Consider the following 57,671-nt stretch of genomic DNA (forward strand, 5'->3'; position numbering starts at 1 on the left):
CGGCGAACAGCGGGCTGGGGCGGACCGAGGTGAACGCGGGAATGAACGCGTTCCAGTCCATGTCGGCCACGGCAACGAACTTCTCGTTGCCCTGGACCGCCTGCACCATCGCGGTCACCGCCAGCTGCGGGCCCATGGGAAGGACACCGCGGCGGCGCAGTTGCGCCAGGGCGGCCTCGTCCATGCCCACGCCGATCTGGTCGAGGGCTCCCCAGGCGATCGACGTCGCCCGCAGTCCGCGGGCGCGGCGCCACTCGATCAGGGCGTCGAGGACGGCGTTCGCCGCTCCGGACGGGCCCTGGCCGCCGCCGCCCCACACACCCGCGATCGAGGAGAACACGACGAACGCGTCGAGCGGCGTGCTCTCGAACAGCTCGTCCAGCCATACGGCGGTGTCCACCTTGGCCGCGAACACCTCGGTGAGGTCGTCCGTGCCGGTGTCGTCGATGGAGCTGGTCTGCTGGACGTCGGCGGCGTGGACCACGGCCGTGAGCGGCTGCTCGGCGGCCGTCGCGGCGACCAGCCCCGCGAGCGCCTCCCGGTCGCTGTCCGCGCAGGACTCCACCGTGGTGGCGAGGTCCAGCCCGGCCAGTTCGGCCCGCAGGTCCGACACGCTGCCCTCTGGTGCGTGCGCGGTGGTCGTGATGACGAGGCGGTCGACGCCGGCCTGGGCGAGCCAGACCGAAACGTGCTTGCCGAGTCCTTCGGCGCCGCCGGTCACCAAGGCCGTGCCCCGGGGCTGCCAGCCGCCGTCTCCGGTGGATTCCGGTACGGGCTTGCGCACCAGCCGTCGGGTGTAGACGCCCGAGCGCCGGACCGCGAGCTGGTCCTCACCGGCGGCGGAGTTCAGCACTCCGAGCAGGTACTGGGCCGTGCGCGGGTCGGTCACGACGGGCAGGTCGACCAGACCGCCCCAGCGGTCGAGGCGTTCCAGCGCGGCTGCGCGGCCGAGGCCCCACAGCGATGCCTGCGCCGGCGAGGTGAGGGTGTCGTGGATGCCGATGTTCACGGCGCCCCTGGTCAGGCACCACAGCGGCTGCGCGGCGTTGTTGTCTCCCAGGGCCTGGATCAGCGCGAGCGTCGATGCGGTGGCCGCGGTCGGGTCCTTGGGTGCGCTTCCCGTCTGCTGGTCCATGGCGAGCAGGGACAGCACGCCGGTCAGGTCGTGTGCGGCCAGGACGCCGGCGAGCCGCTCGGCGAGCTGCTTGCGCGTGCGGTCGCTCTCGCCGACCTCCAGCAGGACGGTGCCGAGTCCCAGACCCGTCAGCTCCTGCAGGAGGGCGTCGGTCGCGCTGCCGTCGGGGCGTTCGGACGGGACGACGACCAGCCAGCGGCCGCTCGGTACGCCGGCCGCTTCGCGGTCGAGCGGCTGCCAGGTGACGTGGTAGCGCAGCTTCTCGGCCGTGGACCTCTCGCGGCGCTTCCCCCGCCATTGCGCCAGCACGGGCACGAGGGTGCCGAGTGCGGTGCGCTCGTCGGTCGACGCCGTCTCCAGCAGCGCGCCGAGGAAGTCCAGGTCTGCCTGTTCGACCGCGGCCCAGAAGTCGGAGTCCGCGCCTTCGGCCGCGTCGGCCGCTCCGGTGGCCGCTTCGGCCTCCTGGAGCCAGTAGCGCTGGCGGTCGAAGGCGTAGGTCGGCAGGTCCACGGGGTGGGACGGTGCCGTCTGCGGCAGGATGCCGTTCCAGTCCAGGGCCACACCACGGACGTACAGCTCGGCCATCGAGGCGAGCAGGCGGCGCAGGCCGCCGTCCTCGCGGCGCAGCGAGCCGGTCACCACGGCGTCCGTCTCGGTGTCGTCGGCGGTCTCGGTGATGGGCTGGACCAGCACCGGGTGGGCGCTGACCTCCACGAACACTCCGTGGCCCTGACCCATCAACTCGGCGACGGCCGGGCCGAAGCCCACCTGGCCGCGCAGGTTGCGGTACCAGTACTCACCGTCCAGGACGCCGGCGTCGGCCACCCAACCGCCGGTCGCGGTCGAGTAGAAGGGCAGCCTCGGCGCCTGCGCGTCGATCCCGGCCAGTGCCTCGGCCAGCGCGTCGCGCACGTCCTCGACGTGCCGGGTGTGCGAGGCGTAGTCCACCGCGACGCGGCGCACGCGGACGCCTCCGCCGGACAGGGCCTCGAGCACCTCGTCCAGCGCCTCGGCGTCACCGGCGACGACCACCGACGAGGGGCCGTTGACCGCGGCCACCTCGACCCGGTCCGCCCACGGCTCGAGCCGCGCGACCGCCTCGTCCGCGCTGAGCGCGACCGAGGCCATGCCGCCACGGCCGGCCAGGTCCTCGGCGATGACCTGGCTGCGCAGTGCCACCACGCGCGCCGCGTCGTCCAGGGACAGCGCCCCCGCGACACAGGCCGCGGCGATCTCACCCTGGGAGTGGCCGAGCACCGCGCCCGGCTCGAGGCCCACGGACTGCCACACCGCCGCCAGGCCCACCATCACGGCGAAGCTCGCCGGCTGAAGGACGTCGACCCGCTCCAGGAACTCGGGGTCGGTCTCACCGCGCAGGACGTCGATCAGCGACCAGTCGACGAACGGCTCCAGAGCAGCCGCACACTCCGCGATCCGCTCCGCGAACACCGGCGAGGAGTCCAGCAGTTCACGGCCCATGCCCGCCCACTGCGAACCCTGGCCGGGGAACACCCACACGACCTTGCCCGGCTTGCCCGAAGCGGCACTTCCGGACACCACGGCCGGTGCGCTCTCGCCCCGGGCCAGCGCCTGCAGTCCTGCCAGCGCCTCCTCGTCCGAGCCGGCCACCACGACCGCACGCTCACCCAGGACCGCGCGGCTCGCCACCAGTGCTCCGGCCACGTCCGCCAGCGACACCCCGTCGGAGTGCTCGACGAACGCCGCGAGCCGCCCGGCCTGACCGGCCAGGGAGGCGGCGCTGCGCGCCGACACCACCAGCGGCACCACACCCGCGGGTCCTGCCGCGTCCGGGACGCGCTCCGCCTCCTCGGCGGGCGCTTCCTCCAGGATCACGTGCGCGTTCGTCCCGCTGGCCCCGAAGGAGGAGACCGCGGCGCGGCGCGGGTGGCCGGTGCGCGGCCAGTCCCGGGCCTCGGTCAGCAGCTCCACCGCACCGGCGGACCAGTCCACCTGGCTGGTGGGCTCGTCCACATGAAGCGTGGCGGGCATGACGCCGTGCTGCATGGCCATGACCATCTTGATGACGCCGGCCACGCCGGCCGCCGCCTGCGTGTGGCCGATGTTCGACTTCAGGGAGCCCAGCCACAGCGGCTGCTCCGGGTCCCGGTCCCGCCCGTAGGTGGCGAGCAGGGCCTGGGCCTCGATCGGGTCGCCCAGGGCCGTACCGGTGCCGTGGGCCTCCACGACGTCGACGTCCGCCGGGGTGAGCCCCGCGGTGTCCAGCGCCCGGCGGATCACCCGCTGCTGCGAGGGGCCGTTGGGCGCGGTCAGGCCGTTGGAGGCGCCGTCCTGGTTGATCGCGCTGCCGCGCAGGACCGCCAGCACCCGGTGGCCGCGCTCGCGCGCCACCGACAGCCGCTCCAGCACCACCACGCCGACGCCTTCGGCCCAGCCGGTGCCGTCGGCAGCCGAGGAGAACGCCTTGCAGCGACCGTCGGCGGACAGGCCCCGCTGCCGCGAGAACTCCATGAAGGCGTCCGGACTGGCCATGACGGTCGCGCCGCCGGCGAGCGCCATCGAGCACTCGCCCTGCCGCAGCGCCTGCGCGGCCAGGTGCATCGCCACCAGCGACGAGGAGCACGCGGTGTCCACGGTGACCGCCGGGCCCTCGAAGCCGAACACGTACGACACGCGGCCCGAGGCCACGCTCGCCGCCGTACCGGTCATGAGGTAGCCCTGGACGTCCTCGGGAACCTGGTGGAGCCGGGTGACGTAGTCGTGGTGGACGATGCCGGTGAAGACGCCGATGTCACGGCCCCGGACGGACAGCGGGTCGATGCCCGCCCGCTCCAGCGCCTCCCAGGAGGTCTCCAGCAGCAGTCGCTGCTGCGGGTCCATCGCCAGCGCCTCACGCGGGGAGATCCCGAACAGCCCGGCGTCGAACTGGGCGGCCTCGTGGAGGAACCCGCCCGAGCGGGTGTAGCTGGTACCCGGGTGGGCCGGGTCCGGGTGGTAGAGACCCTCGAGGTCCCAGTCGCGGTCGACCGGGAAGCCGGACACCGCGTCCCGCTGCTCCACCACGAGCTTCCACAGTTCCTCGGGGCTGTCCGCTCCGCCCGGCAGGCGCGTGCTCATCGCGACGATCGCGATGGGCTCGTCGGAGACCGGCCCCGCCGCGGCCGCCGGGGCGGGCACCGTGACGCCCTCGCCCAGCAGTTCGGCCCGCAGGTAGTCCGCGAGAACGGTCGGCGTCGGATAGTCGAAGACCAGCGTGCTGGGGAGGTTCACCCCGGTGAGGTCGCGCAGGCGGTTGCAGAACTTGACCGCGCTGAGGGAGTCGAATCCCAGGCTCTTGAAGGACTGTTCGGTGTCGAATCCGTCGGTGTCGCGGTGGCCGAGTACGACCGCCGTGCTCTCCCGAACCATGTCCAGGAGCGCCCGGTGCTGCTCCGCGGCCGGCATCCCGGCCAGCCGGCCGGCCATCGCCTCGCCGGCCCCTTCGCCGCGCTCCACCACGCGCCGGGTGAGGGCGCCGGACGGCGTCCGCGCACCGGCGGCGGGGGTGACGGCCTCGGCGGGGGTGACGGGCTCGGCGGGTGCGCCGGCGGTCTGCGCCGCGCCGTTCCCGGGCGCGGCGGCCAGGGTCAACGGACCGATTTCCGCGACGGGTTCGCCGGTGGCGTCCGCGAGCTCGAGCAGATGCCCGCCGTCCTCGGCCGGTGTGATCCGCAGCCGCAGCGAGGCGGCGCCTTCCGCGTACACGGCCAGGCCGGTGCAGGCGGACAGGTCACGGACCCCTGCGCGGTCCTCGGCCGTCGGCAGGTCCGCGGCGGTACGGGAGTCCAGTACGCGCAGGGCGGTGTCGACGAGGGCCGGGTGGAGGGTGAACTCGGCGGCCTCGTCGGCCAGTTCCTCCGGAAGTGCGATCTCCGCGAAGATCTGCCCGTCCTGCTGCCAGGCGCGGTGCACCCCCGGGAGGAGCGTCTCGTCGCCGGCGGACGGCGACCAGGTCCTCAGGTCGAAGGCCGGCTGCGGCAGTCCGGGCACCAGCACGGCCCGGGCGTGGCAGGTCCAAGGTCCCTGCTCGGGGTCGAGGGGCCGCGCGTGGACGGCGGCCCGGCGGCGCCCGTCGGGACCGGGGCCGTCGACCGACACCCGCACCTGGACGTTGCCGTCCTCCGGGAGCGTCAAAGGCGCCTCGACGGCGATCTGTTCGAAGCTTCCGCAGTTCACCTCGTCGGCGGCCCTGACGATCATCTCCAGGAGCGCGGCGGCCGGGATCGCGGCCGTGCCGTCGGCGGCCGTTCGGCCGGGGAACCGGGCGCGGCTGCGCGCCGACAGCCGGCCGGTGAGCACGACGCCGTTGTCGCCGTCGTCGCCCGGCATCTCGATGACGGTGCCGAGCAGCGGGTGGCGGGCGCTGGTGGCTCCGAGCGCTTCCGCGCCGCCCGCCGGGGTCTCGTCGGACTCGACCCAGTAGCGCTGGTGCTGGAAGGCGTAGGTGGGCAGGTCGGTGCCGGCCGCGGTGGCCGGTCGGCCGAGAACGGCCGACCAGTCCAGGGCCACACCGCGCACGTGCAGTTCCGCGAGCGCGGTCACGACGTCGGTGGCCTCCGCGCTGTTCCTGCGCAGGGTGGCGATGCAGCTGCGCTCCGGTGCGCCGAGCGTGCCGAGCGCCATCGCGGCGAGCGCTCCGCCCGGTCCGACCTCGAGGAACGTCGTTGCCCCCTGGCCGCTCAGCGAGGTGACGGCGTCACTGAACCGCACCGCGTTGCGGACCTGGTCGACCCAGTACTCGGGGCTGCTCAGCTGCCCGTCGCGAACGGGTTCGCCCGTCAGGGTCGAGACGACCGGAAGGGCGCCGGTCCGGTACGAGATGCTCTGCGCGACCGTGCGGAACTCGTCGAGCATGGGCTCCATGAGCGCGGAGTGGAAGGCGTGGCTGACCTGCAGCCTGCGCGTCTTGCGGCCCTGGCCCGCCAGTTCCGCGGCGAGGGCGAGCACGGCGTCCTCGACGCCGGAGAGCACCAGCGCGTCGGGGCCGTTCACCGCGGCGACGCACACCGCGCCGCGCGCACCGGCCAGCAGGGGCGCGACCTCGTCCTCGGTCGCCTGTACGGCGACCATCGCGCCGCCTTCGGGCAGTGCCTGCATCAGGCGGCCGCGCGCGGCGACCAGCTTGCCCGCCTCGGCCAGTCCCAGCACGCCGGAGACGTGCGCGGCAGTGATCTCTCCGATCGAGTGTCCGGCGAGGAGGTCCGGCCGGACCCCCCAGGACTCGAGGAGCCGGAACAGCGCCGTCTCCAGGGCGAACAGGGCGCCCTGCGTGAACATGGTCCGGTCGAGCAGTTCGCTGTCGGGGGACCCGGGCGCGGCGAACACCACCTCGCGCAGCGGGCGCTGCGCGTGGTCGCCCAGGTGCGCTTCCACGGCGGCGCACGCGGCGGTGAAGGCGTCGCGGAAGACCGGGAAGGTCTCGGCGAGTTCGCGGCCCATGCCGGCCCACTGGCTGCCCTGTCCGGTGAAGAGGACGGCCAGCTTGCCCGGGGCCGGGGTGCCGGAGACGACCGCGGGGGCCGCCTCGCCGCGCCCGAAGGCGCTCAGGTCCGCGCCGAGCTGCTCCCGGTCGGACGCGAGGACGACGGCACGGTGGTCGAGCTGGGCCCGCGTGGTGGCGAGGGCGTGGGCGGCATCGGTCAGGGCCAGGTCGGAGCGGTCCGCGAGGAACCGGGCGAGCCGCTCGGCCTGGCCGCGCAGTCCGGCCGGGGTCCGCGCCGAGACGGGGACGGGTACGGGGACCGATGCGGGGACGGCCGTGGGCTCCGGCGCGGGCTGCGGCCCGCGCTCCTGCCCGGAAGCAGCCGGCTGCTCGGGGGCCTCTTCGAGGACGACGTGCGCGTTGGTGCCGCCGATGCCGAAGGAGGACACTCCGGCCCGGCGGGGCCGGCCGGTCCGCGGCCAGTCGCGGGCCTCGGTGAGCAGTTCCACGGCGCCCGCGGACCAGTCGACGTGGGTCGAGGGACGGTCCACGTGCAGCGTCTTGGGCAGGACGTCGTGCTGCATGGCCATGACCATCTTGATCACGCCTGCGACACCCGCCGCGCCCTGGGTGTGCCCGATGTTCGACTTCACGGAGCCGAGCCACAGCGGGTCGTCGCCCTGCCGTTCCTGGCCGTAGGTCGCCAGGAGCGCCTCCGCCTCGATCGGGTCGCCGAGCGTCGTACCCGTGCCGTGCGCCTCCACCACGTCCACGTCGGAGGGGGAGAGACCGGCACCGGCCAGCGCCTTGCGGATCACCCGCTGCTGCGCGGGACCGTTCGGGGCGGTCAGACCGTTCGACGCGCCGTCCTGGTTCACCGCGGAGCCGCGGACCACGGCCAGCACCTGGTGGCCCCGGCGACGGGCGTCCGACAGCCGCTCCACCAGGAGCAGTCCGGCCCCCTCGGACCAGCCGGTGCCGTCCGCGCCGTCGGCGAACGCCTTGCAGCGGCCGTCGGGCGCCAGCCCGCGCTGCCGGGAGAACTCGACGAACGTCTCCACGGTGCCCATCACCATGACACCGCCGGCCAGCGCCATGGAGCACTCGCCCCGGTTCAGCGCCTGCGCCGCGAGGTGCAGCGCCACCAGCGAGGAGGAGCAGGCCGTGTCGACCGTGAGGGCGGGACCCTCGAAGCCGAGGTGGTAGGCGATCCGGCCGGAGGTGACGCTGCCCGAACCGCCGGTCAGCCGGAAGCCCTCGACGCCGGACGCCTGGTGCATCCGCATGCTGTAGTCGTGGCTGTTGACGCCGACGAAGACGCCGACGTCCTCTCCCGCCAGCGTGGTCGGGTCGATCGCGGCCCGTTCGAAGGCCTCCCAGGACGTCTCCAGCAGCAGTCGCTGCTGCGGGTCCATCGCCAGCGCCTCGTTCGGCGAGATGCCGAAGAAGGCGGCGTCGAATCCGGCGGCGTCGTCGAGGAAGGCGCCGTGGCGGACGTACGTGGTGCCGGCGTGGTCGGGATCCTCGTTGAAGAGGCGGTCGATGTCCCAGCCGCGGTCGTCGGGGAACTCCGTGACCGCGTCGATCCCGTCGGCCACGACGCGCCACAGGTCCTCGGGGCTGTTCACGCCCGCGGGGAAGCGGCACGCCATCGCCACGATCGCGATCGGCTCGTCGGTCGTCCCGGTCGGGGCGGCCGGCTCGGACGGCGCCTCCGACGTGCCGCCGAAGAGCTTGGTGTGCAGGTGCTCGGCGAGCGTCGTCGGCTTCGGATAGTCGAAGATCATCACCGGGGAGAGGGTGAGCCCGGTCGCGGCGGCGAGCCGGTTGCGCAGTTCCACCGCCATCAGCGAGTCGAATCCGGCCTCCTTGAAGGTCCTGTCGGCGTGGACGGCGTCGGCGGTGGCGTGTCCGAGCACCTCGGCGGCGTTCCGCCGCACCAGCTCGACCAGGGCCTCGGTCCGCTCGGCGTCGCCGAGACCCGCGAGGCGGTCCCGCAGGGACGCGGGCCCGGAAGGAGCCGCCGTCCGGGCCGCCGGCCGCGGTGACGGGGCAAGGCCCCGCAGCAGCGGCGGCACCGGGGCGTCGGCCGCCGCGGCGCGCAGGGCGGACACGTCGAACTTCGCGGCCACCAGAGCACCGGCCGTGTTCTGGGCGGCGCCGCCCAGGGCGGCGTCCAGGAGTGCCATTCCCTCGGTGGCGGAGAGGCCGCTCATGCCGATGCGCTTGTTGCGTCGCAGGTCAGCGGCGCTCAGGTGCTCGGTCATGGAGCTGACCGTGGCCCAGTAGCCCCAGGCGAGGGAGACGGCCGGCAGACCGAGGCCGTGCCGTCGGCGGGCCAGCGCGTCCAGCCAGGCGTTGCCCGCGGCGTAGTTGGCCTGACCGGGGTTGCCCAGCACGCCCGCCGCCGAGGAGTACAGCACGAACGCGGCGAGGTTCAGGTCCCGGGTGAGCTCGTGCAGGTGCAGGGCCGCGTCCACCTTCGGGCGCAGCACGGTGTCGACGCGGTCCGGGGTCAGCTCGGTGACCACGCCGTCGTCCAGGACGCCGGCGGAGTGCACCACGGCGGTGAGCGGGTGCTCGGCCGGTATCTCCCGCAGCAGCGCCTCGAGTTGGGCCCGGTCCGCCGTGTCGCAGGCGGCGATGGTGACGGAAGCCCCCAGCGCGGTCAGCTCCTCGTGGAGCTCCGGGGCGTGGCCGCGGCGGCCGGCCAGGACCAGGTGCCTGATGCCGTACTCGGTCACCAGGTGCCGCGCCGTCATCGCACCCAGCGTTCCGGTGCCGCCGGTGATCAGTACGGTGCCTTCGGTGTCGAGCGGACGCGGGCGCCGACCGGAGTCGACGCCGGCATCGGGGAGCGCTGCGTCCGGCGAGACGGGCACGCGGACCAGCCGCGGTACCGAAGCCACACCGTCGCGCACCTTCATCTGCGGCTCGCCCGACAGCACGACGGCCGGCAGGGCGGACCGGGAGGCGTCGTCGAGGTCGGCCAGTACGATCCGGTCCGGGTGCTCCGACTGCGCCGAGCGCACGAGGCCCCACACGGCGGCCGCGTCGAGTTCGGCGTCGCAGTCCCCGGTGACCACGGCCAGCCGGGTTTCCGCCAGCGCGGGTTCCGCCAGCCAGGCCTGGAGCACGGCCAGTGCCGCGGTGACCGAGGCGCGGGGGTCCGCGTCGGCCGGGGCGCCGATGGCCTTGGCCTCGTACAGGAGGAGGCCGGGGGCGGAGCCGTCCGCCCGGGCCTCGGCGGCGGCTTCGGCCACCTCCGCGGCGGTCGCGACGGTCACGAGGTCGAGAGGGCGCTCCACGGCGGGCAGCGCGCAGTGCTCCCACTCGACCCGGAAGAGGGCGTCGTGCGGCAGCGCGCCGGTGATCCCCGCCTGTTCGGGGGAGAACGGGGTTCCGAGAACCGCCTCGACGGTCATGACGGGCTGCCCCGTGGGGTCGGTCAGCTGCAGAGCGGTGCCCTCGGCCGACGTTCCGCCCGCTCGCACGTGCAGTGCGGCGGCGCCGGATGCGAGCAGGGAGACCCCGCTCCACACGGAGGGGAGCATGCCGTCGGAGATGACCGTACGGACGGCGGCGTCCAGCAGGGCCGGGTGCACGCCGTAGCGGCCGGCGTCACGGAGGGCGGCGCCGTCCAGGGCCACTTCGGTGGCGGGACCGGCGGCCGTCGGCGCTGTCGCCCCGGGGGTGGCGGGGGCCAGCGTGCCGTGCGCGTGGCGCGTCCACGGCGCGTCCAGGGGGGCGTCCGCGGCACGGGAGTAGACCTCCACCGACCGGCGTCGCGTCTCGCCGGGCTCGCCGACGATCACCTGGATGCTGCGGCTGCCGCGGTGCGGTACGACCACGGGCGCCTCGACGGTCAGTTCGTCGAGTACGGGGGTGGCGGCCAGGTCACCGAGGCGGATGGACAGCTCGACCAGAGCCGCGTTCGGCACCACGACGGCATCGGACACCTGGTGGTCGGCGAGCCAGGGCTGCGACCGGAGCGACCAGCTGGAGGTGGCCATGAGGCCGGACGAGTTCGGCATGCCGACGACCGCGCCCAGCAGCGGGTGACCGGCCGCGGCCAGTCCCAGCGAGGCGGCGTCGGTGGCCGCGTCGGCCGCCTCGAGCCAGTAGTGCTGGTGGTCGAAGGCGTAGGTCGGCAGGTCCACGTGCGCGGACAGGGCCCCGGCGGGCAGGACGCCGCTCCAGTCGAGCGCGATCCCGCGGACGAACAGTTCCGCCATCGAGGCGAGGAGCCGGCGCAGGCCGCCGTCCTCGCGGCGCAGTGAACCGGTCACCACGACGTCGGCGTCGGTGTCGTCGGCGGTCTCGGTGATCGGCTGGACCAGCACCGGGTGGGCACTGACCTCCACGAACACCCCGTGACCCGCAGCCATCAGCTCGGCGACGGCCGGGCCGAAGCCCACCTGACCACGCAGGTTGCGGTACCAGTACCCGCCGTCCAGGACGTCTGCGCCCTCGACCCACGTGCCGGTGACCGTCGAGTAGAAGGGCAGCTTCGGCGCAAGAGCGGTCACCCCGGCCAGGGCCTCGGCGAGCGTCTCGCGGATCGCCTCGACATGCCGGGTGTGCGAGGCGTAATCCACCGCGACCCGACGCACCCGGACACCCTCGCCCGCCAGCGTCTCCAGAGCCTCGTCCAGGGCCTGCGCGTCACCGGCGATCACGACCGAGGTCGGACCATTGACCGCGGCGACCTCCACCCGGTCCGCCCACGGCTGGATACGGACGACCGCCTCCGCCTCGCTCAGCGCGACCGACGCCATACCGCCACGCCCGGCCAGGTCCTTGGCGATCGCCTGGCTCCGCAACGCCACCACACGCGCCGCGTCCTCCAAGGACAGGGCGCCCGCCACACACGCAGCGGCGATCTCACCCTGCGAATGACCCAGCACCGCATCCGGCTTGAGGCCCACGGACTGCCACACCGCCGCCAGACCCACCATCACGGCAAAGCTCGCCGGCTGAAGGACCTCGACCCGCTCCATCAGCTCCGGCTCGGTCTCACCGCGCAGGACGTCGATCAGCGACCAGTCGACGAACGGCTCCAGAGCAGCCGCACACTCCGCGATCCGCTCCGCGAACACCGGCGAGGAGTCCAGCAGTTCACGGCCCATGCCCGCCCACTGCGAACCCTGCCCCGGGAACACCCACACGACCTTGCCCTGCGCACCCGAGCCGGCGCTGCCGGACACGAGACCAGGCGCGCTCTCACCCTGGGCCAGTGCCCCGAGCCGCGTCAGCGCTTCCTCGGCCGAATCGGCCACGACCACCGCGCGCTCATCGAAGACCGCCCGGCCCGACACCAGCGCCCCGGCCACCGAGGCCAGCGGCGCCGCGTCGGCAGCGGACTCCATGTACGACGCCAGTCGGCCGGCCTGGCCGGCCAGGGAAGAGGCGGTCCTGGCCGACACGACCAGCGGCACCACGCCTGCGGACGTCGCCCGCTGCTGCGCCTCATGAGCGGGTGCCTCTTCGGCGGGTGCCTCTTCAGCAGGCGCCTCTTCCAGGATCAGGTGCGCGTTCGTCCCGCTCACGCCGAACGAGGACACACCGGCCCGGCGCGGACGGTCTTCGACACGCGGCCACTCCCGCGCCTCTGTGAGCAGCTCGACGGCACCCGCCGACCAGTCCACCTGGCTCGTGGGCGCATCCACGTGCAGCGTGCGGGGCAGCACCCCGTGCCGCAGCGCCTGCACCATCTTGATCACACCGGCCACGCCCGCAGCGGCCTGCGTGTGACCGATGTTCGACTTCAGGGAGCCCAGCCACAGCGGCTGCTCCGCGTCCCGGTCCTGCCCGTAGGTGTCCAGGATCGCCTGCGCCTCGATCGGGTCACCCAGGGACGTGCCGGTGCCGTGGGCCTCGACCACGTCCACATCGGCCGACCCCAGACCGGCACTGGCCAGCGCCCGGCGGATCACCCGCTGCTGCGACAGCCCGTTCGGAGCAGTGAGGCCGTTCGAGGCGCCGTCCTGGTTGACCGCGCTGCCGCGCAGCACCGCGAGCACCCGGTGCCCGCGCTCGCGCGCGACCGCCAGCCGCTCCAGCACGACCACGCCCACGCCCTCGGCCCACCCGGTGCCGTCGGCGCCGTCGGCGAAGGCCTTGCAGCGCCCGTCGGCGGCCAGGGCCCGCTGCCGGGAGAACTCCACGAAGTGGCCCGGGGTCGCCATGACCGACACGCCGCCGGCGAGGGCCATCGAGCACTCGCCCTGCCGCAGCGCCTGCGCGGCCAGGTGCATCGCCACCAGCGAGGACGAGCAGGCCGTGTCCACCGACACCGCAGGGCCCTCGAGGCCGAGGACGTACGACACGCGGCCGGACGCCACGCTCGGCGCCAGCCCCGTGGTCGTGAAGCCTTCCAGCTCCGGTGCGGCCGCGGCCGCGCCGGTCCCGTAGCCCTGGCCGAACAGCCCCGAGAACACGCCGACGTCGGCACCCTTCAGCGCGGTCGGGTCGATCCCGGCCCGTTCCAGGGCTTCCCAGGAGGTCTCCAGCAGCAGCCGCTGCTGCGGGTCCATCGCCAGCGCCTCACGCGGCGAGATACCGAAGAACCCGGCGTCGAAGAGACCCGCCTCGTGGAGGAAGCCGCCCTGGTCGGTGTAGGAGGTGCCGACCCGCTCCGGATCGGGGTCGAACAGGCCCTCCAGGTCCCAGCCGCGGTCCTCGGGGAAGGACGACAGGGCGTCCCGGCCCTCCGAGACCAGCCGCCACAGGTCCTCCGGCCCGGCCACGCCGCCCGGCAGCCGGCAGGCCATGCCGACGATCGCGAGGGGTTCATCGGGGTCCGCCGCCATGACCGGCTCCGATACGGCGCGGGTGAGGCCGAGGACCTCGGCCCGCAGGCGGGCGGCCAGCGCCACCGGAGTGGGGTGGTCGAAGACGGCGGTGGTGGCGAGCCGCAGCCCGGTGTGTGCCGACAGCCGGTTGCGCAACCGGACGATCGCCATCGAGGTGAAGCCCATGTCGCGGAAGGCACGGTCGGAGGGGACCGTTTCGGGGCCCTGCCGCTGCAGTACGGCGGCGGCCTGCGTACGGACCAGGTCTTCCAGCAGCGCCAGCTGCGCAGGCTCGTCCAGACCGGACAGCCGTTCGCGCAGGGCGGCCGTGACGGCCGTGTCGGGCAGGCCCTGCTCCGAGGTGTCCTCGGCCAAGGCGGCCAGGATCGCGGGGATTTCAGCGGCGTCGGCGGTCGGCGCCGCCACCTTCAGGGCGAGCAGCGACGGGCGGTTCGTCGTCGTGAGGACGTCGAAGCAGGTGAGGAGCAGGTGATGCAGCCGGCCGGTCTCGCCGTCGGCCGCGTCGCGGTCGCCGGGCCATGCGCCCCAGGCGAGGAAGGAGCCGGGCAGGTTCCGCAGCCGGCGGTTGCGTACGGCCGCCTCGGAGAGGATCGCGTCGACGGCCTCGCCGGTGGCGTCGCGGGAGCCCAGCAGTCCGTCGGCGCCGCAGACCACGACGAAGCCGGCGAGCTCCTCGTCGGCGGTCATGCCGTCGAGCTCCATGGCGAGTTCGGCGTCGTCGGACGCGTGGACCACTGCGGTCACCGGACGCGGCAGGCCGGCCAGCGCGGCACGCAGCGGCTCGGGGTCCGCTCCGTCGGCGGTCACCCGGACGACGTCCGTCTCGGGGAGGCCCAGATCGGCGCCGGACGGGACCGTGCCGGCGCCACCGGGGGAGGCGACGAGCAGCAGGCGCTGCGCCCCGTGGACCGTGACCAGCCGGTGGGCGAGGGCCGCGCCGTGCTCGGTGTCGGCCCCGGTGAGCACCACGGTGCCCGCGGCGCCCGGCCACGATCCCGACCCGGGCGCGTCGGTGACGGGCAGGCGGTGCAGGCGGGGAACGAGCAGGGCGCCCGAGCGCACCGCGATCTGCGGCTCGCCGGACGCGACCGCGGCCGACAGGAGGTCCGCGCCCGGGTCACCGTCGGCGGCGTCGAGGTCGAGGTCGAGGAGGGTCAGCGTGGCCGGACGGGCCTGCTGGAAGGACCGGACGACGGCCCAGACCGGAGCGTCGGCCGGATTCTGCGCAGGGTCCTGCGCGGTGGCCGCGACGGCGCCGCGCGTGAGGACCACCAGGCGGGAGTGCACCGACTGCGGGCCCGCGGACCAGGCCTTCAGCTGCTCGGCCAGGAGCCGGGCGGCCGCGCGTCCGGCGGCGATCGGATCCTGGGCGTCCGCGGGGCCCGACGGCTGGACGAGGACGGTCACCTCGGGGGCAGCCTCGCCGCCGGCCACCGCGGCGCCTACCGCCGCGAGGTCCGGGTACTCCCGCACCTCGACGCCGGCCGCGTTCAGGACCGGGACGAGGCCCGCCGCCGGGGCACCCGCCACTGCCCACGTCCGGGGCCGGGAGACGGGCTGCGCCGGTGCCGCCGCCGGGATCCAGTCGAGGCTCATCAGCCCGTCGTGGTGTCCGGTCGCCGCGTACCGCAGCCGGCTCGGCTGCTCGGCCAGGAGGCGCCGCTGGATCTTGCCCGAGGCGGTCCGGGGAATCGCGGTGACCTCGCGGACCTCCTCCGGCACCTTGTAGGCGGAGAGCTGCTCGCGGCACCGGTCGATCAGGGTCGCGGTGTCGAAGCCGGAGGGGCCGGGAATCACGTACGCGACGGGCACTTCGCCGAGGGTGTCGTGCGGCGCGCCGGCGACCGCCGCATCGGCGACGCCCTCGACGGCGCGCAGTACCGCCTCGACCTCCTCGGGGTGGATGTTCTCCCCGCCGCGGATGACGAGTTCCTTGATACGGCCGCAGATGGTGAAGTAGCCGGCGTCGTCGCGACGGGCCAGGTCGCCGGTGCGGTACCAGCCGTCCTGCAGCGCCGCGGCGGTGGCGTCGGGGGCGTTGTGGTAGCCGACCATGACGTTCGGTCCGCTGACCCACACCTCTCCCTCCTGGCCGACGGGCACGTCGAGCCCGGTGGTGGGGTGGACGATGCGGACCCCGACACCCGGCACGGGCAGGCCGCAGGACCCGTCGACCCGGGCGCCGTCCGGCGGGTTGACGGTGATGGCGCCGCAGGTCTCGGTGCTGCCGTAGGCGTCGACCAGCGGGACCCCGAAGACCTCTTCGAAATCCCGCCGCAGCCGGGATCCGGTGACGGCTCCGCCGACCAGGCCGATCCGCAGGGCGGGGGCGGAGAACCCGTTCTGCTGAGCGGCCGTCACCAGGTGGTGGTAGGTGGTGGGAACACCGGCCAGGAAGGTCGAGTCGTCCTCGCGCAGGGCGCGGATCACGTCCTGGGCGGAGCTGCCGTCCATGATGCGGGCCGTGGCGCCGACCACGGTGACGGACAGCACGCAGGCGATGTGGGAGAGGCTGTGGAACAGCGGGAGCGGCCACAGGACCCGGTCCTGGTCCGTCAGCCCCGGAATCGGCACGTAGCAGGAGGCCACCGACCACAGGCAGTTGCGCTGCGTGGACAGGACGCCCTTGGGGCGGCCCGTCGTGCCGGACGTGTAGAACATCCAGGCCACGTCGTCGAGACCGAGGTCGTCCCTGGCGGGGCTCGCGGGCTCGCTGAGGGCGAGCTCGTCGTACGCGTGCGCCCCGGCGGGCGCCGGGGCCTCGCCCGTCACCAGCAGCGTGAGGCCGGCCGCCGCGGCCGAAGCGCCGCGCAGCCGCTGCGCCTGCACGGAGTCGGTGATGACCACCGTGGCCCCGCTGTCGGTGAGCAGGTACTCCAGCTCGGCCAGGGCCGAGGCGGGGTTGAGCGGCACCCCGATACCGCCGGAGCGGACGATCGCCAGGTAACTCTCCACCGTGGAGACGGTGTTGCCGAGGCAGATGGCGACCCGGTCCCCGCGCTGGACGCCGAGGTCCGCCAGATGTCCGGCGAGCCGGCGCGTGCGCGCCTCCAGGTCACCGTAGGTGACTGCTCGCCGGTCATCCGCGAAGGCGACCTTGTCGGGGAAGCGGGTCGCGTTCTCCATGACTGCGACAGGAAGTGGCTTGATCAGGTCGGTGCGCACTATGCCGCAGTTCCTTTCGGAGAAAAGATGAAGAATTACCAGGAGACGGGCAGGCTCTTCAGCCCGAAGACGGAGCCCTTGAGGCTCAGGGGTACGTCGTCGAACGCGACGGCCAGCCGGAGGTCGGGGAACTCCCGCAGGAGGGCCGACAGGCCGACGCGCAGGGCGACACGCGCCAGGTTCTGGCCCAGGCACTGGTGGACGCCGTAGCCGAAGGACATGTGGCCGGCGGTGTCCCGGTCGATGTCCAGCTTCGCCGGGCACTCGAACTTGGCCGGGTCGCGGTTGGCCGCGGGCAGCGACACGGTGACGGTGTCGCCCTTCTTGACCACTTCACCGTTCAGCTCGACGTCTTCCAGGGCGGTACGGAAGATCTCGTACTGGTTGATGGTGATGTAGCGCAGGAGCTCCTCGACCGCGCCGTCGAGCTTGGACGGGTCCGCGCGGAGCGCCGCCATCTGCTCCTCGTGGTGCAGCAGGGCGAAAGCGCTCACGGCCAGCGCGGGACCCGTGGTCCCGAATCCCGCGAAGAGCAGCAGGGCGACCATGTTGCACACCTCTTCGTCGGTCAGCTGACCGTCGGTGACGAGGCGGCTGAGGATGTCGTCCTCGGGCTGCTGCCGCTTGCGCTCGATGAGCTCGAAGAAGTAGGTGAGGGCCTGCTCGTAGGCGGGGCCGACCTCCTCCATCTTCGATTCCGGGTCGTGCATGATCTTCGGGGCGTGCGCGAACCGGTCGCGTTCCTCGTAGGGCAGGCCGATCACCTCGCACACCACCCGCAGGGCGAGCGGTTCGGCGAAGTCCTCCACCAGGTCCGCGGTCCCCCCGCGCTCGCGCATGACCTTGATCTGCTCGTCGGCCATGACCTCGACGCGGGACGTCATCTGGCTCGCCCGGCGGCCGGTGAACTCACCCGTCAGCAGACGCCGGTAACGGGTCTGGTTGGGCGGATCCATGTAGATGAACATCCCCGGGATCTCCGGGGAGTTCGGCGTCAGCTCGCCCCAGTGCGTCGTCGGGAAGTGACAGGTTTCCATGTTGTGGCTGAACCTGGGGTCACTGAGGACCTTGCGCGCCAGCTCGTGGCTGGTGGTGAGCCAGCCCACGTGCTCGTCGGGGTAGACCATCCTCGCGAGCGGACGTTCTTCACGCAGCGAATCGAATATCGCAGGAGGATCGAACTGATGGGTCCGCGCCCAATGGTCCTCGAAGGAAATTGCGTCGCTCATGGAATCCTTCTCACTCGAGATGATGTCAGTAGCCCCGTTTGACCGCGCCGGGCTTATTCGGCCAGCTTCTTGAGGGTTTCGTACGCGGTCGCCAGCGAGGTTTCGGCCAGCGGCCTGAGCTGCTCCATCTGCGGAACGGACGCGGCCATCGTCAGCTCGGCCGTCACGAACGTCAGGTCCTCGCCGAGACCGACGGACTCCAGGACCGCCCGCAGGTAGGGCTCCTGGAAGTCGAAGTCCTCACGGGGCGTTCCGGGCGCGTACGAACCGCCGCGCGCCTGGATGACCACGACCGACTTTCCGCTGAGCGGGCTGGTCTTCCCGGGCATGGACATGTGCGCCGGGTGGACGACGCGGTCCAGCCACGCCTTGAACGTCGACGGGATCGAGAAGTTGTGCATCGGAATGCCGAAGACGATCGTGGACGCCTGGAGCAGCTCGTTGGTGATGGCCGCCGTGAGGTCCCGCTCCTCGGTGCTCTGCCCGTGCTCGCCGTCCGGGTAGACGAGGGACTGGTGCACGGGGTGCGTGATGTGCGGAATCGGGTCGGCCACGACATCGCGGTAGGTGTATCCGCTGCCGGGGTGGCTGCTGCGCCACTCCTCGGCGAAGTAGGCCGAAAGCTTTCGCGACACGGATTCAGTGCCGATGCTCGAGTCAATGTGCAGGAGGTGCGACATCCCGGAGTCCCCTTACCGATCGAAGAAGAAATGTAGGTCTACGCGTCCCGCGACAGTTCGTCGATGCGCCGAATTCGTCGCGATGGTGCGGTTTTTGATCCTCTGAAGCCAGACTAGATCGCGCCATGTCGGCACGACATCCCTCAGCCTGGTAGGGGCGGGACGACAACTCCGCGCTTTTTGAGCGTCTTATGAGCGGGGCTCGAGCATTCCTGGGGAACGGTCACCCGGAAAGCCGGAATTCAATCCGCACACAGCACGCGAGCCGCCGCCGCTCCGGAAAGCGGCGACGGCTTCGCAAGGGACCGCTGCTGACGAAGGGTCAGGCGGAGGCCAGGTCGACGGGCTGGCCCGTGCGCACCGATGCCCGCGCCGCTTCGATGATGCGCAGCGTACGGACCCCGGCCGCGCCGTCCGGGCCGGCCGCCCGCCCCGTCGCGTCGTCGGCGGCGAGGAACGCGCCGAGCATGACCGGGTCGAGGTCGGCCCCGCCGGCCTCCCACCGCTCACTGGACGTGGCGGCGTCGAACACACCGAGCAGCCGCGGGCGGGCGTTGAACTCGACGCTGGCCCGTTCGCCGATGAAGGTCATGGCCGGTCCCCCTGCTGCCGACTGGTGCGCCGACAGGCTCCAGCTGCAGTCGACGGACACGACCGTCCCACTCGCGTAGCGGACGGAAACGAGCGCGGCGCTCTCCACGCCGGGGTCGCCGCTCAGGACGCTGTTCGCCTGTGCGTACACCTGCTCGGCCGGTTCCCCGCCGAGCACGGCGTCCACCATGTCGAACAGGACCGCCGCGTTGGCGCCCAGCGCCCCGCCGTCCTCCGCCTTCCCGGTCGGAGGGCTGTTGTAGACCCCGTGAACGGTCGTCAGCTGGCCGATGGCCTCGCCGTCGGCGAGCCCGTCGCGCACGGCGGTGAAGGCCGGGCTGAAGCAGACCGGCGACGCGAGGGCCAGCCGCACACCCGCGTCCTCACAGGCGCGCACCATGGCCCGGGCGTCCGCCTCCGTGGCTGCCATCGGCTGCTCGCACAGCACGTGCGCCCCGGCCTCCGCGGCCCGCTCGACCAGTTCCCGACGCCGGGCGACCTCGCTCGTGACCACCACGGCCTCGGGCCGCAGCGCGAACACCTCGTCCCAGCTGCCCGCGTACGGGACGTCCAGCTCCGCCGCGACGGCCTGGCCGCGGACCGGGTCGCCCGGCGAACCGCCGGGGTCCGCGATGATCAGGTCGACACCGGGCATGTCGTGCAACAGCCGGGCGTACGTCGCGGCGCGCTCGTGGGCGAACGACAACACGGCGACCTTCATGCGGCGGCCCCCTTCGCGGTCAGTTCCACGGCGCGTCCCGTCCATGCGGACCGCGCGGCGGCTTGGGTGATGCGGATGGCGGCCAGCCCGTCGCGCGGCCCCAGCCGCGGCTCGGGACCGCCCGAGAAGCCCTGGGCGAACTCACGGATCATCGAGACGAACGGCGTTTCCCCGAAGTGCCCGAAGTCCGCGCCCGTACCGCCGAAGACCTGGATCTCCTGGGGCCACTCCGAGTCGTAGAGCACCGTCCCGCCCGTACCCGAGACGTGGCACGTCAGGCGGTAGGGGGGCACCGGCGTCGCCATCCACCGGCTGACGACCTGACTGATCGCGCCGCTGGCGTGGGTGAGGACGACGGTGCCGAGCGCGACGGCCCCGGTGGGGGCAGGTGCGGCGATCTCGCCCTGGTAGTAGGCGTGCACCCGCACGACGTCCCCGAAGACCCAGTAGGCGAGGTCGACGCCGTGCAGCATCTGGTCGGTGACGATCCCGCCCGTCTCCGCGGGCGCGTTGCCGGTCCACGGCCGCGGGTGGTAGCCGGCCACGGTGAACCGGGCGACGGTGCCCGCGCCCACGCGGCCCGCCGCCACCAGCTCGTGGAGCCGGCCGTACGCCGGGGCGAACCGCACGTTGTGGGTCGGGTAGAGCCGTACGCCGGCCTGCTCCGCCGCCGCGACGATCTCCTCGGCCTCGGCGGTGCTGGTCGCCAAGGGCTTCTCGCACACCACGCCCACACCCGCGGCGATGGCCTTCATGGCGATCTCGTGATGGGTACTGGTCGGGGTGCAGATGTCCACGACGTCCGCGCCGTCCAGCGCTTCCTCCAGGGAACCGACGACCTTGGCGCCGAACTCGCGGGCGAGGTCCGCGGCCCGGCCGTCGGTGGAGCAGACGCGCACGGACGCCCCGACGGTGGTCCACGCGTCCAGATGGAAGCGCGCTATCAGTCCTGCGCCCAACAGTGCCACTTCAAGTTGCCGCATGGCATCCCCAGCCTTTCTTCCCGATCGCCCTGACACAGACGACCCGGCTACGGGAGCCGTCGGCCGGACACAGGCCCGGCACGGCGGCCGACGCCCAGCACGTCTGAAGTCCGATCAGTCTCGCCCGCACCGCTCGCCGGGACCATCACCAGCGTGGGTAGTCTCGGCGGGGTGCCGGCCGGGGCGGCCGGGGGCTGCCGCGGTCAGGCGTGGTTGACCGGCAGGACGTCCGGGGAAAGGGCGCCCGCGTGCGCCGCGGCCGACGTCATGCGGCGGCGGTGGTGACGGCGGCACAGGACCTCGTAACCGATCTCCCCCGCCGGACGGTTCACATCGCCGACCACGACCTGGGCGCCCTCGACCACCATCTCCCCGCCCACCGTCCGCGCGTTGTGCGTGGCCCGGGCCCCGCACCAGCACAGCGCCTCGACCTGGAGCTGCTCGATGCGGTCCGCCAGCTCGATCAGCCGCTGCGAGCCGGGGAAGAGCTTGGTGCGGAAGTCCGTCGTGATCCCGAAGGCGAAGACGTCCATGTCGAGGTCGTCCACGATGCGGGCCAGCTGGTCGATCTGCTCCGGGGCGAGGAACTGGGCCTCGTCCACGATCACGTAGTCGGCCTTGCCGCCCTTGGACAGCTGGGCCACCAGGTACGCGTACAGGTCCATGCCCTCGGTGGCCTCGACGGCCTCCGTCACCAGGCCGAGGCGGGACGAGAGCTTGCCCTCCCCCGCCCGGTCGTCACGGGTGAAGATCACTCCCTGGAGCCCGCGGGCCGAACGGTTGTGTCCGATCTGCAGCGCCAGAGTGCTCTTTCCGCAGTCCATCGTTCCGGAGAAGAACACCAGCTCGGGCATGGGAAGTACGGGACCTTTCGGGTCGTGGGCAGGGGGAGGGGGGAAGTGAGGAGAGGGGCCGGTCAGGTGCGGATCTCGAGCAGCGGGACGAGCTGCTCCGCCGCGGTCATGGAGCCGTGCATGCCGACGAGGGCGGACTCGTTGGGCTCGTTGCGGGAAGCGGTGATCGCGACGTCGGCCTGGGCGGCCGCCACCACGTCGCCGATCCGGCCGAAGACGCGCTCGTCGCACTCCCCCGGTCGCCCGAACCAGCCCAGTTCCAGGGCCTCTTCGCGGCTCGCGACCCAGAAGCGGTCGCCGAGCACCTCGCGCCACACCGTCAGGACGTCGGCCTCGGCGCCGGGCACCGCGTAGACGTGCCGGGCCCGGCCCTCGCCGCCGAGCAGGGCCACGCCCGCGCCCAGTTCCCAGTCCTCGTCGAAGTCGATGCGGGAGTCCTCGTCGAAGGGGACGTCCACCATGCCGTGGTCGGCGGTCACGTACAGCGCTGTCCGCGGCGGGAGTTGCTCGGCGAGCCGCTGCACCAGCCGGTCGACGTACATCAGCTGGCCGCGCCACGCGTCGGAGTTCACTCCGTGCCGGTGTCCGGCCCCGTCCAGTTCGCTGTAGTACGTGTACACCAGCGAGCGGTCGCCGGCCGCGAGGCGCTGCGCCGCGACGTCCATGCGCTCCTCGCCGGTCATCCGGCCGAGGAAGGTGCCGCCGCTCAGTGCGATCTTGGTGAGCGGGGTGGTCTGGAAGGCGGGCGAGGACACCTGCGCGGTGGCCACTCCGGCCTTGTCGGCCTGCTGGAAGACCGTCGGGTACGGCTGCCAGGGCTTCGGCGCGGTCCACGGCTGCCAGCGGAGCTGGTTCATCAGCTCGCCGGTGGCCGGGTTGCGCACGGCGTAACCGGGCAGACCGTGCCGCGCGGGCGGCAGACCGGTGCCCACCGAGGCCAGCGAGGTGGCGGTGGTCGCCGGGAAGCCCGCGGTGACCGGGCGGCCGGTGCCGCCGCGCGAGCTGCCGAGCAGGGAGGTCAGGTACGGAGCTTCGTCCGGGTGGGCCTTGATCTGCTCCCAGCCCATGCCGTCGACCAGGAACACACAGTTCCGGTCGGCCGGGGACAGCTCCGCGATGGCGGCCTCGTAGCCGGGGACGCCCTGTCCGGCCACCAGGGTCGGCAGCAGGTCGGCGAGCGATCCGGTGCCGTACTCGGGGACGGGCGCGGCGGCGAGATCCAGCAGCTCCGGCTCGTCGTGCCAGTTCTGCGCCGCGGGGTACGTCATCAGCGGGCGGAAGGGGAGGACGTGGCCGCAGTGGCTTCCGAGAGGGCCTGCGCGAAGACGAGGGTCTGGCGCACCGCCTCCGGGCCGTCGCCCGCCTCGCTGACCCGCAGGCTCAGGTCGTCGGCGGTGGAGTTGCCGGTGTAGCCGTGGTCGGAGTCGCAGTTCGGGTCGCCGCAGGCGGCCGGCTCCAGGTCGATCCGGGAGACCGCGCCCCAGCCGATGGTCAGGACGACCTCGCGGGGCAGGGTGCCGGGGGTGTAGGACTCCGGATTGGCGACGACACGGCTGAGCACCACGGAGGAGATGCTGGAGAGCTTGACCGACTCGGTGGAGGTGGTGGCGTACGGCGACGGGGACCCGGCGTCCGCGGCCTGCTCGTCGGTGTGGCTGACGATGAACCGGTTGCCGGTCAGGACCAGCACGGTGACGTGCCGGCGGACCTCGTTGGAGTCGAAGGTCGTCTCCTGGTGGACCAGGTACGACGAAATCGGCTCGCCGCCCACCGCGGCCTCCACGGCCTCGGCCACGAGGGCCGGGTAGTAGCCGCTGCGCTCGATCGCCGTGCGCAGCCCCTGGGTCGTCGTACCGGATTTCGCCATGAGGTCCATCCTAAGGCCCGTACGGGGCGTCCCGGCCGCGCCCGGACCCGCTCAGTAGCTGGGGAGGGTCCGCGGGCCGAGATCACCGCGGGCGGGCGGATGCGCGACGCGGACGGAGGCGCTCAGCACGGAGAGTCCCTCGGTGGCGACGACCACCGGCTCCAGGGAGACCCCGACCACCTCGGGGTGGTCGTCCACGAGCCGGGACAGCCGCAGGAGCAGCTCCTCCAGGGCGCGGGTGTCGACGGGGTCGCTGCCGCGCCAGCCGAAGAGGAGGGGTGCGGTCCGGATGGACCGGATCAGGCCGGCGGCGTCCTTGTCGGTGGCCGGGACCAGCCGGTGGGCGGTGTCCCCGAGCAGTTCGGAGGCGACGCCGGCCAGCCCGAAGGAGAGGACGGCGCCGGCTGCCGGGTCGATGACGGAGCGCACGACGGTGTCGACCCCGCGGGGCACCATCGCCTGGACGACCGGCTGGAGCTCCGCCGGCTTGCCGAGCAGCGCGGTGAGGTCCTCGTACGAGCGCCTCAGCTCGGCCTCGTCCCTGAGATCGAGCCGTACGCCGCCCAGGTCAGCCCGGTGGCGCAGGTGCGGGGCGGTGGTCTTGAGGGCGACCGGGTAGCCGAGGATCCCGGCGGCGCGGACCGCGGAGTCGGGGCTGGGCGCGGGCAGGGCGGGCAGGACGCGGATCCCGTAGCGCGCGAGCAGCTCGCGGGCGTCCCACTCGGCCAGGGTGAGCACGGCGCCGCTGTCGACGTCGGCCAGCAGCCCGGCCAGCTGGGCGGCGGCTCCGGACTCGTCGATGTCCTCGTACTCGGGGACGTGCCCGGCCTCGGTGCTGGCCCGCCGCCACTGCCCGTACCGGACGGCTTCGGCGAGCGCCTTCACGGCCCGCTCGGCGGCGGGGTAGCTCGGGATCCTGCCGCCGGGACCCGGCTCCGCCCGGACCGGCGCCCCGAAGGGCGACGGGGCGGGGAAGCCGCGCAGCGGGCCGTCCGGGCCGTCGGGCGCCGGGGCGCCGGCGTCCGGGGCGGAGCCCCAGGGGCCCAGCGGAGCGGACAGGGCCTCGGCCAGTTCGCCGAGTTCGACGTGGACGACGGCCACCGGCTTGCCGGGGTGTCCGGCCACCGCGGAGCGCAGCGCCCCGGCCAGGTCGTCCGCCGGATCCTGTTCTTCGTTGACCCACGGGATCGCGGTGACGACGACCGCGTCGTTGTCGTCGGAGGCGAGCGCGGCGGCCAGGGCCGTACGGAAGTCCTCGGGCACGGCAGCGGTGGTCAGGTCGAGGGGCGGCAGCGGCCGCAGGCCCTGGGTCAGGCAGGCGTCGTAGGTGAGGACCCCGAGGGATTCGGAGTTCCCGAGGATCGCGATGCGCGCTCCGGCGGGCAGCGGCTGCGAGGCCAGCAGCAGCCCGACGTCCACCAGCTCCGTCACCGTGTCGACCCGGATCACGCCCGCCTGCCGCAGCAGGGCGGAGACGGTGGCGTCCGGCAGCCGGGTGCCGGGGACCACGTGTCCGGCAGGGGTGTGTCGGCCGCCCTTGGCGACGACCACCGGTTTGACGGCTGCCGTGCGGCGGGCGAGGCGGGTGAACTTGCGCGGGTTGCCCAGGGTTTCCAGGTAGAGCAGGGCGACGTCGGTCGCCTCGTCGTCGTACCAGTACTGGAGGATGTCGTTGCCGGAGACGTCGGCGCGGTTGCCGGCGGAGACGAAGGAGGAGAGCCCCTCACCCCGGCGCAGCAGGGCGGAGAGCAGGGCGATGCCGATCGCCCCGGACTGCGTGAACAGGCCGATGCGGCCCCGCATCGGCATCGGCGCGGGCGTCAGCGAGGCGTTGAGTTCCACCTCCGGCGCGGTGTTGATCACCCCGAAGGCGTTCGGCCCGATCAGGCGCATCCCGTACGAGCGCACCTGCCGGACGAGTTCGCGCTGGCGGGCGAGTCCGGCCGGGCCGCTCTCCCCGTATCCGGCGGAGAGCACGACGAGTCCCTGGACGCCGTGTTCGCCGCAGGCGGCGACGGCCTCGGGGACCCGTTCCGCCGGGACGGCGATCACCGCGAGGTCGACGGGAGCACCGATCGCGTCGACGGTGCGGTAGGCCCGTACGCCCTCGAGCAGATCGCGCGTGACCGCCTCGTTGACGGCGTAGAGGTGGCCGTGGAAGCCGCTGTCGCGCAGCGTGCGCAGGCAGGCGGCGCCGACTCCCGCGCCGGAGCGGCTGACTCCGATCACCGCCACCGAGCCGGGGGCGAGCAGCCGCTGGACCGAGCGGGCCTCGGCGCGCTGTTCGCGGGCGCGCTGCACGGCGAGGGACTCCGCGGTGGGCTCGAGGTCGAGGGTGAGGTGGACGGAGCCGTCCTCGAAGCTGCGCTTCTGCTGGTAACCGACGTCCGTGAACACCTTGATCATTTTGGTGTTGGCGGGCAGCACTTCGGCGGCGAACCGGCGGATGCCCCGCTCCCGGGCCACCGCGCCGATGTGTTCGAGGAGGGCGGAGGCCACCCCGCGGCCCTGGTGGGCGTCCTGGACCAGGAAGGCGACCTCGGCCTCGTCGGCGGGGGCCGAGGCGGGCCGGCCGTCGGGGCCGATGCGGTCGTAGCGGACGGTTCCGATGAACTCCCCGCCGATGGTCGCCGCGAGGCCGACGCGGTCCACGTAGTCGTGGTGCGTGAACCGGTGCACGTCGCGGTCGGAGAGCCGGGGGTACGGGGCGAAGAAGCGGTAGTACTTCGACTCGTCGGAGACCTGCTCGTAGAAGCTGACCAGCCGGCCCGCGTCGGTGGGCGTGATGGGCCTGATCCGGGCGGTGCCGCCGTCGCGCAGGACGACGTCCGCCTCCCAGTGGGCCGGGTACGAGGGGTCCGACTCGGTGGTCATGGGCCTACCTTACGGCCGGAAACCGCCTGGCAGCGTGCGCGCGGCGCATCAGGCACACTGGGGCAAAACGGTGCAAGCTGGGGAAGGTCGAACGGCGGAAGATCCGGGCCGGAGGTCGGTCGGAGCATTCCGGACGTCGTGAGAGACTGGTCTAGACAACCGTAAGAACCTGAAGGGCATCACCATGGCAGAGCGCCGCGTCAACGTCGGCTGGGCCGAGGGCCTGCACGCTCGTCCCGCCTCGATCTTCGTCCGTGCGACGACCGCTTCCGGCGTCCCGGTGACCATCGCCAAGGCCGGTGGCGACCCCGTCAACGCCGCTTCCATGCTGGCGGTTCTGGGCCTGGGCGCCCAGGGCGGCGAGGAGATCGTCCTCGCGTCCGACGCCGACGGCGCCGAGGTGGCGCTGGACCGCCTCGCGAAGCTGGTCGCCGAGGGTCTCGAGGAGCTCCCCGAGACCGTCTGACCCTTCGGGTTCGACACCGCCGTCGACCGCACCGCCGCAGCGACCCACACGGTCCACGCGGTCCACACGCGAAAGCCGCGGCCCCCGCCATCCGGGAGCCGCGGCTTTCGCGTGTACGCAGGGGAATTCCACTCCGCAGGAATTCGGCGCACCGAATTCGCGCCACCGGAATTCCGGCAGCGGCGCACGCAGCGGTGCACGGATATACCCCTTTGTATACGGCGCCTGTTAATGACGGCCGCTCGACATGTTTACGGCAGGTTGCGAAGTCCTCACGGCCGCCGCCCGCACCCGCGGCCGGTGCGCGCCCGCCGCCCGTTCGGCGTGGACGGCCGCCAGCGCCCGCGCCCGCTCCGCGTCCCCCCGCGCCACCGCGTCCACGATCGCCCCGTGCTCGGCCCAGGAGTCCACCGGCCGGGAAGGCGCCTGCACCACGTACATCCACGCCAGCTTGTGCCGCATCTGCGTGAGCAGCGCGATCAGGCCCGGACTCCCGGACGCCTGCGCCAGGGTCTCGTGGAACCAGCCGCCCAGGGAGCGCAGATCCTCTGCCTGGCCCCGCCTGGCCCGCTCCTGGCCCAGTCTGACCAGCCCACGCAGCACCTTGAGGTGGGCCTCGGTGCGCCGCCGGGCCGCCCTCGCGGCGGCCAATGGCTCCAGCAGCATCCGCAGCTCGAGGAGGTCGGCGGCCTCCTGCTCGGTCGGCTCGGCGACGCAGGCACCCGCGTGCCGCCGCGTGGTCACGAACCCCTCGGACTCCAGGGTCCGCAGCGCCTCGCGCACCGGCACCCGCGAGACTCCGTACCGGCGGGCCAGCACCTCCTCGGTCAGCCTGCCGCCCGGTTCGAAGACCCCGGAGACGATGTCGTCGCGGATCGCTGTGCATACCGCATGCGCGGGAATACGCAAGACCGGACCTCCGCTATTTCCGATTTTCCACTGCACGCCAACGGGACGCGCATATCCATGACGTGCATGCGCGTGCCGCGACTCTATTGCAACACACGATAATTTCCGAGAGCAGCCGGAAATGACGAACATGTATCCGGCGCAGCGGCACGAAGGCCCCGGCTCGGGGAGCCGGGGCCTTCGGTGGAGCGGTGGGCTGCGGTCAGAGGCTGACGCCGTGCGAGCGCAGGTACGCGATCGGGTCGATGTCCGAGCCGTAGTCGGCACCGGTGCGGGCCTCGAAGTGCAGGTGCGGGCCGCTGGAGTTGCCCGTCGAGCCCGACAGGCCGATCTGCTGCCCGGGGGTGACCTGCTGGCCGACGGAGACGCTCAGCGAGGACATGTGCCCGTACTGGGTGTACGTACCGTCGTTGTGCTTGATCACGACGTTGTTGCCGTAGGCGCCGCCCCAGCCCGCCTCGACCACGACGCCGACGCCGACCGCGTGGACGGAGGTGCCGGAGGCGGCGTGGAAGTCGATGCCGGTGTGGCTGCCGGAGGACCACATGCCGCCGCCCGCCTTGTACTGCGTGCTGACGTACGAGCTGTCGAGCGGCGAGACGAAGGTGTTGAGGCGCTTGCGCTCCTCCTCGCGGGCGGCGCGCTCGGCGGCCTCGCGCTCGGCCTTCGCCTTGGCCTCGGCGAGGCGCTTGGCCTCGGCGGCCCGCTGCTTCGCGTCGGCCTCGGCCTGCGCCTTGGCGGCGGCGTGCTCGGCGGCACGCTGCTGGGACGCGGCCTGGTCCTCGATGTCACCCGCGAGGTCCTCGGCGACGACGACCGCGCCGAGCGCGTTGTCCGAGGCGGACTGGGTGTTGCCGTTGTCCGCGGCGAAGGCCGGGGCGGCGAGGGAGCCGACGACACCAGTGGTGGCGAGGGCGGCTATGCCGGCGTAACCGGCGGTCTTGCGGCTCAGACGACTGGAACCACGGTGCTTACCGGCGGCACGACTGCCAAACGCCATGAAGGGGCTGATCCTTTCCTTCCCTCTCGCCTACCGGGTTAGCTGACGGGTTCGGAGCAGGAAGGTCTCCTACGGGCCTCCTCTTGCGAGGCGGTCCGATTCACCCCAGGGACTGATGTGGGTCCCCGGCTCCCCAGGCTCGCGCCTGACGGGGACTCGGCGATCGCTGCCCGGTGCCGCGGGTGCGGCGGGTACAACTGACGGACAGCACGGGTGACGCTAGGCGGATCATCAGTCAATCGCCAAACAGACACGCCTTTTTGTTGCGTACGCCACACCACATAAAAGCAGCCTCTCCGCTAAACGGACAAAAAGGGGCCCCGGCGGACAAGCCCGCCGGAGCCCCTCGTGCCACGGCCGGTTGCGGCCGCAGTGCGGTCAGTTGGTGACGACGCTCACGTCGCCGATGCCCAAGGCCCGCACCGGTTCCTCGATCTGCGCCGCGTCGCCCACCAGCACGGTGACCAGCCGGTCCGCGGGGAAGGCCTTCACGACCGCCGAAGTCGCCTCCACGGTCCCGGTTTCGGCGAGCTGCGCGTACAACTGCGCCTGGTAGTCGTCCGGCAGCTCCTGCTCGACCTGGTCGGCCAGGGTGCCCGCGACCGAGGCCGCCGTCTCGAACTTGAGCGGGGCCACGCCCACCAAGTTCTGGACCGCCACGTCCCGTTCGGCGTCGGTCAGACCGCCCTCCGCGAGGGTGCGCAGCACCTTCCAGAGGTCCTCGAGCGCCGGGGCGGTGTTGGGGGTGTCCACCGAGCCGCTGATGGCGAGCATGGAGGCGCCCCTGCCGTCGGCCGTGGAGCGCAGCACCTGGCCGAAGGCGCGCACGCCGTAGGTGTACCCCTTCTCCTCGCGCAGCACCTTGTCCAGGCGGGACGTCAGGGTGCCGCCCAGGCAGTACGTGCCGAGCACCTGGGCCGCCCAGACCCGGTCGTGCCGGTCCGGCCCGATCCGGCCGATCAGCAGCTGCGTCTGGACCGCGCCGGGCCGGTCCACGATGACCACGCGGCCGGTGTCGTCGGCGGTCACCGGCGGAACCGGGAGGGGCTCGGCGGTGTCGCCCGTCCACGTGCCGAGGGTGTCGGCGAGGACCGCGTCCAGATCGATGCCCGTCAGGTCGCCGACGACCACCGCGGTGGCGGTGGCGGGGCGCACGTGGGCCTCGTAGAAGGCGCGTACGGCCGCGGAGTCGATACGGGCGACCGTCTCCTCGGTGCCCTGGCGCGGGCGGGACATGCGCAGGGCGGCGGGAAAGAGCTCCTTGGAGAGCTCCTTGGCGGCGCGGCGCTGCGGGTTGGCCAGCTCGTGCGGGATCTCGTCGAGCCGGTTGCGCACCAGGCGGTCGACCTCCGCGTCGGCGAAGGCCGGCGCGCGCAGCGCCTCGGCGAGCAGGCCGAGCGCCTTGGGCAGCCGGGAGGCCGGGACCTCCAGGGAGACGCGCAGGCCCGGGTGGTCGGCGTGCGCGTCGAGGGTGGCGCCGCAGCGCTCCAGCTCGGCCGCGAACTCCTCGGCGGAGTGCTTGTCGGTGCCCTCGGACAGGGCGCGGGCCATGATGGTCGCCACGCCGTCCAGGCCCTCGGGCTCGGCGTCCAGCGGGGCGGCGAGGTTCACCTCTACCGCGATCACCTGCTGGCCGGGGCGGTGGCAGCGCAGCAGGGTCAGGCCGTTGGGCAGCACCGAGCGGTCGGGGGCCGGGAAGGCCCACGGCTGCGGCTCCCCGGCCTGCGGGCGCGGGTGGAAGGTCATCGTGACGGCTGCGGTGTCGCTCACTGCTCCGCCCCCTCGTTCTCGTCGTTCACAGCGTTCTCGTCGGACTCGTCGGACTCGTCGGACTCGTCGTCGGAGCCGGCCAGCGGCTCGTAGACCAGTACCGCGCGGTTGTCCGGGCGCAGCCGGGCCGCGGCCACGGCCTGGACCTCCTCGGCGGTCACGTCGAGGACGCGCTGGACCGCGGTCAGGGCCAGCTGCGGGTCGCCGAAGAGCACCGCGAACCGGCACAGCTCGTCGGCCCGGCCCGCCACCGTGCTCAGCCGGTCCAGCCACTCGCGCTCGAGCTGCGCCTGGGCGCGCTCCATCTCCTCGGCCGTCGGGCCCTCGGCGGCGAACCGCGCGAGCTCCTCGTCCACGGCCGCCTCGATGTCGGGGACCTCGACCCCGCCGGAGGTCTTGACGTCCAGCCAGCCCAGCGAGGGCGCCCCGGCCAGGCGCAGCATGCCGAACCCGGCCGCGACGGCCGTCTGGTCGCGTCGTACCAGGCGGTTGTGGAGCCGCGAGGACTCGCCGCCGCCCAGGACGGTCAGCGCCACGTCGGCGGCGTCGCACTCGCGGGTGCCGTCGTGCGGGAGCCGGTAGGCGGCCATCAGCGCACGCGCCGGGACCTCCTCGACGACCTCCTCGCGCAGCTCGCGGCCGATGACGTCGGGCAGCGAACCGTCCCGGGGCGGCTGCTTGCCGTCGTGCGCCGGGATGCTGCCGAAGTACTTCTCGACCCACGCGAGCGTGCGCTGCGGGTCGATGTCGCCGACGATCGACAGCACCGCGTTGTTGGGCGCGTAGTACGTACGGAAGAAGGTGCGCGCGTCCTCCAGGGACGCGGCGTCCAGATCGGCCATGGAGCCGATCGGCGTGTGGTGGTACGGGTGGCCCTCGGGGTAGGCCAGGGCCGTCAGCTTCTCGAAGGCCGTGCCGTACGGGACGTTGTCGTACCGCTGGCGGCGCTCGTTCTTGACGACGTCGCGCTGGTTCTCCATGGACTCGTCGTCCAGGGCGGCCAGCAGCGAGCCCATCCGGTCCGCCTCCAGCCACAGCGCGAGCTCCAGCTGGTGGGTCGGCATCGTCTCGAAGTAGTTGGTGCGCTCGAAGCTGGTGGTGCCGTTGAGGGAGCCGCCGGCTCCCTGGACCAGCTCGAAGTGCCCGTTGCCCGGCACGTTCGCCGAGCCCTGGAACATCAGGTGCTCGAAGAGGTGAGCCAGGCCGGTACGCCCCTTGACTTCGTGACGCGAGCCGACGTCGTACCAGAGGCAGACCGCGGCGACCGGGGTCAGGTGGTCCTCGGACAGCACCACGCGCAGGCCGTTGGCCAGCCGGTGCTCGGTCGCTGTCAGGCCGCCGGAGCCGGCCTGGGCTGTGGCCGTGTGACCCATGGGCATGTGGTCCCTTCGATACGCGATGCAGAGATTTCCGTCAGACCTGCCACTGTATGCAAGCGCGTCGGCGACCGGATAAGTTCCCGGGTCACCCCCTGGGGTCGGAGTCAGGGTTGTCGGTGCCTCGGGCCACAATGGTCCGCGTCAGACCCCCAGCAGACCCCCAGCACACCCATTCTTGGTTAAGGAGCCGCGCAGCGATGGCCCGCCGCAGCACGAAGACCCCGCCGCCGGAGGATTTCGAGGAGAAGATCCTCGACATCGACGTCGTCGACGAAATGCAGGGCTCCTTCCTCGAGTACGCGTACTCGGTGATCTACTCCCGTGCCCTGCCCGATGCCCGCGACGGCATGAAGCCGGTGCACCGCCGCATCGTGTACCAGATGAACGAGATGGGTCTGCGCCCCGACCGCGGCTACGTGAAGTGCGCCCGGGTCGTCGGCGAGGTCATGGGCAAGCTCCACCCGCACGGAGACGCGTCGATCTACGACGCCCTCGTGCGCATGGCCCAGCCCTTCTCGATGCGGCTGCCGCTGGTCGACGGCCACGGCAACTTCGGTTCGCTCGGCAACGACGACCCGCCGGCGGCGATGCGCTACACCGAGTGCAAGATGGCCGACGCCACGTCACTGATGACGGAGTCGATCGACGAGGACACCGTCGACTTCACCGCCAACTACGACGGTCAGGAGCGGGAGCCGGTCGCGCTGCCCGCCGCCTACCCGAACCTGCTGGTCAACGGCGCGTCCGGGATCGCGGTCGGCATGGCCACCAACATGCCCCCGCACAACCTCGGCGAGGTCATCGCCGCCGCCCGCCACCTGATCCGCTACCCGCACGCGGACCTGGAGGCGCTGATGCGCTTCGTCCCGGGTCCGGACCTGCCCACGGGCGGCCGGATCGTGGGGCTCTCGGGGATCAAGGACGCCTACGAGAACGGCCGCGGCACCTTCAAGATCCGCGCGACGGTGGCGGTGGAGAACGTGACGGCGCGCCGCAAGGGCCTGGTCGTCACGGAACTGCCCTTCACGGTCGGCCCCGAGAAGGTCATCGCGAAGATCAAGGACCTGGTCGGCTCGAAGAAGCTCCAGGGCATCGCCGACGTCAAGGACCTCACCGACCGCTCGCACGGCCTGCGCCTGGTCATCGAGATCAAGAACGGCTTCCACCCCGAGGCCGTCCTGGAGCAGCTGTACAAGCTGACGCCGATGGAGGAGTCCTTCGGCATCAACAACGTGGCGCTCGTGGACGGGCAGCCGCTGACGCTGGGCCTCAAGGAGCTGCTGGAGGTCTACCTCGACCACCGCTTCGAGGTCGTCCGGCGGCGCAGCGAGTTCCGCCGCGGCAAGCGCCGCGACCGGCTGCACCTCGTCGAGGGCCTGCTGGTGGCGCTGCTCGACATCGACGAGGTCATCCGGCTCATCCGGGACAGCGACAACTCGGCGCAGGCCAAGGAGCGCCTGATCGAGCACTTCTCGCTGAGCGAGATCCAGACCCAGTACATCCTGGACACGCCGCTGCGCCGGCTCACCCGTTTCGACCGGATCGAGCTGGAGTCCGAGCGCGACCGGCTGACGGGCGAGATCGACGAGCTGACCGGGATCCTGGAGTCCGACACCGAGCTGCGCAAGCTGGTCTCCTCGGAACTGGCCGCGGTGGCCAAGAAGTTCGGCACCGAGCGCCGCACGGTCCTGCTGGAGTCGGCGGGCACGGCGGTGTCGGCCGTTCCGCTGGAGGTCGCGGACGACCCCTGCCGCGTACTGCTGTCCTCGACCGGCCTGCTGGCGCGGACCGCGAACGGCGACGCGCTGCCGCAGGAGGAGGGCGGCGCCCGGGCCAAGCACGACCTGATCGTCTCGCAGGTCGCGGCGACCGCCCGCGCCGACGTCGGCGCGGTCACCTCGTACGGGCGCCTGCTGCGCCTGTCGGTGATCGACCTGCCGCAGCTCCCGGACACGCACGCCGCGCCGAACCTGGCGGGCGGCGCCCCGGTCTCCGAGTTCCTCTCCGGACTGGAGGCGGACGAGAAGGTGGTCTGCCTGACCTCGCTGGACGAGTCCTCGCAGGGACTGGCCCTGGGCACCGAACAGGGCGTGGTCAAGCGCGTCGTGCCGGACTACCCGGCCAACAAGGACGAGCTGGAGGTCATCACCCTCAAGGAGGGCGACCGGATCGTGGGCGCGGTCGAGCTGCGCACGGGCGAGGAGGACCTGGTCTTCCTCACCGACGACGCCCAGCTGCTGCGCTATCCGGCCTCGCAGGTGCGCCCCCAGGGCCGCCCGGCGGGCGGTATGGCGGGCATCAAGCTCGCGGCGAACGCCAAGGTGATCCACTTCTCGGCCGTCGACCCGGCCAGGGACGCGATGGTGTTCACGGTCGCGGGCTCGCACGGCACGCTGGACGACTCGGTGCAGTCCGGGAAGCTGACCCCCTTCGACCAGTACCCGCGCAAGGGCCGCGCCACCGGCGGCGTGCGCTGCCAGCGGTTCCTCAAGGGTGAGGACGTGCTGGTGCTGGCCTGGGCGGGCAACGCGCCGGTCCGGGCGGCGTCGGCGAACGGCACTCCGGCCGAGCTGCCGGCCGTGGACCCGCGCCGCGACGGCTCGGGGACCGCGCTGCCCGCGGCCGTGGCGGCGCTCGCCGGGGGCGCACTGTAGGCGGAGGTCGCCCTTGCGCCGGTACGCCCAACGGGGGACGTACCGGCTGAAGGGCGACTAATGTTTTCCCTCTTGGCACTGGTGGGTGGGGCGGGGAGAACAGAGCTGATGAGTCGACGCTCGGGCGGAGTGATCGGGGACTGGGCCGAGGCCCAGCGCCGGATGCAGCAGACGCAGCTGATCCAGCAGCGGCAGGCGGAGCGCAGGCGGCGGGAGCAGCAGGCAGCCGACCGGCAGCACCGCGAGGCCGAGGCCCGGCGGCGTACCGAGCAGATCGAGGCGGAAGTCGCCGCCCTGCAGGGCCTGCTGGCCGCGGGGTGCCGGGCCCCGGCGTTCCGGATGGCCGGGCTGGTCCGGTCCGAGCAGCTCGAAGCCTTCGACCCGGGCACGCTGGCGCACCCCGTGCCGATGCCTGAGCTGCACCAGTTCCAGCAGCAGAGCACGGGCTGGACGCTCGGCTCGAACCGGCGGGCGCAGGCCGAGCGCGAGGCGCACGCCCGGTACACGCAGGCCTGGCAGGCCGCGCACGCCGCCGAGGCCCAGCGCCGACAGCAGCTGGCGGCGTACCGGCAGCAGTACGACCGCTGGGCGGCGCAGCAACTGGCCCAGGTCCGCGCGCACAACGCCGGGCTCACCGCGCTCGCCGGGGCCCTGCGCGCGGGCGACGCCGAGGCCGTGGTGGAGTACTTCTCGGCCGCCCTGTACGCCTCCACGGCGTGGCCCGAGCAGTTGCCCAGGCAGGTGGCGGCGGCGTACGACCCGGGGGCGCGCCAGCTGGTGCTGGACTGGGAGCTGCCGGGGTACGCGGTGGTACCGGAGGCCAAGTCGGTGCGGTACGTGGCGAGCACGGGCCAGGACAAGGAGACGGCCCGCCCGGCGACGCAGCGGCGGGCGCTGTACCGCGACCTGCTGGCGCAGTGCGTGCTGCTGGTGGTGCGCGAGCTCTACGCGGCGGACGAGTTCGGCGTGCTGGACTCGGTGGTCGTCAACGGCTTCGTGGACGCGCACGATCCGGTGACGGGCCGGGAGGCCCAGCTCGTGCTCGCCACGCTGTCGGCGGCCCGGTCCGCCGTCGAGGGGCTGCGGCTGGAGCAGGTCAGCGCGGTGGACTGCCTGGTGGAGGGGTTGCGCGGGCAGTTGTCGGCGCGACCGGACCAGCTGACCGCGGTGCGGCCGGGACGCAGGCCCGACGAGGTCGGCGGAGGGGTCGTCAGCCACGGCGGGCACGAGGGCGGCGACCAGGACGAGCCCGACCTGTTCGAGATGGACCCGATCGCCTTCGAGAACCTGGTGGCGGAGCTCTTCCGGGCGATGGGCATGGAGGCGCTGACGACCCAGCGCTCGGGCGACGGCGGGGTGGACATCGAGGCGAACGACCCGTCCCCGATCACGGGCGGGCGGATCGTGGTGCAGGTCAAGCGCTACCGCAACACCGTGTCGCCCACGGCGGTCCGGGACCTGTACGGCACGGTCCAGGACAAGGGGGCGAACAAGGGGGTGCTGGTCACCACCGCGTCCTTCGGGCCGGGGTCGTACACCTTTGCCAACGGCAAGCCGCTGGAGTTGGTTCCCGGCGCGAAGCTCGTGGAGCTGCTGCACCAGTACGGGCTGCGCGGCCGTCTGGGCGGCGTCCCCGCGGCCGTCCCGCCGCAGCGGACGGCCGGGCCCGCCCCGGTCGCCGACCACAACGTGCTCGGCATGTCCTGGTCGGGCACGGTCGCGCTCGACGTCTGCGCTCTGGTCTGCACGGGCAACCGGGTGCTGAGCGAGGACCACTTCGTCTTCTTCAACAACCCGGGGACGCCGGACGGTTCGGTGCGGACCCACGCGCACACGGCGCCCGACAAGGCCGCCCTCCAGGTCGCCTTCGAGGCCCTGCCACGCGAGGCCGACCGGCTGGTCCTGGTCGCCGCGATCGACCCCGAGGCCGATCCGCACGCCGACCTCGCCGGTTTCACGGACGCCCGGATCCGGCTCCTCGACGCGGCGGGATCGGAGCTCGGGCAGCTGGAGGTCTCCGACGGCCGCCCCGGCGAGACCGCCCTCGTCCTCGGCTCCTTCCGCCACCGGGCCAACGGCGACTGGGACTTCGTGATGGGCGGCAAGGGCTACCGGGGCGGCCTGGAGGACCTGCTGCGCGAATTCGGCGTCGAGGTCGCCTAGTAGGGCTTGGTCAGGTTCGCGGCGTCCGGTGCGGTGCATCGCAAGGCGGAGGGGCTCGCGCGTACTGGACGTACTCGGGAGCCCCGACAACGCAGCGAGGTGCGGTGCCGGGCGGCGCAGGTCAGGGAAGATCCGAAAGAGAGTGCCTGACGGCCTGGGACTCCGCCGTTTCGGCCTCGGGCTGCGCGGGCCGGGCGACGTACCGCAGGACGCCCCACATGCTCTCGGGGGGAAGCTCCTGCGGCGCCTCCTCGCGGCAGGCCTCCAGTTCGCGCAGCAGGCCCGGGCCGTCGGTGCCGGAGCCGATCAGGACCAGCTGCGTCAGCCGACGCTCGCCCCGCCCCCAGGGCTGCGGGGCGAAGCGGAGGAACCGGCCGACCGCGTGGACCTCGTACCTCTCCTCGTGTCCGGGGACGCCGAAGTAGACAAAGCCCTTGATGCGGTAGAGCCCGGCCGGCCGCCGGTCGAGGAAGTCGACGAACCGGCGGGGCGAGAGGGCCTGCTCGGAGCGGAACTCGAGGCTGTCGTACGCCGCATGCGCGTGGGAGCAGTGGTCGTGGTCGCCGGCCTCCGCGAGCAGGTCCTCGAAGGAGAGCTGTCCGCGGGTTTCGGTCCACGGCCGGGGGTCGAAGAGCAGCTCGGGGTCGATCCGCCCGTGGTCGGCGGCGACGACCGGGGTGCCCGGAGCGCACAGGGTGGCCAGGAGTCCCTCGATCCGGGCCCGCTCCGCGGCGTCCACCCGGTCGGTCTTGTTGAGCACGACCAGGTCCGCGGCGGCGAGGTGGCGGTCGGTCTCCGGGTGGCGGGACCGGGTCGCGTCGAACTCCGCCGCGTCCACGACCTCCACCATCCCGCCGTAGCGGACGGCCGGATTCTCGTTGGCCACGAGCATCCGGATCATTTCCTGGGGCTCGGCCAGCCCGCTCGCCTCGATGACGATCACGTCGATGCGGTGCACGGGCGCGGCGAGCTTGTCCAGGTACGCGTCGAGCTCGCTGCCGTCGACGGCGCAGCACAGGCAGCCGCCGCCGAGGGAGACCATCGAGTCGCCGACCTGGCCGGCCACGGACATGGCGTCGATCTCGATCGACCCGAAGTCGTTGACGACGACTCCGATCCGGGTGCCCCCGCGGTGGGCGAGGAGGTGGTTGAGCACGGTGGTCTTGCCGGATCCGAGGAACCCGGCGAGGACGACGACGGGGATGGGCTGCCTGCTGTTCACCCGGTCGATCGTAGCCAGGCCGGTGCGGGGACCGGCTGCGGCGGGGTGGGCCCGGTGTACCGGGCGGCCGGTCGGATGATCTTCGAATCGCCGGCCTGTTCCAGGATGTTCGCGCTCCAGCCCACCACGCGGGCCGCGCAGAAGGTCGGGGTGAACATCTCGCGGGGCAGCCCGCACAGCTCCATGACCACGCCCGCGTAGAACTCCACGTTGGCGTGCAGCTCGCGGCCCGGCTTGAGTTCGGCGAGGATCTGCTCGACCTGGCGCTCGACCTCGACGGCGAACTCCACCAGGGGGCCGCCGAACCCGCTGGCGATCTCCCGCAGCATCCGCGAGCGGGGGTCCTCGGTGCGGTAGACGGGGTGGCCGAAGCCCATGATCCGCTCCCCCGCCAGGACCCGTTCGCGGATCCATGGACCGATCCGGTCCACGGTGCCGATGGCGTCCAGCGTGTCCAGGGCCCGGCTCGGGGCGCCGCCGTGCAGCGGGCCGGACAGGGCCCCGATCGCACCGGTCAGGCAGGCCGCGACGTCGGCGCCGGTGGAGGCGATGACGCGGGCGGTGAAGGTCGAGGCGTTGAAGCCGTGGTCGATGGTGGAGATCAGGTACCGCTCTATCGCGCGGGCCCGGTCCGCCTCGGGCTCCTGCCCGGTCAGCATGTAGAGGTAGTTGGCGGCGTACGGGAGGTCGTCGCGCGGCTCTACCGGCTCCCGCCCCTGCCCCAGCCGGTACAGCGCGGTGAGCAGGGTCGGTACGGCGGCGCAGGCGGCCAGGGCGTCGGCGGCCCGGCGGCCGGGGTCGAGGTCGTAGACGGGACGGAAGCCGGCGGACGCGCCGAGCAGCGAGAGCGCGGTGCGGAGCCCTGCGAGCGGTCCCGAGAGCGCGGAGGCCCGGGCGAGGGCGGGGAGCGCGTCCCTGACCTCGGCGGGCAGCCGGCGCAGCGGGGCGGTTTCGGCGGCGAAGGCGGCGCGCTGGGCTGCGTCCGCGGGCAGCGTGCCGCGGAACATCAGGTGCCATACGTCCTCGAAGCTGCGGCTCTCGGCGAGCTCGACGGCCGAGTACTGGCGGTAGTGGTAGAAGCCCTCACGGCCCCGGACGTCGCCGAGCTCGGTCTCGGTGACCACGACTCCCGCGAGACCGCGGGGCACTGCGGTGGTGGTGTTCATGCATCGACCATCGATGATTGATGGAATCCTTGTCAATATTGATTGAATCAACCTATGTAGGCTGGCGTGCATGAACGAAGAGCGACGGCTCACCACCCGGCAGGCTGCCGAACTGCTCGGCGTGAAGCCCGCGACCGTGTACGCGTACGTGAGCCGGGGCCAGCTCAGCAGCCGGCGCGACCAGGTCGGCCGCGGCAGCACCTTCGACGCGGCGGAGGTGGAGGACCTCGCCCGGCGCAGCCGTCGCGAGGCGGCGGCCCCGCAGGCCGGGGAGCTTGCCGTCCGCACCGCCCTCACGCTGATCGAGTCCGACCGCTACTACTTCCGGGGCGTGGACGCGGTGGCCCTGGCCTCCCGCTACCGCTACGAGGAGGTGGCCGAGTGGCTGTGGACGGGGAGCCTCGTCCACGGGGCGCGGTTCACCGCTCCCCCGGAGCCGCTCGCCGCGGCCCGCCGGGCGGTGGCCGCGCTGCCCGAGCACAGCGGGCCGGTCGACCGGCTGCGCGTGGCGGTCGCCGCCGCCGCGGTGGCGGACCCGCTGCGCTTCGACCTGTCCGAGGAGGCCGTCCTGGGCTCCGCGCGCTGTCTGGTCCCCACGCTGGTCGCCGCCCTGCCGGTGCTGGGCCCGGCCCGGTGGGCCGGGGACGCCCGCATCGCACGGCAGTTGTGGTCGCGGCTCACCGGGCAGGAGCCCGACCCGGACGCGCTGGCCGCCCTGGACCTGGCGCTGGGACTGCTGGTCGACCACGATCTGGCCGCCTCGACCCTGGCGGTACGGGTGGCCGCGTCGGCGCGGGCCCATCCGTACGCGGCGGTGTCGGCCGGGCTCGGCGCGCTGGAGGGGCCGCTGCACGGCGCGGCCGGACGGCTCGCGCACCGGATGCTGGTGGAGGTGCTGGAACGGGGCGGGGCCGCGCCGGTGGTGGCGGAGTACCTGCGGGCCGGGCGCCGGGTGCCGGGGCTCGGACACAGGCTGTACCGGGGGGAGGACCCCCGGGCGCGGGCCCTCTTCGACCGGCTGGAAGGACTGGAGCAGGCGGCGCCCGCGCTCGCCGCGGCGCGCGAGGTGGCCGCGGTGATGGGCCGACAGGACGGGCTGCACGCGAACGTGGACCTGGCACTGGCGGTGCTCACGGTCTCGTGCGGGATGGCGGCGGAGGCCGGGGAGACGGTGTTCGCGGTGGCGCGCACGGCGGGATGGATCGCCCACGCGCTGGAGGAATACCAGGAGCGGCCGCTGCGGATGCGTCCGAGCGGTCAGTACCAGGGGCCGCGCCCACCCCGGCCGATGCCGTGACGGACGCTGCTCCCCGCGGGGTGCGTGCTCGCCGCGTCCCGGCCGGAAGGGGTAGAGCTCCCGCTCGGGGCTGCCGAGCCGGCGGCGAGGGCGGCCCGGATGCATGGTGGAGATTCCGCTTGCGCCGGAGTCGGCCTACCGTTGCTCCTCATGCGGTTCCTCCTCATGAGCGCTCGGCGCCTCGGGCTGCCCAGACGGGCCGTCTCACAGATCCTGCTGACCCAGCTGGCCATCGCCGGCGGGGTCGTCGTGCTGGCCACCGGGCTGTTCCTGGCCCCGCTGAGCGCGCAGCTCGACGACCAGGCCATGCGGCGCGCCCTGGCCATCGCCCAGAGCGCCGCCGCCGACCCCTCCCTGTCCGCCGGCCTCCTGGCTTCGAAGGCATCGGCGGACAGCCCCGTGCAGTCCTCGGCCGAGCGGATCCGCCGGGCCACCGGCGCCGAGTACGTGGTCGTCCTCGACCTGGACGGCATCCGCCGCTCGCACCCCAGCCCCGACCGGATCGGCTCGCCCGTCTCCACCGACCCCGGCGACGCCCTGGCGGGCCGCGAGGTCATGGAGATCGACGAGGGCACCCTCGGCCGATCGGCCCGCGGCAAGGTGCCGCTCCTGGCCGCCGACGGCGAGATCGTCGGCGCCGTCTCGGTCGGCATCGCCTACGACAGCGTCCGGGACCGGCTGATCGGCGCCATCCCCGGCCTGCTGGCCTACGCGGGCGGGGCGCTCGCGGCGGGCGCGCTCGCCGCGTACCTGCTGTCCCGCAGGATCCACCGGCAGACCCGGGACCTCGCCTTCTCCGACATCGCCGGACTGCTCGCCGAGCGCGAGGCGATGCTGCACTCCATCCGCGAAGGCGTGATCGCCCTCGACCGGGAGAGCCGCATCCGGCTGGTCAACGACGAGGCCGCCCGCCTGCTCGGCCTCACCCCGGAGTCGGCCGCTTCCCTCGCCGGACGCCCGCTGGACGACGTCCTGGGCACAGGGCGCACCGCCGATGTCCTGTCGGGCCGCGTCACCGGCCGGGACCTGGTCACCGTCCAGGGCCCGCGCGTCCTGGTCGCCAACCGGATGCCCACCGAGGACGGCGGCGCCGTCGCCACCCTGCGCGACCGCACCGAGCTCGAGCACCTGGGCCGCGAGCTCGATTCGACCCGGGGCCTGATCGACGCCCTGCGCGCCCAGGACCACGAACACGCGAACCGCCTGCACACCCTCCTGGGCCTGCTGGAGCTGGGCCTGCACGAGGAGGCCGCGGAGTTCGTCACCGAGGTCGTCGGGGTCCACCGCACCACCGCCGAACAGGTCACCGAGAAGATCCACGACCCCCTGCTCGCGGCCCTCCTCGTGGGCAAGGCGACCGTCGCGGCGGAGCGCGGCGTCCCCCTGCGGCTCGCCGGAACCAGCTTCCTCCCCGACCGCGTGGTCGACCCGGGAGACCTCGTCACCATCCTCGGCAACCTCGTGGACAACGCCCTGGACGCCGCCTCGGGGTCCGCGGCGCCCCGGGTCGAGGTGGAGCTGAACGCCGAAGGCCGCACGGCCGTGCTGCGGGTGCGCGACAGCGGCCCCGGGGTCCCTGCGGCGAGCCGCGAGGAGATCTTCACGGAGGGCTGGTCGACCAAGCAGCCCAAAGCCCACCGCGAGCGCGGGCTGGGCCTCGCCCTCGTGCGCCGTCTCGCGGAACGGCAGGGCGGCAGCGCCCGGGCCGGGGAGGCAGCGGACGGAGGGGCGGAGTTCTCCGTCGTACTCCCGGAGGCCCTGCGGTGAACGAGACCCCGATCCGCGTATTGGTCGTCGACGACGACATGCGCGTTGCCCGGATCAACGCGGCGTACGTGGCGAAGGTTCCCGGTTTCCAGGTCGTGTCCCGGGCCCATTCCGCGGCCGGGGCCCTCGACTTCCTCACCGCCCACCCCGTCGACCTGATCCTCCTCGACCACTACCTCCCGGACGAGAACGGCCTGGACCTGGTGCGCCGCCTGCGCGAACGAGGCCTGCGCACCGACGTCATCATGGTGACCGCCGCCCGCGACCTGGCCACCGTCCAGGCCGCGATGCGCCTCGGCGCGCTCCAGTACCTGGTCAAACCCTTCACCTTCGCCGGCCTGCGCACGAAGCTGGAGGCGTACGGGACGCTGCGCCGCACCCTGGAGACCGGAGGCGAGGCGGAACAGGCCCAGGTGGACCGGATCTTCGGCGCCCTGGCGACCGCCGGGTCCCCGAACGACCTCCCCAAGGGCCACTCCCCCACCACCGCGGAGGTGGTCCGCCAGGTACTGCTCTGCGCCGAAGGCCCGCTCTCCACCCAGCAGATCGCCGACCGCGCGGGCATCAGCCGCCAGACCGCCCAGCGCTACCTGAAGCTGCTGGACCGCACCGGCCGTGTCACGCTCGCCCTGCGCTACGGCGAGACCGGCCGCCCCGAGCACCGCTACACCTGGCGCCCGTCCGACGCCTGCTGAGCGCGCTCAGACCGCACCGGCGCCGGTCAGCGAACGGACCTCGGTCTGTGCGTGCCGTCGCTCGTCCGCCTCCTCACCCGAGGTGACGGTGCCGAGCCAGCCCGCCAGGAAGCCCAGCGGGATCGAGACGATGCCCGGGTTCTGCAGCGGGAACAGCTGGAAGTCCACGCCCGGGAACAGCGATTCGGGGCTTCCCGAGACCACGGGCGACAAGGCGACCAGCAGGACCGCCGGAACCAGGCCCCCGTAGACCGACCAGACCGCCCCCCGCGTGGTGAAGTCGCGCCAGAACAGGGAGTACAGCAGCACCGGCAGGTTGGCAGAGGCGGCCACCGCGAAGGCCAGGCCGACGAGGAAGGCGACGTTGAGGTCCTGCGCGAGCAGCCCCAGCGCGATCGCCACCGCCCCGATGCCGACGGCCGCGACCCGGGCCACGGCCACCTCGCTGCGCTGCCTGGCGTGCCGCCGCTTGAGGGAGGCGTACAGGTCGTGCGCGACGGAGGCCGAGGAGGCGAGGGTGATCCCGGCGACCACGGCGAGGATCGTGGCGAAGGCGATGGCGGCCACGAAGGCGAACAGCACCGCGCCCCCGGTGGAGCCGGCGCCGCCACCGAGGAAGGCCGCGAGCAGCGGAACGGCCGTGTTCCCGGAGGCGTTGGAGGCACGCACCTGGTCCGGGCCCAACAGGGCGGCCGCCCCGAAGCCGAGCACGATGGTCATCAGGTAGAAGCCGCCGATCAGCGCGATCGCCCACACCACCGACCTGCGGGCGGCCCGCGCGGTGGGCACGGTGTAGAAGCGCGACAGGATGTGCGGCAGCCCGGCGGTGCCCAGCACCAGCGCGAGGCCCAGGCTGATGAAGTCGAAGCGGGCGGTCCAGTCCCCGCCGTACTTCAGGCCGGGGCTCAGGAAGCGCAGCCCCTGCCCGCTGCGGTCGGCGGCGGTGGTGAGCAGCTGGTCGACGTTCCCGTGGAAGCGCAGGAGCACGAGCACCGTCAGGGTGATCGCCCCGCCCATCAGCAGCACGGCCTTCACGATCTGGATCCAGGTCGTGGCCCGCATCCCGCCGAAGGACACGTAGACCACCATCAGGGCGCCCACGCCGATCACGGTGAGCGTCCGGGCCGCGGCGGTCGAACTCCCGAGGAGCAGGCCCACCAGGCTGCCCGCGCCCACCATCTGCGCGACGAGGTACAGCACAGAGACGACCACCGAGGACGTACCCGCCGCGATGCGCACGGGCCGCTCGCTCATCCGGGCGGCGACCACGTCGGCGAGGGTGAAGCGCCCGCAGTTGCGGACGAGTTCGGCGACCAGGAACAGCACCACCAGCCAGGCGACCAGGAACCCGACCGAGTACAGCATCCCGTCGTAGCCGAAGAGGGCGATCAGTCCGGAGATGCCGAGGAAGGAGGCGGCGGACATGTAGTCGCCCGCGATGGCGAAACCGTTCTCCATCGGGGAGAACAGCCGCCCGCCCGCGTAGAACTCCTCCGCCGAGCCGTGCCGGTTGCGGCTGACCCAGGTGGTGATGCCCAGGGTCACCGCGATGAACACGCTGAACAGGATCAGCGCGAGGGTCTGGTGCTCGGTGGTCACCGGCCGGCCCCCTTCGCCCGGTTCCGCTCCTGGCCGCGCTCCTGCTCGAAGACGGTCCAGCGCAGGTCGAGCGCGGCCCGGTCCCGGCGCAGTCGGGCATGACGGGCGTAGGCCCAGGTCAGCAGGAAGGTGCTGAGGAACTGGCCGAGTCCCGCCAGCATGGCCACGTTCACCGCGCCCGCCACGGGCCGGGCCATCAGCCCGGGCGCCGCGGTGGCGGCGACCACGTAGGCGACGTACCAGAGGAAGAAACCGGCGGTCGCGGGGACGACAAACCTGCGGTAGCGGCTGCGGACCTCCTGGAAGGCGGCGCTGCGCTGCACTTCCAGGTAGATGTCGGATGCGCCGTGCGCGGGGTGGCCGCCGGGGGCCGGGTGGGGCGCGGACGCGTCCCCGCCCTCGCCCCAGCCGACGGCCAGCGCGTCGTACCAGGGGTCGTCCAGCCGGATCGTTCCGGCATCACGACCTGCGTGCTTGTCCACCGAACTCTCCTTGTCCGCTGCCGCATGGCCGCGTGCCCACAAGGATGTGCCGGTTGGTCGCTTTCCGGACTGGTGTCCCGTCGCTCTTCACTCCTTCAGGTGATGGAGCGAAGAGCGACGGTGTGCGAGGCGTGCCCGCCCGGTCAGGCGTCGATGCGCGAGCGGTCCAGGGTGGCCGCGGAGCTGGTGATGAACTCCTTGCGCGGGGCCACCTCGTTGCCCATGAGCAGGTCGAAGACCGTTTCGGCGGAGTCGAGGTCGCCGATGTTGATCCGCCGGAGGGTGCGGTGGCGGGGGTCCATGGTGGTCTCCGCCAGCTGGTCCGCGTCCATCTCGCCGAGGCCCTTGTAGCGCTGGATCGAGTCCTTGTACCGGATGTTCTTGCGCTGGTACTCGAGCAGCGTCTGGCGCAGCTCGTTGTCCGAGTACGTGTAGACGTACTTGTCCTGGCCCTTCTTCGGCTGGACCAGCTCGATCCGGTGCAGCGGCGGCACGGCCGCGAAGACCCGGCCCGCTTCGACCATCGGACGCATGTACCGCTGGAAGAGCGTGAGCAGCAGGCAGCGGATGTGCGCGCCGTCCACATCGGCGTCGACGAGAAGGACGATCTTCCCGTACCGGGCGGCGTCGATGTCGAAGGTCCGGCCGGAGCCGGCTCCTATGACCTGGATGATCGCCCCGCACTCGGCGTTCTTGAGCATGTCCGAAACCGAGGACTTCTGGACGTTGAGGATCTTGCCGCGGATCGGCAGGAGCGCCTGGAACTCGGAGTTGCGGGCGAGCTTCGCAGTGCCGAGGGCCGAGTCGCCCTCGACGATGAAGAGCTCGCTGCGGTCCACGTCGTCGCTGCGGCAGTCGGCGAGCTTGGCGGGCAGCGAGGAGGACTCCAGCGCGGTCTTGCGGCGCTGCGCCTCCTTGTGCTGGCGGGCCGCGATCCGGGTCCGGGCCGCCGCGACGATCTTCTCCATCACCGAGCGCGCCTGCTGCTTGTCATCGCGCTTGGTGGAGGTCAGGAAGGCCTTGAGTTCCTTGGCGACCACCGCGGCGACGATGCGGGTGGCCGCCGACGTGCCGAGGACCTCCTTGGTCTGGCCCTCGAACTGCGGCTCGGCGAGGCGGACGGTGACGACGGCCGTCAGGCCCTCCATCGCGTCGTCCTTGACCACGTCGTCCTCGGCGACGCGCAGCAGCTTCGCCGACCGCAGGACCTCGTTGACGGTCTTGGCCACCGAGCGCTCGAAGCCGGCGACGTGGGTGCCGCCCTTGGGGGTGGCGATGATGTTCACGAAGGACTTGACGTTCGTCTCGTACCCGGTGCCCCAGCGCAGCGCGATGTCCACGCCGAGCTCGCGCGTGACCTCGGTGGGCGTCATGTGGCCGCGGTCGTCGAGGACGGGGACGGTCTCCTTGAAGGTGCCCGTGCCGGTCAGGCGCAGCACGTCGCAGACGGCCTTGTCCTGGGCGAGGTACTCGCAGAACTCGCTGATGCCGCCGTCGAAGCGGAAGGTCTCCTCGGTCTTCCCCGCCCCGTCGATGCCCCGCTCGTCGCGGACGACCAGGGTCAGGCCCGGGACGAGGAAGGCGGTCTGGCGGGCGCGCTGGTAGAGCGTCTCCAGATTGAGCCGGGCGTCCTTGAGGAAGATCTGCCGGTCGGCCCAGTAGCGGATCCGGGTGCCGGTCTTGCCCTTGGCGATGCGCTTGACCTTGCGCAGGCCGTTCGCGGGGTCGAAGGGGCTGTCGGGGCCCTGCTCGGTGAACATCCCCGGGACGCCGCGGCGGAAGCTGATCGCGTGCGTGGAGCTGCCCCGGTCCACCTCCACGTCCAGCCGGGCGGAGAGGGCGTTGACCACGGAGGCGCCGACGCCGTGCAGGCCGCCGGAGGCCGCGTACGAGCCGCCGCCGAACTTTCCGCCGGCGTGCAGCTTGGTCATGACGACCTCGACGCCGGACAGACCGGTCTTGGGCTCGACGTCCACGGGGATGCCGCGGCCGTTGTCCCGGACCTCCACGGAGGCGTCCTCGTGGAGGATCACCTCGATGTGGTCGCAGTACCCGCCCAGGGCCTCGTCGACGGAATTGTCGATGATCTCCCAGAGGCAGTGCATGAGGCCCCGGCTGTCGGTCGAGCCGATATACATGCCGGGGCGCTTGCGGACGGCCTCCAGCCCTTCGAGGACGAGCAGGTGCCGCGCGGTGTAGTTGGAACCGTCCCGGTCTGCTCCGGACAGCAGCGCGCTGGAAGGCACGGACGTGTCGGCGGTCACGCAGTTCGCTCCTCGCTGAATTTCTTTTCTGGCCCGCTGGGGCGCAGGGGTGGCTCGGTTGCCGGTCGAAGGGTACCGAGGCCAGGTAGAGCCGATGCAACGCCACCCTCGCGCGTTCCTCAGCCTAGTGCAGATCCGCACGGTTGTTCGATCCCCCGTGGGGGTGAAGGAAACATCACGTTCCCTTCCGCGCATGAACCATTTAGGGTTCGGGCACGTCCTCATGAACAACCTGGCACTCCCGCCGGGGGAGGATGGAACTGCGACAAGCGCACGACTGACAACGCGAAACCGTAAAGCAACGCAATACGGCTCCTTCGCCGCCAACCGGCAACAGCCGGCCAGCTTCGGAAGGAAGTTTCGAGGAAAAGCCGCGAGCGGGAACGTTTTCGGCCTGGTTGGATGTTGACCCTGGTACGACAGCTCGTCGAGCTAGAGAAGAGGCGACGTGACTACTGTTCTGACACCCGCGACCCCGCTGACGGCCGCTGACCGATGCGACCGTTGCGGCGCCCAGGCATATCTGCGCGTCGTCCTGCTGAGCGGCGGTGAACTGCTCTTCTGTGCCCACCACGGGCGCAAGTTCGAGCCGGAACTCAAGAAGATCGCCGCGGAAATACAGGATGAGACCGAGCGGCTCACGTCCGCTCCGGCTGCCCATGCCGAACCCGAGGACCGCTGACACAGCCTGTTCCTCGCATCCGACGAGCCAGGACCGGCCAGGCCGGTCGACGGGCGGCACCCCTGAGACCCAGGGGTGCCGCCCGTCCTCACGTCCGGGACCTCGCCGTCCGGCCCCGCCGGGCCGCTCGCACCGCGGCTGAGGTCCCGTGGCCACGGCTCAGAGGCCCTGCTCCGCGCCCTGCCCCCGTACGGGCCCTGTACCCGGCCCCGGCGCCTTTCCAGGGTCGGAATGGGGGTCCTGGGCCCCTGCGGGCTGCGCGCCGCTCTCCGGGGCCGTCGCGAAGCCGATCAGCGGCGCGATGCGCGTGTACACCCCCGGACTGTCGGCCCTCCCACAGCCGCGCCCCCACGACACCAGGCCGATGAGCCGCCCCTGGGCGACCAGCGGTCCCCCGCTGTCGCCCTGGCAGGCGTCCTTGCCGCCGTCGGCGTCGCCCGCGCACACCATGGACGGGGCGCGGTACTGCCCGTTCGCGTCCCCGGGGTAGGCCCGCTCGCAGGTCGCGTCGGGCAGTACGGTCACCCGCGCCGCACGCAGCCCGTACGCGTAGTCACCGAAGCCGCTGGTGTCCCCCCACCCGTACACGGTCGCCTCGGTACCCGCCGCATAGCCGGAGTGTCCTGCTCCGGCCAGGGGGAGCACGTAGTGCGCCGGCAGGGATTGCGCGAGTTCCAGGACGGCGAGGTCGCCGGCGTTGCTGCCCGGGTCGTAGTCCGGGTTCACCCGCGCACCGCGCACCGCGATCTCCCGGCCGTCGCTCGTCCCCAGCTCCGTGCGCCCCGCGACCACCCGGAGGTCGCCGACCGACTCGACCGGCCCGCCCAGCACGTCGCGGCCCAGGCAGTGGGCGGCCGTCAGCACCTTCGCCGGGGCCACGACGACGCCCCCGCAGAACTGACCGCCCCGCGTACCTCCGAACCGGTCACGGCTGGCGAGGGCCACGACCCAGGGAGTCTCGCCGACCTTCACCGGCTTGCCGCCGATCACCACACTGTCCGCGGCCGCCTGCGGCGCCTGGGCCAGTGGTGCCGCGGCCGCTCCCGCCGCCAGGGTCAGCGCTCCCGCCAGGGCGCGGGCAATGGGACGACGCATGAGGTCTCCTGACTCCGAGTGTGCGTGACTCCACCCAGAGTGGGATGCCCGGTGGCCGTGCGCACCCGCGCGGCCACCGGCGCCGAGCCGGTGGCGCCGCCCGTCGGGACCGGTCAGTCGAGGTAGTCGCGCAGCACCTGGGAGCGCGAGGGGTGGCGCAGCTTCGACATCGTCTTCGACTCGATCTGGCGGATGCGCTCGCGCGTGACGCCGTAGACCTTGCCGATCTCGTCGAGGGTCTTGGGCTGGCCGTCCGTGAGGCCGAAGCGCATCGAGACCACGCCGGCCTCGCGCTCGCTGAGGGTGTCGAGCACCGAGTGCAGCTGCTCCTGCAGGAGCGTGAAGCTCACGGCGTCGGCGGGTACGACGGCCTCGGAGTCTTCGATCAGGTCGCCGAACTCGCTGTCGCCGTCCTCGCCGAGCGGCGTGTGGAGGGAGATCGGCTCGCGGCCGTACTTCTGGACCTCGATGACCTTCTCGGGGGTCATGTCGAGTTCCTTGGCCAGCTCCTCCGGGGTGGGCTCGCGGCCCAGGTCCTGGAGCATCTGGCGCTGCACGCGGGCGAGCTTGTTGATGACCTCCACCATGTGCACCGGGATGCGGATGGTGCGGGCCTGGTCGGCCATGGCGCGCGTGATCGCCTGGCGGATCCACCAGGTCGCGTACGTGGAGAACTTGTAGCCCTTGGTGTAGTCGAACTTCTCGACCGCGCGGATCAGGCCCAGGTTCCCCTCCTGGATCAGGTCCAGGAAGAGCATGCCGCGGCCGGTGTAGCGCTTGGCGAGGGAGACCACGAGGCGGAGGTTGGCCTCCAGCAGGTGGTTCTTGGCGCGGCGGCCGTCCTCCGCGATGATCTCCAGCTCGCGCTTGAGCTTGGGGGCCAGCTTGTCCGAGTTCGCCAGCTTGTCCTCGGCGAACAGTCCGGCCTCGATGCGCTTGGCGAGCTCGACCTCCTGCTCGGCGTTGAGGAGGGGGACCTTGCCGATCTGCTTGAGGTAGTCCTTGACGGGGTCGGCAGTGGCGCCGGCGACGACCACCTGCTGGGCGGGGGCGTCGTCCTCGTCGTCGGAGATGACGAAGCCCTTGTTCTCGCCGCCCTCGTCCTCTTCCTCGGTCTCGGCCTTGGCCGCGTCGGGCCCCTCGTCCGGGGTCTCCTCGTCGCCGGCCTCGTCGGCGTCCTTCTTCGCGGCCGTCTTCTTCGCCGCCGTCTTCTTGGCGGCGGTCTTCTTGGCCGCCGTCTTCTTCGCCGCGGTCTTCTTGGCCGCCGTCTTCTTCGGGGCGGGCTCGGTGCCGGGCTCCTCCGCGAGGGCGTCCGCGGTCTCCGGGTCCATCGTGTCGGCCGCCGGGGCCGCGGCGGCGGTGGCCGCGGGCTGCGCGGCCGCCGTCTTCGCCGCCGCCTTCTTGGCAACGGGCTCGGTGGCCGTCCGCTTGGCCGGGCTCTTCGCTGCGACGCTCTTGCGGGTGGTGCGCTTGGGCGACTCCGCGGCACTGACCATCAGCGTCACACCCTCTTCCTCGAGGATCTGGTTGAGGCTGCGCAGAACATTCTTCCACTGGGTCGCAGGAATCTGGTCAGCCTCGAAGGCCCGACGCACGTCATCGCCGGCGATCTGCCCCTCGGCCTTGCCCCGCTCGATGAGCGCCATCACAGACTCGGACTCGGCGATCTCCGGCGGGAGCGTACGGGATGTGCTGGCCGACACGAACAACCTCTCGGAACGATGGGAACGGCTTCCGACCCCGGCCTGGTGGTGCTGGACCGGAGCCGACGACCACCGACTGGGGATGGGCCGGGGGGCGCGGGCAGGGGCCGGGGAGCTGCACAGCACCCGCAAGGGCTGCTGTATTCCCTCCGTCGGCCATCACCTCTTAAGTCATCGCGTGACCTCGCAGAGCGTTACGCCCAATCTTCGTGGCCCGAGTCACACCCCGTATGCGCCAATGCCGGTCATAGGGTCATACGCACGGTTCCTGCCGGGCCGGGATGCGGCGGCGCACGCCGGTGTCGCCGGACCCGACCGGGCCCGGCGACATGTCGTGCACCCCCGCGCCCCCGCGCGTTCGCCCGTCAGTGCTCGCGCGGGGCGGGTACCACGCGCTCGACCTCCGGATGCACCGTCAGGAGCTGGCGCATGGCGCTTTCGGCGCCCGAGGCGTCGCCGGCGGCGAGGGCCTCGACCATCCGCGCGTGGTGCGCGACGCTGGTCTCACTGGGGCGGTCGCAGGCGGTGACCGGGCTGCCGGAGACCTGGAGCGCGGCGGAGACGATCCCCGAGAGGTGCTCGAGCATGCGGTTGCCCGCGACCTGGATCAGGAGCGCGTGGAACTCGTTGTCGGCGCGGGCGAAGGTGATCGCGTCACCCTGGCCGAGGGCGTGCCCCATGATCTCGACCATGTCGGCGAGGCGCTGCTGGATGTCCGGGCGGCCGTGCCCGGCGGCGAGGCGGGCGGCGAGCGGCTCGATGGTCCAGCGGAGCTCGCCCAGCTCGCGGCGCTGGTCGTCGCGCTGGGGGCCGAAGGCCCGCCACTCGATGATGTCGGGGTCGAGCAGGTTCCAGTCGGCGACCGGGCGGACCCGGGTGCCGACGTTCGGGCGGGCGCTGACGAGGCCCTTGGCCTCCAGGACCCGCAGCGACTCGCGGACGACGGTCCTGGAGACCTCGAAGCGCTGGCCGATCTCCTCGGGCACCAGGGGGCGGTCCGCCCCGAGATCACCGGAAACGATCATCTGGCCGAGCTGCTGGACGAGTTGGCCGTGCAGCCCGCGGCCGCGGCTGCCGGCCGCGCGGCGGCCGACGCGGCTCAACTCGACGTCGGCGCCGTCCCAGTGGGGCGCTGCGACGCGGTCGGATCCGGGGGCCTCCGCGTAGGGGTAGCGGTCGAGTTCGCCCGGGCCGGCGAGGCCGGAGTCGGCGTGGCGGGCGGCGGTCATCATGGTGTGCGCAAGGGTACTCACGAATCCTTTGTCGGCCGTGCCTCCATCACCCTTGAGGTCTTTGGTGAAAAGCACACGAAAGGGTGATCGGTGCCACCTGCGCAATTGACGACTTATCGTAAAGAACCGGGCCTTTTCCGGGGAGTTGCGGTCCGCTTCACGCGAGGTGGACTCCAACGGTCCCGTACGGCCCTTCTGCGCATCGGAACGATCACCAACGGACCCGGCTGCGCAGTCCGGTGAACCCATAGGCGCACAACAGGACCATCAGCGACAACACCAGCGCCGTGCCGACGGGTTGGGCCATCACCCGCAAGGCCCCCATGACCAGTCGGTCCGCTTCCGGCGGCCACTGCACCCAGGTCAGGCTCCGCAGCCGCGGCCCGAGGCCGGTGACCGGGTACGCAGAGGAGCCCTCCAGCACCTTGCGCACCAGCGGCACCACCATCACCGGCACGGCGAGCACCGCGGCCAGGCCCGCGGTGGCGGACCGGAAGACGCCCGAGGCCAGGACGCCGGCCCAGGCGCAGCCGATGAGCAGCCCCGCCCAACTCGCAGCCGGGGAAAGCCACTCCACCGGAGTGCGCAGCGGGCCGCTGTCGAAGACGAGGGCCAGGGCGCCGGCGTCGGCCACCACCACCAAGGCGCCCAGCAGGAGGGCGAGGACGCCGCAGACGCCGAGTTTGGCGGTGAGCAGTCCCATCCGGCGGGGCACGGTGCCGCGATCGGCGGCGAGCGCGGGGTAGCGGTACTCCTCGCCGAAGGCCAGGGCGCCGAGCAGCCCCGCACCGAGGGCCGCGGGCGGCAGCGGGAGGAACTCGGGCCAGGCGGCGAGGAGCCGGTTCTGCGGGGTGTGCCCGGCCCGGGCCAGGACGAGGGCGGTCAGGACGGAGACGACGGTGACGAGTGCGGTGGTGAGGACCGGGGTGGCCGTGCCGAAGACCCGGAGCAGCTCGTAGCGCAGCGGCCGCATGGGGCCGCCGACGCGGCGCACCGCGGAGGCGGGCCGCCCGTACCGGGCGCGCCGGGACCGCCCGCCCCAGCCGGCCGCCCCGTCCTGCGACGCGCCGGGGTCCGTTCCGGGAAGCCCGCCCGCAGGGTCCGCGCGGCTGGCGTCCACGCCGGACGCCGCGTCGGCGCCGGACGCATCGGCGGCGGCCCGGGCGTGCGGGACCGGCGACGCGGGCGCGCCGGTGTCTCCGGTCTCGTCGGCGAGCCGGTGGACCAGCACGCCGTGCTTGAACGCCGCCTCCCCGACCTCAGCGCAGCTGCTGCCGTACACCGACAGGCGGCTGCCGCTCTCTTCCACGATCTCCACCGCGCGCTGGGCGGCCCGGGCCTCCCGGCCCAGTACGTCGGCCAGCCGGGCCGCGTGCGGGGTGCGCACGGCGACCCGCGGCCGCAGCCGGGTCCGGGCGAACTCGACGGCGTCCTGGTCCGCGACGAGCCGGCCCGCCTCGATGCTGACGACCCGGTCTGCGTGGCGGGCGGCCTCCTTGGCGTCGTCGGTGGTGAAGAGCACCGCTCCGCCGAGAGAGGCGTGGCCGCGCAGCAGCCCGTACAGCCAGCCGCTCTCGCGGGGCGAGAGGCCGGCGGCGGGCTCGTCCAGCAGCAGGGTGCAGGGGTCGGCGAGCAGCACCGCAGCCAGCGCGACCCGTCGTTCCATGCCCAGGGAGAGCGAGCCGAGCCGCTGGTCCCGCAGACCGGCGATCCCGACGACCTCGAGCATGGTGTCGGCCCGGGAGGCGGGCACCCCCGCGGCGGCGCAGAGCATCCGCAGCTGGTTGCGTACGGTGCGCGCGGGGTTGCCGGGGACGTCGCCGAGCAGTACGCCGACCTCACGGCCGGGATACGGGATCCGGTGCAGCGGGCGACCGCGGAAGTAGGTGACGCCGCGGCCCGGTGCGAGTTCGAGCATGAGCCGCAGTGCGGTGGTCTTGCCCGATCCCGGGGCGCCGAGCAGGGCGGTCACGCTCCCCGGGCGGACCTCGAAGGTGAGGTCGTCCACGAGGGGCGGGGCGTCGGGACGGGGGGTGCTGGTGAGTCCGATGGCCTGGAGCATCGCTTCTCTCGCGGGGGGTGAGACCGCTTTGCGGCAGCGTGGGTACCGCAAGCAAGATAACGCGATATGTCCGATTTACTACGCAACCGGTCCGGCGGGACGGCGATATTGCCGCCGGATCGGGCAGGAGGCCGGTGCGGGGACCGACGGCCCTGCCCGGGCCCGGCCTCGCAGCGTCAGACCTCGGGACGCAGCATCGGCGGGTTGAGCAGGGTGGCCCCGCCGGCGCGGAACAGCTGGGCGGGCCGCCCGCCCTGACGGGTCGTCGTCCCCCCGGCCGGCACCAGGAACCCGGGGGTCCCGGTGACCTTGCGGTGGAAGTTCCGCGGATCGAGGGCCACGCCCCAGACGGCCTCGTAGACCCGGCGCAGCTCGCCGACGGTGAATTCCGGCGGGCAGAAGGCGGTGGCCAGAGAGGAATACTCGATCTTCGAGCGGGCCCGCTCGACGCCGTCGGCGAGGATCCGGGCGTGGTCGAAGGCGAGTCCGGCGGAGGTCTGCTCCTCGGATGCCAGCAGTTCGTCGACGGGGGCCCAGCGGGCGCTGTTGGCGTCCCCGCCGGCGCGGGGCGCCGGCAGGTCGGGGGCCAGGACGAGGTGCGCCACGCTGACCACGCGCATGCGCGGATCGCGCTTCGGATCACCGTAGGTGGCCAGCTGTTCGAGATGGGCCCCGTTGCCCACACCGGGTACGGCGGGGTCGTGTGCGCACAGGCCGGTCTCCTCGGAGAGCTCGCGGGCCGCGGCGGCCGCGAGGTCCTCGTCCCCGCGCACGAATCCGCCGGGCAGCGCCCAGCGCCCCTGGAACGGCTGCTCACCCCGCCGGACGACCAGCGCACACAGTGCGTGGCGCCGCACGGTGAGCACGACCAGGTCGACGGTGACGGCAAAGGGCGGAAAGGCCGACGGGTCGTAGGGCGACATGCCGCGATCATAGTCGTCTGCCTGACGATAAACAGCGCTTTGGTGACCTTGAAGACGCCGTTCTGCGGGCCGGGGGCGTCCGGCCCCGCCGACAGAACCTCCCTAACCTCCCAGTTGGAGCACATCGGCGGCCTCCTCCACCATGCCGAGGCCGAGCCGGCTGACCCGGACGGCGAAGGGCTCCCCCGATACCCGCAGGCCGGAAAGGCGCAGTGCGCCGAGGGGTGCGCCGGGGAGCGGGACGAGGGCGACCGTGCCCGCGGGGGCGTCGGGACGGATTCCGGCGAGGGCGGTCAGGACGTGGATCCCGGCCGCCGCGGCCACCGCGGCCGGGCGGCAGGCCGCCGGATGCGGGAGCGGGGCACTGCCGGCGACGCGCTGCTCGGCGGCGAACATCTCCGGCAGCCGGTAGCCGAAGCTTTCCGCCGCGTCCAGCAGGCCGCGCAGCAGCCCCGCGGCCTCCTTCTCGAAGCCCGCCTGCGCCAGCCCCGCCACCGCCACCGCGCTCTCGTACGCCCGGACCGCACCGGAGCGGTGGCCGAAGGGGTTGTGTCCGGGCTCCCTGGCGGCCATGCTCCGCAGGCCCCAGCCGCAGTCCATGGCGGGGGCCCCGAGCAGCCGGGCCACCTGCTCGGTGCCGGCCCGGTCCAGGAGCCCCGGTGCGAGCCGTCCGCCACTGAGGAGTCCGGTGTCGAGCAGGTGCGCAGCGGCCCCCGTGAGCCGGGGCAGCGGCCGACCGTCGGGATGCAGGGCCGCCGCGGGCCTGCCCCCGTCAGGCCCGTCGATCCAGAACTCGGCCCGGAACCGCTCCCGCAGCGCGGCCGCCCACTGCCGCCATTCCTCGGCTCCGGGCCGCCCGAGCGCGGCGAGCAGGTCGGCGCCGAGCAGCGCGGCCCGGTGGGCGTGGGCCTGGGTCTCGCAGCGGCGGGGTCCGGGGTGGGGATCGGCCAGGAAACCGTCCTCGCCCAGGGCGCCCCGCATCCATGCGAGGCACCGCTCGGCGGCGGGGAGCAGCCGGGCCACCTCCTCCTCCCCCATCCCCCAGAGCCGGGCCTCGGCGAGCACCGCGGGGAAGGCCAAGGTCGCCTCCGTTCCGGTGCACCCGGGTGGGAGCTGGGGGCCCGCCCCGCGCAGTGGGCCCGGGATCTTGCCCGCGTCGGGGCCGCTCCCGCCGCTCTGGCTCCGGGCCAGGATCCTCAGGGTGGCCTCGGCCAGTCCGGTCCCGAGCGGCAGTGCCATCCGGGCGGCCCAGAGCGATTCCGCCGGGGCCAGTCCCAGCCTCCACGGCACCCCTGCGGCCACGAAGGCGTCGCCCGGCTCTGCGGAGTCCCTCAGCAGCAGCGCCCCCAAGTCCTCCACGCTGGTGCGGAACCAGGCCTCGGCTCTCGGATCGTCCCCTTCGGCCCTGGCGTCGGCGAGCGGATTGGCCACCTGGCAGGCCGGTGCTCGGGTGACCCGGTCCTGCGTGGTCCGCAGCTCGATGGTGCGCGACTCGCCCGGGGCCAGTTCGAACTGCCAGCGCAGCAGCCCGGGGGAGGCCAGTGCGTCGTCCGGCGGAGGCTCGGCGACGGTGACGGCCTGCGCCCCGCCGGTGCTCCACCGCAGGCCCGCCGCGTGCACCGCGGCCGGCAGCTCCGGCACGGCGTGCCCGGCGGCCACGGCGGCCAGCTCTGCCAGATCGGTGCCGAGCAGCACCTCCACCGGCAACCGGACCGGCCGGCTGGCGAAGCTGCGCACGGTGATCCGCTCGGTGCCGTCCGCGTGCCGGACCCGTTCCACTCCGATGTCGGGGTCGGGGCCGGGCTCCGCCCCGGTGCGCACCGTCGCGTGGAAGGCGGCCCGGTCGGCGCCGAGGCTCCGCCCTTTGAGGGCCACCGGCTCCCGCCCCGCGACGCGCAGGACGCACCGGGAGAGCAGCCGGCGCCCGGCGCGGTAGATCCCGTCGATCCCCCGCCCCGTCAGCTGGCCGTGTTCGGGCGAGATGACCAGGCAGGGCGCGGCGACGCAGATGACGGCGCCGTGGACGGGCGGCAGCTCGTGCCTGCGGGCGGCAGGCACTCCGGGTGGTCGGAGGGGTGCGGGGTGAGACATGCGTCGCCTTGTCTGCGCTCCGGTCGGTTCAGCTGGGCGGCGGCGCGGCCGGGCCCCCGCCACCCTCCAGGGGAACGCCCCCACCCCTGCCCGGGTCACGGGCCGCACCCCCGCCCGGGTCACGGGCCGCGCCCCCGCCCGGGTCACGGGCCGCTCCGTCAGCCGCGCGCGGCCGGGACGGGGCCGGCGCCGCACCACGGTGCCCAGGCGGCTGCGCATCCGCCGCACCAAGGAGGTGCACCGGATCCGGCGCGGGCTCACTGTCCGCTCCCCGCGGTGCGGCGGGACGCGCGGCTCGGAGCCGCCTTGCCCCGGCGGCCGGGGGGACGCGTACCGGCCGGGCGGCGTCCCCTTCGGGGCTCGCGCCGTCGCCGCTCCTCCCGCAGGCACTGCCGCAGCCCCTCGGGGTCGATGCCCTCGTTGCAGGCGTGGTGGAGCAGCTGGGCGAAGCGGTAGTCGGCGTCCGCACGCAGGGCCAGACCGAAGGCGATCCGGGCGGTCGGCTCGTCTCCCGTGGACCAGGAGACCCAGCCCGCGAGGGTGAGCGGGGCCGCCGCGTGCTCGCCGTACGCGCCGACGCAGCGCCGGGCGAGGGCCCGCCACAGCCGCAGGGCGGGTCCCGCCTCCTCGTCTTCCATCCACTCGGCGGCGATGTCCCGGATCTCCCGGTCCTGGAGGCCGAGGATCAGCGCGGCC

32 protein-coding genes and 1 riboswitch (2 of these 33 cut by a window edge) are annotated in these 57,671 nt (G+C 73.0%); of the genes, 7 read left to right on the forward strand and 25 right to left on the reverse strand.

Annotated features, from left to right (window positions below; all coding sequences use genetic code 11):
• The 9 genes from AB0D44_RS05880 to AB0D44_RS05920 all read right to left on the reverse strand — a co-directional run.
• Window positions 1-16,516 carry the 5' portion of a type I polyketide synthase gene (locus AB0D44_RS05880; RefSeq protein WP_362584963.1) on the reverse strand. 590 nt of this gene lie to the left of the window's left edge, so only the first 16,516 of its 17,106 coding nucleotides appear in the window; the start codon lies at window positions 16,514-16,516; the stop codon falls past the left edge of the window.
• Between the two features lie 74 nt (window positions 16,517-16,590).
• Complete coding sequence (locus AB0D44_RS05885; RefSeq protein ID WP_362584966.1) at window positions 16,591-17,784, reverse strand: cytochrome P450; 1,194 nt, start codon at window positions 17,782-17,784, stop codon at window positions 16,591-16,593.
• Window positions 17,785-17,837: 53 nt separating this feature from the next.
• A complete protein-coding gene (locus AB0D44_RS05890) occupies window positions 17,838-18,464 on the reverse strand; it encodes an NAD(P)H-dependent oxidoreductase (protein ID WP_362584969.1) in 627 nt (208 codons plus the stop codon).
• Window positions 18,465-18,786: 322 nt separating this feature from the next.
• Window positions 18,787-19,776 carry a Gfo/Idh/MocA family oxidoreductase gene (locus AB0D44_RS05895; RefSeq protein WP_362584972.1) on the reverse strand — a complete coding sequence of 330 codons (990 nt, stop codon included), beginning with the start codon at window positions 19,774-19,776 and terminating at the stop codon, window positions 18,787-18,789.
• The gene (locus tag AB0D44_RS05900) at window positions 19,773-20,759 is read right to left on the reverse strand and encodes a Gfo/Idh/MocA family oxidoreductase (protein ID WP_362584975.1); all 987 of its coding nucleotides are present in this window, start codon (window positions 20,757-20,759) and stop codon (window positions 19,773-19,775) included. Before AB0D44_RS05900 ends, AB0D44_RS05895 begins: the two co-directional genes overlap by 4 nt.
• Window positions 20,760-20,962: 203 nt before the next feature.
• The gene (locus AB0D44_RS05905) at window positions 20,963-21,613 is read right to left on the reverse strand and encodes a thymidine kinase (protein WP_362584978.1); all 651 of its coding nucleotides are present in this window, start codon (window positions 21,611-21,613) and stop codon (window positions 20,963-20,965) included.
• A 62-nt stretch (window positions 21,614-21,675) separates the two neighbouring features.
• Window positions 21,676-22,881, reverse strand: coding sequence for a nucleotide pyrophosphatase/phosphodiesterase family protein (locus AB0D44_RS05910; RefSeq protein WP_362584981.1), 1,206 nt, complete (start codon window positions 22,879-22,881; stop codon window positions 21,676-21,678).
• On the reverse strand, window positions 22,881-23,480 hold the full coding sequence (locus AB0D44_RS05915) for a DUF5998 family protein (RefSeq protein ID WP_069924106.1): 600 nt from the start codon (window positions 23,478-23,480) through the stop codon (window positions 22,881-22,883). The genes AB0D44_RS05910 and AB0D44_RS05915 overlap by 1 nt, the downstream gene beginning before the upstream one ends.
• A gap of 51 nt (window positions 23,481-23,531) precedes the next feature.
• Window positions 23,532-26,354: a GNAT family N-acetyltransferase gene (locus AB0D44_RS05920; protein ID WP_362584984.1), complete on the reverse strand. Its 2,823-nt coding sequence runs from the start codon at window positions 26,352-26,354 to the stop codon at window positions 23,532-23,534.
• A gap of 184 nt (window positions 26,355-26,538) precedes the next feature.
• On the opposite strand from AB0D44_RS05920, the gene AB0D44_RS05925 reads away from it, so the two are divergent.
• On the forward strand, window positions 26,539-26,820 hold the full coding sequence (locus AB0D44_RS05925; RefSeq protein WP_362584986.1) for an HPr family phosphocarrier protein: 282 nt from the start codon (window positions 26,539-26,541) through the stop codon (window positions 26,818-26,820).
• 228 nt (window positions 26,821-27,048) lie between these two features.
• Here the strand turns inward: AB0D44_RS05925 and AB0D44_RS05930 are convergent, their stop codons facing one another.
• The 4 genes from AB0D44_RS05930 to AB0D44_RS05945 form a co-directional block, all read right to left on the reverse strand.
• Window positions 27,049-27,729: a GntR family transcriptional regulator gene (locus AB0D44_RS05930; RefSeq protein WP_362584989.1), complete on the reverse strand. Its 681-nt coding sequence runs from the start codon at window positions 27,727-27,729 to the stop codon at window positions 27,049-27,051.
• Window positions 27,730-27,931: 202 nt separating this feature from the next.
• On the reverse strand, window positions 27,932-28,729 hold the full coding sequence (locus tag AB0D44_RS05935; RefSeq protein ID WP_362584995.1) for a M23 family metallopeptidase: 798 nt from the start codon (window positions 28,727-28,729) through the stop codon (window positions 27,932-27,934).
• 12 nt (window positions 28,730-28,741) lie between these two features.
• Window positions 28,742-28,901, reverse strand: a riboswitch (cyclic di-AMP (ydaO/yuaA leader).
• A 206-nt stretch (window positions 28,902-29,107) separates the two neighbouring features.
• The gene (locus AB0D44_RS05940; RefSeq protein WP_362585164.1) at window positions 29,108-30,475 is read right to left on the reverse strand and encodes a pitrilysin family protein; all 1,368 of its coding nucleotides are present in this window, start codon (window positions 30,473-30,475) and stop codon (window positions 29,108-29,110) included.
• A 20-nt stretch (window positions 30,476-30,495) separates the two neighbouring features.
• Window positions 30,496-31,872, reverse strand: coding sequence for a pitrilysin family protein (locus AB0D44_RS05945; RefSeq protein ID WP_362584997.1), 1,377 nt, complete (start codon window positions 31,870-31,872; stop codon window positions 30,496-30,498).
• Between the two features lie 203 nt (window positions 31,873-32,075).
• On the opposite strand from AB0D44_RS05945, the gene AB0D44_RS05950 reads away from it, so the two are divergent.
• Window positions 32,076-34,532, forward strand: a complete 2,457-nt coding sequence (locus AB0D44_RS05950) for a DNA topoisomerase IV subunit A (protein ID WP_362584998.1) — start codon at window positions 32,076-32,078, stop codon at window positions 34,530-34,532.
• Window positions 34,533-34,640: 108 nt separating this feature from the next.
• A complete protein-coding gene (locus AB0D44_RS05955) occupies window positions 34,641-36,695 on the forward strand; it encodes a restriction endonuclease (protein ID WP_362585001.1) in 2,055 nt (684 codons plus the stop codon).
• A 121-nt stretch (window positions 36,696-36,816) separates the two neighbouring features.
• Here AB0D44_RS05955 and AB0D44_RS05960 read toward each other — a convergent pair whose 3' ends face one another.
• The gene (locus tag AB0D44_RS05960; protein ID WP_362585003.1) at window positions 36,817-37,917 is read right to left on the reverse strand and encodes a GTP-binding protein; all 1,101 of its coding nucleotides are present in this window, start codon (window positions 37,915-37,917) and stop codon (window positions 36,817-36,819) included.
• Window positions 37,914-39,083, reverse strand: coding sequence for a citrate synthase (locus AB0D44_RS05965; RefSeq protein WP_362585006.1), 1,170 nt, complete (start codon window positions 39,081-39,083; stop codon window positions 37,914-37,916). The genes AB0D44_RS05960 and AB0D44_RS05965 overlap by 4 nt, the downstream gene beginning before the upstream one ends.
• Before the next feature lie 70 nt (window positions 39,084-39,153).
• Here AB0D44_RS05965 and AB0D44_RS05970 point away from each other — a divergent pair, with 70 nt between their 5' ends.
• From AB0D44_RS05970 to AB0D44_RS05980, 3 genes are all read left to right on the forward strand, one after another.
• Window positions 39,154-40,380: a citrate synthase gene (locus AB0D44_RS05970; protein WP_362585009.1), complete on the forward strand. Its 1,227-nt coding sequence runs from the start codon at window positions 39,154-39,156 to the stop codon at window positions 40,378-40,380.
• A 165-nt stretch (window positions 40,381-40,545) separates the two neighbouring features.
• Complete coding sequence (locus AB0D44_RS05975) at window positions 40,546-42,147, forward strand: sensor histidine kinase (protein ID WP_362585012.1); 1,602 nt, start codon at window positions 40,546-40,548, stop codon at window positions 42,145-42,147.
• On the forward strand, window positions 42,144-42,842 hold the full coding sequence (locus tag AB0D44_RS05980) for a response regulator (protein WP_362585015.1): 699 nt from the start codon (window positions 42,144-42,146) through the stop codon (window positions 42,840-42,842). The genes AB0D44_RS05975 and AB0D44_RS05980 overlap by 4 nt, the downstream gene beginning before the upstream one ends.
• Window positions 42,843-42,848: 6 nt before the next feature.
• Here AB0D44_RS05980 and AB0D44_RS05985 read toward each other — a convergent pair whose 3' ends face one another.
• The 3 genes from AB0D44_RS05985 to AB0D44_RS05995 form a co-directional block, all read right to left on the reverse strand.
• Window positions 42,849-44,441: a cation acetate symporter gene (locus tag AB0D44_RS05985; RefSeq protein WP_362585018.1), complete on the reverse strand. Its 1,593-nt coding sequence runs from the start codon at window positions 44,439-44,441 to the stop codon at window positions 42,849-42,851.
• Window positions 44,438-44,923, reverse strand: coding sequence for a DUF485 domain-containing protein (locus AB0D44_RS05990; protein WP_362585020.1), 486 nt, complete (start codon window positions 44,921-44,923; stop codon window positions 44,438-44,440). Before AB0D44_RS05990 ends, AB0D44_RS05985 begins: the two co-directional genes overlap by 4 nt.
• Before the next feature lie 143 nt (window positions 44,924-45,066).
• Window positions 45,067-47,187: a DNA topoisomerase IV subunit B gene (locus AB0D44_RS05995; RefSeq protein WP_362585023.1), complete on the reverse strand. Its 2,121-nt coding sequence runs from the start codon at window positions 47,185-47,187 to the stop codon at window positions 45,067-45,069.
• 448 nt (window positions 47,188-47,635) lie between these two features.
• Between AB0D44_RS05995 and AB0D44_RS06000 the strand changes: the two genes are divergently transcribed.
• Entirely contained in the window at window positions 47,636-47,869 is a 234-nt protein-coding gene (locus AB0D44_RS06000; protein WP_030028922.1) for a hypothetical protein, read from the forward strand.
• A gap of 159 nt (window positions 47,870-48,028) precedes the next feature.
• Here AB0D44_RS06000 and AB0D44_RS06005 read toward each other — a convergent pair whose 3' ends face one another.
• The 7 genes from AB0D44_RS06005 to AB0D44_RS06035 form a co-directional block, all read right to left on the reverse strand.
• Window positions 48,029-48,964, reverse strand: coding sequence for a serine protease (locus tag AB0D44_RS06005; RefSeq protein WP_362585025.1), 936 nt, complete (start codon window positions 48,962-48,964; stop codon window positions 48,029-48,031).
• Between the two features lie 113 nt (window positions 48,965-49,077).
• Window positions 49,078-50,667 (reverse strand): RNA polymerase sigma factor, encoded by a 1,590-nt coding sequence (locus tag AB0D44_RS06010; RefSeq protein WP_362585028.1) that lies wholly within the window; start codon window positions 50,665-50,667, stop codon window positions 49,078-49,080.
• 365 nt (window positions 50,668-51,032) lie between these two features.
• The gene (locus AB0D44_RS06015) at window positions 51,033-51,920 is read right to left on the reverse strand and encodes a FadR/GntR family transcriptional regulator (RefSeq protein WP_362585031.1); all 888 of its coding nucleotides are present in this window, start codon (window positions 51,918-51,920) and stop codon (window positions 51,033-51,035) included.
• Between the two features lie 190 nt (window positions 51,921-52,110).
• Complete coding sequence (locus AB0D44_RS06020; RefSeq protein ID WP_362585034.1) at window positions 52,111-53,961, reverse strand: ABC transporter ATP-binding protein; 1,851 nt, start codon at window positions 53,959-53,961, stop codon at window positions 52,111-52,113.
• A 176-nt stretch (window positions 53,962-54,137) separates the two neighbouring features.
• Window positions 54,138-54,884 (reverse strand): NUDIX domain-containing protein, encoded by a 747-nt coding sequence (locus AB0D44_RS06025; RefSeq protein WP_362585036.1) that lies wholly within the window; start codon window positions 54,882-54,884, stop codon window positions 54,138-54,140.
• A 102-nt stretch (window positions 54,885-54,986) separates the two neighbouring features.
• A complete protein-coding gene (locus AB0D44_RS06030; protein ID WP_362585039.1) occupies window positions 54,987-56,975 on the reverse strand; it encodes a glycogen debranching N-terminal domain-containing protein in 1,989 nt (662 codons plus the stop codon).
• 257 nt (window positions 56,976-57,232) lie between these two features.
• Window positions 57,233-57,671, reverse strand: partial view of a DUF4192 domain-containing protein gene (locus AB0D44_RS06035; RefSeq protein ID WP_362585042.1) — the final stretch only. 824 nt of this gene lie beyond the right edge of the window; the window shows 439 of its 1,263 coding nt (coding positions 825-1,263); its start codon lies off the right edge, out of view; the stop codon is at window positions 57,233-57,235.

Origin of the sequence: Streptomyces sp. NPDC048349 (assembly GCF_040651925.1) — a bacterium.
Classification (GTDB): domain Bacteria; phylum Actinomycetota; class Actinomycetes; order Streptomycetales; family Streptomycetaceae; genus Streptomyces.

Bases quoted from the DNA above. Each gene is read 5' to 3' on its own strand.
- AB0D44_RS05885 (WP_362584966.1), bottom strand. From the start codon at position 17,784: ATGAGCGACGCAATTTCCTTCGAGGACCATTGGGCGCGGACCCATCAG.
- AB0D44_RS05890 (WP_362584969.1), bottom strand. From the start codon at position 18,464: ATGTCGCACCTCCTGCACATTGACTCGAGCATCGGCACTGAATCCGTG.
- AB0D44_RS05895 (WP_362584972.1), bottom strand. From the start codon at position 19,776: ATGAAGGTCGCCGTGTTGTCGTTCGCCCACGAGCGCGCCGCGACGTAC.
- AB0D44_RS05900 (WP_362584975.1), bottom strand. From the start codon at position 20,759: ATGCGGCAACTTGAAGTGGCACTGTTGGGCGCAGGACTGATAGCGCGC.
- AB0D44_RS05905 (WP_362584978.1), bottom strand. From the start codon at position 21,613: ATGCCCGAGCTGGTGTTCTTCTCCGGAACGATGGACTGCGGAAAGAGC.
- AB0D44_RS05910 (WP_362584981.1), bottom strand. From the start codon at position 22,881: ATGACGTACCCCGCGGCGCAGAACTGGCACGACGAGCCGGAGCTGCTG.
- AB0D44_RS05915 (WP_069924106.1), bottom strand. From the start codon at position 23,480: ATGGCGAAATCCGGTACGACGACCCAGGGGCTGCGCACGGCGATCGAG.
- AB0D44_RS05920 (WP_362584984.1), bottom strand. From the start codon at position 26,354: ATGACCACCGAGTCGGACCCCTCGTACCCGGCCCACTGGGAGGCGGAC.
- AB0D44_RS05925 (WP_362584986.1), top strand. From the start codon at position 26,539: ATGGCAGAGCGCCGCGTCAACGTCGGCTGGGCCGAGGGCCTGCACGCT.
- AB0D44_RS05935 (WP_362584995.1), bottom strand. From the start codon at position 28,729: ATGGCGTTTGGCAGTCGTGCCGCCGGTAAGCACCGTGGTTCCAGTCGT.
- AB0D44_RS05940 (WP_362585164.1), bottom strand. From the start codon at position 30,475: ATGACCTTCCACCCGCGCCCGCAGGCCGGGGAGCCGCAGCCGTGGGCC.
- AB0D44_RS05945 (WP_362584997.1), bottom strand. From the start codon at position 31,872: ATGGGTCACACGGCCACAGCCCAGGCCGGCTCCGGCGGCCTGACAGCG.
- AB0D44_RS05950 (WP_362584998.1), top strand. From the start codon at position 32,076: ATGGCCCGCCGCAGCACGAAGACCCCGCCGCCGGAGGATTTCGAGGAG.
- AB0D44_RS05955 (WP_362585001.1), top strand. From the start codon at position 34,641: ATGAGTCGACGCTCGGGCGGAGTGATCGGGGACTGGGCCGAGGCCCAG.
- AB0D44_RS05965 (WP_362585006.1), bottom strand. From the start codon at position 39,083: ATGAACACCACCACCGCAGTGCCCCGCGGTCTCGCGGGAGTCGTGGTC.
- AB0D44_RS05970 (WP_362585009.1), top strand. From the start codon at position 39,154: ATGAACGAAGAGCGACGGCTCACCACCCGGCAGGCTGCCGAACTGCTC.
- AB0D44_RS05975 (WP_362585012.1), top strand. From the start codon at position 40,546: ATGAGCGCTCGGCGCCTCGGGCTGCCCAGACGGGCCGTCTCACAGATC.
- AB0D44_RS06005 (WP_362585025.1), bottom strand. From the start codon at position 48,964: ATGCGTCGTCCCATTGCCCGCGCCCTGGCGGGAGCGCTGACCCTGGCG.
- AB0D44_RS06020 (WP_362585034.1), bottom strand. From the start codon at position 53,961: ATGCTCCAGGCCATCGGACTCACCAGCACCCCCCGTCCCGACGCCCCG.
- AB0D44_RS06025 (WP_362585036.1), bottom strand. From the start codon at position 54,884: ATGTCGCCCTACGACCCGTCGGCCTTTCCGCCCTTTGCCGTCACCGTC.
- AB0D44_RS06030 (WP_362585039.1), bottom strand. From the start codon at position 56,975: ATGTCTCACCCCGCACCCCTCCGACCACCCGGAGTGCCTGCCGCCCGC.